Raw genomic sequence first — 55098 nt, 5'->3', positions numbered from 1 at the left:
TCGACGATCAGGCAGATCTTGTCCTTCACATCCCCGATAACGGTCATTTCCGCGACTTCGCCTGCTTTCTCGCGCCGCTTGTCAACGATCGACAAGGGGGCATTGATGCGCTTGGCCAATTCACGTGCGCGCGCCACGCCGCCCACGTCGGGTGAAACCACCATGATCTCATCCAGATTGTCCTTGAACTGGTTTTTGACATCCAGCGCAAAGATCGGCGAGGCGTACAGGTTGTCGACGGGCATATCGAAAAAGCCCTGAATCTGCGCGGCATGAAGATCCATCGTCAGAATCCGCTCGATCCCTGCGCCGGTCAGCATATTGGCCACCAGCTTGGCGCTGATGGGCGTGCGGGCCTTGGTACGGCGGTCCTGACGGGCATAGCCGAAATAGGGGATCACGGCCGTGATCCGTTGCGCCGACGAGCGGCGCAGTGCGTCGGCGATGATCAGCAGCTCCATCAGGTTGTCGTTGGCCGGGTTCGAGGTCGGCTGGATAATGAACATATCCTCGCCGCGAACGTTCTCGAACACTTCGACGAAGATCTCGCCGTCATTGAAACGTTCGACGCGCGCATCGACCAATCCCTGGTCGACACCGCGATACAGGCTCATGCGGCGGGCGATGGTTTCGGCAAGTGGAAGGTTGGCGTTCCCAGCGATAAGCTTGGGTTCGTGAAGTGTCGGCATCGGCTGAGGTCCCCGGGCAGCAATGGCAATGTGACAGATTCGTGATGTTGACACCGCTTAGCATGGCCTTACCGTCCCGCAAAGGTAACGCAGCGGAGAAAGTGAACATGACCCGGATTGACTACTTTTTTGCGACAATTTCGCCCTACAGCTATCTTGCGGGGAACCGGCTGGAAGAGATTGCGGCGAAACACGACGCAACGATCAACTACAAGCCGCTGGACATCATGGCCCTGTTCGCACGCACCGGGGGCACGCCGCCGAAGGACCGTCATGTATCGCGCATCGAATACCGCGCTCAGGAGCTGCTGCGCCAATCGAAGAATCTGGGGATGGAGTTCAACCTGCAACCGGCGCACTGGCCGACCAACATGGCGCCGTCTTCCTATGCGATCATCGCCGCGATCAAGGATGGTTCGGGCGACGTGGGCAAGTTGTGCCAGTTGATCCTGCGCGCCTGCTGGGCCGAAGAAAAGGACGTCGCTCAGGATGATGTGATCAGGGACTGCCTGGCAAATGCCGGGTTTGACCCGGACCTGGCCAACAGCGGTCTGCTGGTCGGGGCCGAAACCTATGCCGCCAATCTGGAAGAGGCGGTGGATCGCGGCGTGTTCGGCGCGCCGTTCTACATCACGCCGGATGGTCAACGCTTCTGGGGGCAGGATCGCCTGGACGATCTGGATCGGCATCTGTCCGAGATGAATGGATGACAGCCCCGACGGCGATGCAATCCGGTTTCGTGAGACGATTGGGCGACGGAGGGCGCAATTTGCTTGCCCTTCATTGCACCATTGCACATTCCGGCGCGTGGTCCGGCCTGGCCAAGGCATTGGATGGCAGCGTGTGTCTTGTTGCACCGGACATGCTGTCTCATGGGCGCAGTCCGGACTGGGACGGTCAAAGCGATTTCTTTGACGCTGTGACAGGGCTGGCGGCGGTCGAATTGACCGAGCCCACGGATCTGGTCGGCCATTCCTTTGGGGCGATCGTTGCGCTCAGACTGGCCATGGAGCACCCGGACCTTATTCGAAGCTTGACCCTGATCGAGCCTGTGTTCTTTGCCGTGGCAAAACAGGACGCGCCCCATTTGTACGATCAGCACCTGCGAGAGTCCCAGCCGATTGAAGCAGCGTTCCAAGCAGGCGACAAGGCGCTGGCCGCGCGGTTGTTCAACCGGATGTGGAGCACTGACATCAGCCCCAAATGGCCTGACCTGCCAGAGCGGACGCGCGCCAGCATGGTGCGTGGGATTCATGTTGTTCCCGCGTCTTATCCCGTTCTGTACGATGACCGCGCCGGGTTGCTTGACCCCGACGGATGCAAGCGCGTATCGATGCCAACCCTGTTGCTGAGCGGATCAAAGACCCACCCGACGATCCCCGCAATCTGTAAAGGATTGCAGCGCCGTCTGCCGAACGCACGCCATGAGGTCGTTCAAGGTGCGGGGCACATGCTGCCCATTTCGCACCCCGGTGAAACCAGCGTGCTGCTTGAGGATCTCTGGAAAGCTGGCCAAGAGACGGGTGTTACAACAGGCTGAGAAACTGATCGATCTCGGCTGTCCCGATCGACCAGTCGCAGACCAGTCGGCATGCAAGGCTTTCGTCGCCATCATCACCTTCCAACTCTGCCCCCCAGAGGTGGTAGATCGCCCCGGCCTCATGCAGCTGTTTGTGCTTTGCGCGTGAAAAAGCGGCAAAGATCATATTGGCCTGTGGTTCGTGCAGGAACTCGGCGCCTTTTGCACGCAAGCCATCGGCCAGCCGGGCACAGTTTGCATTGGCCTGACGCGCCAGCTTCAGCCACAGATCATCCTCAAGATAGGCCGCCATCTGAGCGGACAGGTAGCGATGCTTGGAAAACAGATGCGCCCCGCGTTTGCGCCGCAGCTCGAATTCCCAGGCCTTGCTCTCGTCAAAGAACACCACCGCTTCAACGCCCATCAGGCCGTTTTTGGTGCCGCCGAAGCTGACCGCGTCCACCCCAGCTTTCCATGTCATGTCAGCCGGAGAGCAATTCAGGGCCACCAGGGCATTGCTGAACCGGGCCCCATCCAGATGGACCGGCAAGCCATATTCCCTTGCGATCCCACACAGCGCCTGCAACTCCTCCAGCGAATAGACCGATCCGCGCTCGGTGACCTGGGTGATCGACACCGGCCCGCGCTGCGGCCCGTGAACACCGCGGGTTTCTTCGCCCAGGATGGACCCGCGCAGCGCGTCCGGCGCCATCTTGTCGCCGCCGGGAACAAGGGTCAGCTTGGCGCCGGTGAAAAACTCGGGCGCGTTGCACTCGTCTTCGTGAATATGGGCAACCGGAGAGCAGAAGATCGTTTCCCAAGGGTTGGACAATGTGGCAAGGGCCAGCGAATTTGCCGCTGTCCCCGTCGCCACCAGATAGACGGCCGCCCCCGGAGCTTCAAAGATGCTGCGAATGCGGTCACGCACCTCGTTCATCATCGTGTCGGCGCCATAGGCCATCTGGTAGCCCTGGTTGGCCTCGGCCAGTTTGGCCATGACCTGCGGGTGAACCGGCCCGGAATTGTCAGATGCGAAATACATCAGCTAGGCTCCTCGATAATGTAGTCTTCCCACTCTTCCATGGGGGTTTCGAACTCGGACACCGTGCGCCCTCGGACCGACACGCCTGCGGCGTGCACGGTTTCCGGCGTACCAGACAACAATGGGTGCCAGTCGTAAAGCGGTTTGCCCTCCCACAGCAGCCGATAGGCGCAGGTTTGCGGCAACCAATAGGCGTGTTCGTCGATATTGTCGGGTGTCATGACGATGCATTCCGGGACAAATTGATGCCGGATGTCGTATTGCGTGCAGCGGCAGCTTTCATCGTCCAGCAGGCGGCAGGCGACGCAGGTCAGGGCAACCTCACCGCTGTCCTCATCCTCCAACTTGTTCAGGCAACATTTGCCGCAACCGTCGCACAAAGCTTCCCATTCGCGCTGGTTCATCTTGCGCAGGGGTTTGCGTTCCCAGAACCGGGCGGGCAGGCCAGTGCGTTGAATCGGATCAGCGCTCATAGGGCGGCCAGAATGTCCCGGGCCTGTTCACAATCGGCATTCATCTGCGCGATCAGACTATCCAGCCCGTCAAATGTCATTTCAGGGCGCAGGAATTCGATCAGCCCCACCGACAAGGTCGCCCCGTACAGGTCGCCGGAAAAGTCGAACAGGAAGGTTTCGATATTTGGCACTTCGCCATGGAACATCGGGCGCACCCCAACCGAGGCCGCGCCGTGATAACTGCCCTGATGCGGGCCATCCAGCACGTCGACCAATACCGCGTAGACACCGAATTTCGGCGGGTGGAGCCCTTCGATGGACATGTTCGCAGTTGGGAAACCCAGTTCCCGCCCGCGTTGCTCGCCGCCGATCACCTCGCCTTCGATCCTGTGCCAATGGCCCAGCATCGCGGCTGCATCCTTTGGGCGACCCTCGCTCAATGCGGTGCGGATGGCGGTTGACGAGACCACGTTTTCAGACCGCTGCATCAAAGGGGCAATCGTCACGCCAAATCCCATATCTTGCCCGAAGCGAACAAGATCGTCAGCCGTCCCACTGCGGCCCTTGCCAAAACAGAAATCGGCCCCGACCACGACATGGGACAGACCCAGACCGTCGCAAATCACGTTGCGCGCGAATTCATCGGGGGAAAGCCCAGCCAGCGCCGCGTTGAACGGCAGTTCATACAGTTTCTCCACACCCAGCTTCTCAAGCCGATGCGCCCGCGCATTGCCGCGCATCAGGCGGAACGGAGGAGAGTCCGGCGCAAAGTATTCACGTGGATGCGGCTCGAATGTCATGACCCCCAGTGGCGCATCCGGGGCCGCGTCGCGGGCCAGTTCGATGACCGACTGGTGCCCCAAATGGACGCCATCAAAATTCCCGATCGCAACGCTGGCGCCGCGATCTTCTGGCTCGACAAACTGGAAATCCCGGATGATGTGCATAGGCGATTGCGTAGCGTTGCGTTGCGATTTGTTCAAGCGGCAGTTTGAATTCAAGGCGCGCGTCCTGGCGAAACACACCAAAACCATTCGTCAGACTTGATTGCACACGGGGCATCCCGGAATGCTGTGCGACATTCGGCCAACTGCTTGATCCAAAAAAAATACTGGGTGTAGACTGGGTTTCCGGCCCTCGGACCACGCTGGGGGGCGGACGATGGCCCGGCCAGGTTCAAATGAACCCAGCATAGGAGGCAGACCATGTATCGATTGCGACTGTTCGCGATTCGCAACGCCCGTGCGTTCGAGTGGATTTACAAATGTGTCGAACTGGGCATGGTCGCGATGGATCCGGTCTTTGCTAAGATCGGCTACAACCGCGTTGAACGCCCCATAGCGCTGGTCGAAAAAGGCGTCAAAAGTCTTTTGTTTGATTGCAAGATGTGCGGACAATGCGTTTTGTCTTCGACGGGTATGTCTTGCCCGATGAACTGCCCCAAGCAACTGCGCAACGGCCCATGCGGCGGCGTACGTCCCGGTGAGTTCTGCGAGGTGAAGCCCGATATGAAATGCGTCTGGGCTTTGGCCTGGGACGGGGCCAGCCGCATGCAACACGGGGGCGACAAGATAAAAGAGGTTCTTCCGCCCGTGGAACACACGTTGAAAGGGTCATCATCCTGGCTGCGGGTCAGCCGCGAGATCGCTGCACAGGAACGCGAGGCCCGGGACGCTGCCCGCGAAACGCTTGCGCAGGCGTTCCCGGAGGCGCGCGAAAACGAACCCTCTGCGGCACCTCTGGCTGCTGAACCCCCCAACGCGGTGAACCGGGAGCTGAAGAAATGAATGATGCCTATCGCAGCGAGGTCGAGCCGATCGGCTATGTGCCTGTTCCCGAAGGCTATGTTTCGCACAGTCGATTGGAAAGAGTTCTGCGTTCGGGCCGCTTTGCGGTGACCGCTGAACTGAACCCGCCAGACAGCGCTGACCCCGAGGATGTTTTTCAGGCGGCGCAGCCGCTGGGTGAAGTGGCGGATGCGATCAATGCAACCGATGCGTCTGGTGCCAACTGCCACATGTCTTCGATAGGGATCTGTGCGTTGTTGACCCGCGCGGGGTATTCTCCGGTCTATCAGATTTCCTGCCGAGACCGGAACCGGATCGCCATTCAGGGGGATGTTCTGGGGGCTGCGGCGCTGGGCGTCAGCAACGTGCTGTGCCTGACGGGCGACGGTGTCGGAGTTGGGGATCAACCGGGGGCAAAACCGGTGTTCGACTTCGATTCCCTGACCTTGCTGCGGACGATCCGAACGATGCGCGATCAAGGAAAGTTTCTTTCCGGCCGCAAGATCACGCGCCCCCCTCAACTGTTTTTGGGTGCGGCGGAAAACCCCTGTATACCGCCCTATGACTGGCGCCCGGAACGTCTTGCAAAGAAGGTCGAGGCGGGCGCCGAGTTTATTCAGACCAACTATATCTACGACATTCCGCTCTTTGAAAGGTTCATGGATCGTGTTCGGGATGCCGGTCTGGACAAAAAAGTATTCATCATCGCCGGTGTGGGGCCCATCGCTTCGGCACGCGCGGCACGCTGGATGCGCAGCAATGTGCCCGGAATTCACATCCCGGATCATGTCATCGAGCGGATGGAAAAGGCCGAAAAGCCCGCGGAAGAGGGCAAGAAGATCTGTATTGAACTGATCCAGCAGATTAGGGACATCGTCGGTGTTTCCGGGGTTCATGTGATGGCCTACAGGCGTGAACACGTGGTGTCGGAAATCATTCTGGAATCAGGTGCGCTGAAAGGGCGAAAACGAACTCGTTCTTCCTGACGACCTTGTGTGCAGTTGAGTGCCCAAACAAAAAAGGCGCCGGTCCGGCGCCTTTTGCAAAACTGTGTTTGCCAGTCAGTCGAACTTGCGCGACGGGGCAAGCACCATGGCTTCGCCGATCAGGACCTTCTTGCCCTCGACCGAACAATGGCAGTCTAGCTTGACGCGGCGCTTGGCAAAATCGATGTCGATCACTTTCACCTCGGCATAGACCATGTCACCCGGACGCACAGGCGCCAGGAACTTCAGTGACTGACCCATGTAAACGGTACCGTGACCCGGCAGTTGTTCACCAATCACGGCCGAGATCAGACCCGCCGTCAGCATTCCGTGGGCAATACGGCCTTCGAAGATCGTATCGCGGGCATAGTCGTCGTCCAGATGCACCGGATTCCGGTCGGTCGAGACCTGCGCGAACATTTCGATATCTTCATCCGTCACCACTTTGCGCAGGTGGCGGGACATGCCCATTTCGATGTCTTCGATACAGATCGTTCCGCGCGGAAGATTGTCCAACATGTTGCCCTCACTCGAAATCGGCCGTGAAAGAAAAAACCATCATTTGGCCAAGGTTGGCAACTTTATTACTTCGCAGTTGCAGAAAATCAAGTCTTTTCTTGCTACCTCAAGCGCCCGATCGTGTAGGTTGGATTGATCTTTTCCCTTTCAATATAGGCGGTTAGGGATTCGTGATGCGGATGATGCGACGTTTTTGTTTCTGCCGCGGCCAATCCGCCCGAGATGAACAGAGAATCAATGCCCTCTCCCATGCCGCCCAGAATGTCCGTGTGGGGGCCGTCGCCGATCACCAGAATGTCACTGTCGGGGATATCGTACCCCAGTTCCTGCAACCTGCGACGGGCCAGATCATAGATCGGGGGATGCGGTTTGCCGAAATACAGGCTCTCGCCGCCCATTTCGGTGTACAGCCTGGCCAAAGCACCGGCACACCATTCGCGCACCTCGCCGCGGTCCACGACAATGTCAGGGTTCGCACAAAGCAGTTTCATGCCCATCTGCTTGGCGTACAGGAAATCCGGCCGGTTCACATCCGGGTCGGCCATCGGGTCGAACGGGCCGCAGCAGACAATACCCTCGGCTTCCTTCAGCGGCACACGCTCGATATGGATGGGGTGATCCAGCAGTTTCAGCGGTTCGAAAAAGCCCGCATCGCGCTGCCACTCGCCCATGAAATAAACCTTGTGCCCCACAGCACCCCGGAACATCGCAGATCGCGCGGAATCCCCGCTGGTGGCGATGGTGTCATACGCGTCGGCGGGGACGTTGAATTGCACGAGTTGCTCTGCCACCCCGGCGCGGGGTTTGGGAGAGTTCGTGACCAAGACCACCAGTCCACCCTTGGCGCGATAGGCCTTCAGCGCTTCGACGGCCTCGGGGTAGGCCGTGATGCCGTTGTGAACACAGCCCCAAAGGTCGACGAACAATGCTTTGTAACGGTCCGAGATCTCGGAAAGCGAGGAAACGATCTGGGTCATGGGGGCCTCTGGGTCTGATATCGCGCTGGCGACAGCTATGGCAAAGCTTGGGCCCGAACACCATCCCGCATTCCCGTTTGCGCGAAGGAACGGGTGAAACTGCTACTCGTCTTCGGTAATTTCCGTGACGTCCGGGGCCTGCTGAACGTTTTCCGTTCCCAGGATGATCTGGGCCCCGATACGCGGCTGATACCGGATAATGGCTAGGTATCCGGGTCCAAGCTCCTCTTCCAGCACCCCGACCAGAGGGGTCTCACGCAGCTTGGGTGGCAGCAAACCGGCAATGGAAGAAACCTTGAACTGCGCTTCGGCGGGCAGATCGACGATCAGCCAAACCTCGGCCCGCTTGCGCTGAGCGTTGACGTCGATGCGGATGATTTCCACGGAAACCGGATCGGCCCATGCGCGAATGGCATCGGCCAGTTGCGCCTCGGTGCGCGTCTCCAGATAACGGTTGTAGGTGGACTTCCCAAGTTGCAGGACGACGACGACCAGAAACGCGATCGCGACAAAGACGCTGGCGGTAAAGTTCAGCTTGCGCTTTCCCTTGCTGAAAACCACGGACCGCGCGGCATAGACAAGATAAACCGCGCAGGCTGACAGAATGATCGCGCCAAGGTTCGTTGCGAAAAGCAGCCCTGCCTCATAGGCTTCGGCGGGTTCGTCAAAATACAACAGAATGCCCGAAGCCGACAGCGGGGGAACAAGCGAAACGCCGATGGCCGCGCCGGGTAGAAGGCTCAATTCGGATTTGTTGATCTGGACATAGGCCCCGGCCACACCGGCAGCGAGCGCGACGATCAGGTCTTCGGTGCCGGGATCGGTGCGCGCCAGGACCTGGTCGGGGATCAAAATGCCACGGGGAACATCGGCGACATAGACCAGAAACCATGCCATCATCACGCAGACAATGGCAGCCAGGCACACCGTAAACGCCAGCGTCACCGCGCGTTTCAGCCATCCCATGACCATCGCGGCGGCCACCCCGAGGATCGGGGTCATCAGCGGCGCCACAAGCATGGCCGCGATCACGACAGCGCCGGAGTTGCGCAGCAACCCCATGGTGGCAATCACGACCGACAGCGTCAGCAGCATTGCAAAGCGTCGCCAATACGCCGCCTTGTCGGCACCTTCAAAAAGAAGAATGCTGCGGGTGGTGCTCAGTTTTCGTACGACCATTGCATTTACCTGACCTGGGATGGGCTTTTGACCCCCGGTCAGACTAACAACCGACAACGCGTCCGCAAATGGCTGTCAGCAAAGAAAAAAGGCGCCCGAATTGGACGCCTTCAGATTTGGGTCGTTTGAGGATCAGACCTTCAGGTTCGGAATGATCTGCTTTTTGCGGCTCATGATACCGGGCAGAACGACGGCGTCGCCGTCCACGGTTGCGCCAAAGCTTTTCTCGGCCACGGTTTTGACCAGATCATTGGGGACCAGCAGCGTGGCCTCTTCGTTCAGGATATCAACCACGAACAGCAGCACCTGATCGACGCCGTCTTCCTTGGCAACGTCCACCATCGAGTCCGCCAGGCTGGCCTTGCGGTCCAGAACGACGCCGGGGGCGGTGGTTTCCAGAACCGAGACCCGGAATTTGGTGCCGTCGACCTCGTATTCTTTGCTGTCCATGCGGATCAACTCGGCGTCCGAGAAGGACGAGACATCCGATTTCGCCGCGAACATGTCTGCCGCATATGCCGAAATGTCCAGCTCGAGCTCGGCCGCCAGACGTTCTGCAACCTCGCGGTCATGCGCCGTGGTGGTGGGAGAGCGGAACTCCAGAGTATCCGACAGAATGCAGGTAAGCGCGGCGCCCTTGATGGCGTCGGGCATCTTGGCCGCATCTTCGCCCATCAGATCAACCATGATGGTGGCGGTGCAGGCCAGGGGGCGCACGGTGATGTCGATCGGGCCTTTGGTTTCCAGGCCACCGACCAGCTTGTGATGGTCGATGATGGCGCGGATGTCCGCGTCGTTGATGTTGGCCGGCAGTTCGGCGGGGTTGTTGGTGTCGACGATAACCACCGGAGTTTCCGCAGGCAGGTCCTCAAGGATCCGCGGCTTGGGCAGGTCCCAGTTTTCCAGCATGAATGTTGCTTCGGTGTTGGGTTCACCCAGCAGCACGGGTTCGGTCTGCTCACCCTTGACCTCGTTCAGGTACCACGACCACAGGATCGGCGAACCTGTGGAATCTGTGTCGGGGGATTTGTGGCCAAATACTAGCGTCGTCATGTCAGTGTCCTGCGGAATGGAAATTTGCGCGCCTTATAGGGCGGCTAAAAGCCGTTGTCACGCCGCTGAGCACTGTCTGCGACGCTTGGTCTGAAAACCGCTGGGTCCGTTCAGAATTCGGCGCGTGTCAGAACGTATCCGGCTTCTTCCAGTTGGTTCAGCAGGCCGTAATCATCGCTCAGGTGTCCCGCGCCGACCGCAATTACAACTGTCTGATCCCTGATGTCCAGAATCTGCGCCATCCAGTTGGCATTTCGCTGCACCAGCAACTGCTGCTCGAAATTTTGCCATTCCGCATCAAAGGCTTCGGGGCTCAAGCCCGACTGCTCAAGCCCCTGTAGGCGGGCAAGCTGTATGATCTCGGCGTGCTTTTCTTCCAGATACGCGTTGGCCATGGTGGCCAACTGGTCTGCATTGCCCTGCATCGCCCCGGACAGGCGCACAAGCGACTCGACCTGTTTCTCGAGCGGATAACTGTCGAACATGGCCATCAGGTCTTCGATTCGTTCCAGCGAGTGCTGCGGAATACCTTTTTCAACGGCCAGATCGTTCAAGCGGGCGTCCATTCCGTAAGTTGAATTCGGGTCCTCGATCATGCAGGGCGGAATGCTCAGCATCATGGTCAGGAACCACGGACGCATCTTCGCAGCCATCCAGCCGGGGATGCCGCGCTGGGCCAGGGCTGCGGACAGCGCATCCCATTCGTCTTCCGCCATCAGATCGATCAACGTAGGGCCCGAGGTAATCATTACCGCACTCAGGTCGTTGGCCATGGTCTTTTCGAAAGCGTCCATGTCGCGCTGAGTGACTTCGAAAAAAAAGGCGTCCGCTTTGCTGAGTTCGGGCGAAAGGCGGTCAATCACGTCTTCCATGCGCGGATCGTAACTGTGCAAAGTGCCGATGATGTGCAAAACCGTGTCGCCCTTGCGTGCAATCCAGTGATTGCCTTCAGGATAAGCGATCTGGGCCACTGCACTTTGCAATTTGGTCCGGGTTTCCTCGGGCAGTTGTGGCCGCAGATCCACCCCCTCGCATGCGGCCTGAGCCGAGATCGGAAACAGAAGGAACGCAAGAAAAGTGAGCAAACGCATGGGGCCAGCCTGAATGGTGTCAAGAAGTTGAACCCAGACTTAGCCACGCCACCTGCCGATGTTCAAGCCGCCCGTCTGGTATTCCCCGACAATCTGCGTAGCATGGCCACATGAACCGCGAGCAGGATCTCTATCCCCCGGTCAAGGCGCTGCTGGAGCGTCAGGGGTACACCGTCAAGGGCGAAGTCGGCGCAGCCGACATCGTTGCGGTGCGCGATGGGGATGCGCCGGTGATCGTCGAACTGAAACTGCGGTTCACGCTGTCCCTGTTTCATCAGGCGATCACCCGGCTGAAACTCACCGATCTGGTCTATGTTGCCGTCTGCAAACCCACGGGCCGAACGGCCCGGCGGGCGCTCAAGGATAATCTGGCACTCTGTCGTAGGCTTGGCCTGGGCCTGATCACCGTGCGGGCTGATGGCACGGTCGAGGTTCAGTGCGACCCCGGCCCCTACGCGCCCCGTAAAAACAAAGCCAGGGCCGCACGGTTGCTGCGCGAATTCGACCGGCTGCAAGGCGACCCGAACGCTGGGGGCGCGACGCGCCATGGTATCGTGACGGCGTATCGGCAGGATGCGCTGAAATGTGCGGCCTATCTGGCCGAGAATGGCCCGTCCAAGGGGGCTGATGTCGCCAGATCGGTCGCGGTCCCGGTCGCCACCCGGCTTATGCGGGAAAACCACTACGGGTGGTTCGAGAAGGTTGAAAAAGGCATCTATGGGCTTACGTCAGAGGGCGCAGAAGGGTTGAAGCATTGGGCCTATAGCTGGGAACAAGCTGACTGATCCATTTTGCAAAAAAAATCTCTCACAAATTGTTGACTCGGACTTTTAGACTCCCTAGCTATGCGTCGTTATCACTCACACACCCCGAGTGCTAACGCCTCGTCGGAAGGCGGGGGGAGGATAGATAAACTTTGAGCCCAAGGAGCTACAAAGATGGCATTGAAACCGCTTCATGACCGTGTGCTGGTTCGCCGCGTAGAGAGCGAAGAGAAAACCGCAGGCGGCCTGATCATCCCTGACAGCGCAAAAGAAAAGCCGAGCGAAGGCGAAGTCGTCGCAACCGGCGAAGGTGCGCGCAAGGACAGCGGCGAACTGATCGCAATGGCTGTCAAAGCTGGGGACAAGATCCTGTTCGGCAAATGGTCAGGCACCGAAGTCAACGTCAACGGCGAAGAGCTGCTGATGATGAAAGAAAGCGACATCATGGGGATCATCGAGTAAGCGCGCGCTTTCTCTGATCTTCATTTCAAACTTATTTCTCAAGGAGAAACGACATGGCTGCAAAGGACGTCAAATTCGACACCGATGCCCGCAATCGTATGCTGAAGGGTGTGAACATCCTGGCCGACGCGGTTAAAGTGACCCTGGGCCCCAAAGGCCGCAACGTGGTTCTGGACAAATCTTTCGGCGCGCCGCGCATCACCAAGGACGGTGTTTCGGTTGCCAAGGAAATCGAACTGGAAGACAAGTTCGAAAACATGGGCGCGCAGATGGTGAAAGAAGTCGCCAGCCGCACCAATGACGAAGCCGGCGACGGCACCACCACCGCAACCGTTCTGGCACAGGCGATCGTAAAAGAAGGCCTGAAGCAGGTTGCAGCTGGCCTGAACCCGATGGACCTGAAGCGCGGTATCGACCTGGCAACCGCCAAGGTTGTTGAAGGCATCAAAGAAGCCTCGCGCGAAGTCAAAGACTCGGCAGAAGTTGCCCAGGTTGGCACCATCTCGGCCAACGGCGAAGCCGAAATCGGTCAGCAGATCGCAGACGCGATGCAGAAGGTTGGCAACGAAGGCGTCATCACCGTCGAAGAAAACAAAGGTCTGGAAACCGAGACCGACGTTGTCGAAGGTATGCAGTTCGACCGCGGCTACCTGTCGCCTTACTTCGTCACCAACGCAGACAAGATGATTGCAGAACTCGACGACTGCATGATCCTGCTGCACGAGAAGAAACTCTCGTCGCTGCAGCCGATGGTTCCGCTGCTGGAACAAGTGATCCAGTCGCAAAAGCCGCTGCTGATCATCGCGGAAGACGTTGAAGGCGAAGCGCTGGCAACTCTGGTTGTCAACAAACTGCGCGGCGGCCTGAAAATTGCTGCTGTCAAAGCACCTGGCTTCGGCGATCGCCGTAAGGCCATGTTGCAGGACATCGCAATCCTGACTGGCGGTCAGGTTATCAGCGAAGATCTGGGCATGAAGCTCGAGTCCGTCACCATGGACATGCTGGGCACCGCCAAGAAAATCGAAATCACCAAAGACGAAACCACCATCGTCGATGGTGCTGGCGAGAAAGCCGAGATCGAAGCACGTGTTGCTCAGATCCGCACCCAGATCGAAGAAACCACCAGCGACTACGACCGCGAGAAGCTGCAAGAGCGCGTTGCCAAACTGGCAGGCGGTGTTGCCGTTATCCGCGTCGGCGGCATGACCGAAGTCGAAGTGAAAGAGCGTAAGGACCGTGTGGACGATGCTCTGAACGCAACACGCGCTGCCGTTCAGGAAGGCGTTGTTGTGGGCGGTGGTGTTGCTCTGGTCCAGGCCGGTAAAGCACTGGAAGCTCTGAAAGGTGCAAACGCCGATCAGGACGCAGGTATCAACATCGTTCGCAAGGCAATCGAAGCGCCGCTGCGCCAGATCGCCGAGAACGCGGGTGTCGACGGCGCGGTTGTAGCCGGTAAGGTCCGTGAATCGTCGGACGCAGCGTTCGGCTTCAACGCGCAGACCGAAGAATATGGCGACATGTTCTCGTTCGGTGTGATTGACCCGGCCAAAGTGGTTCGGACTGCTCTGGAAGACGCTGCATCGGTTGCTGGCCTGCTGGTCACCACCGAAGCAATGGTTGCCGACAAGCCGGCCAAGGAAGGCGCGGCACCTGCCGGCGGCATGCCCGACATGGGCGGCATGGGCGGCATGATGTAAGCACGCCGAATTCGCCTCTGGCGAATTCTGGCGACCCGACAGGCGCTTGGCGGTATCGCCAAGCTGCCGAGGGGGGAGCCTTGGAGCTTGAGAACGGGGTCGCCTTCGGGCGGCCCCGTTTTGTGTTGACAGTTCTGTTTTCAAGGCGTGTTTAGACGCTGCTTTGTCCGCGCCGGATGTCTGTTCCCACAACCTTCGCGAAAGTGAGTGTGCAAATCCCGCCCGAACGGCTATGCGGATGGCATGAGATTGTTTTTGCTCACCGCCCTGACCATGTGTGCCTTTGCGGCGAACTCCATTCTGAACCGGCTGGCCATCGACAGCGGAGCCAGCGATCCGACCGGATTTGCCATCGTTCGGGTTTTGGCGGGGGCCGTGGTCCTGGCCGCTCTTGTGCTGGCACGCGGAGGGCGCCTTCCGCTGCGCAATCGAAGGCGGATCATTGGCGCGGGGTCGTTGACGCTCTACATGATCGGATTTTCAATCGCCTACCTGACGCTGGATGCAGGCTTGGGTGCATTGATTCTGTTCGGCGTGGTGCAAATTACGATGTTTTCTGTGGGCGCATTGACGGGCGCGACTCCGACCGCCCGGCAGGTGGCGGGGGCAGGGGTTGCGCTTGCTGGTCTTGCCTATGTGCTGTGGCCGACTGGCGCCGTTCAGGTCGACTTGGCTGGCGCGGCTCTGATGGCCGCCGCCGGTATTGGTTGGGCCCTCTACTCGATAGCGGGTCGATCAGAAACAAACCCGCTGGAGGGAACGGCCGCAAATTTCATTGTCGCATTGCCGTTGACCGCCCTGGCGATGCTTGCCGGCGGCAGCGCCTGGCAGATGAGCGGGGCGGGATATCTGCTGGCCGTCCTGTCCGGCGCGGTAACATCCGGGCTTGGTTATGCTTTGTGGTACCGTGTTTTGCCTCAACTGGCCCCGTCCGTGGCGGCTGTCGTTCAACTCAGCGTGCCGGTGATCGCAATTCTCGGCGGTGTCGCCTTTCTGGGCGAGATTGCCGGAGCACGGCTGATCATCGGGGCCACGCTTGTTTTGGGCGGTATTGCGCTGGCCGTGCTGCGACGTCACCGGGGCTAGGGCTTTTATCAAAGGCTGATAGGCTTTATCTGGCGGTTATGAAACTTTTGATTGCCTTGCTCTTCTGCCTCGTTCCCGCCGCAGCCAGTGCGAAATGCGTGATCCTTCTGCATGGTCTCGCGCGCACCGAGGCCTCGTTCACCGTGATGGAGCAGCTGTTCAAGGCGCATGACTATACCGTTGTGCGCCACGGGTATCCATCGACCGAAATCGGTATTCCGGAACTGGCAAGGCAAACCATACCGGACGCGCTTGCGGCATGTGGCGATGACAAAGCCAATGTCGTTGCGCATTCCATGGGCGGTATCCTGTTGCGCTATTGGCTCAAGGACCATCGGCCCGAAAACCTGGGTCGTGTCGTCATGCTCGGCCCGCCCAATCAGGGCAGCCAGTTGGTCGATGAGCTGAGCGCATGGGAAGTGTTCGGGTATCTGAACGGCCCGGCGGGCCTGCAATTGGGCACAGGTCCCGAAGGCATTCCGCGCCGCCTGCCGCGGGTGGATTTTGAACTGGGGGTGATCGCGGGTGAGAATTCGCTCAACCCGCTGTTTTCATCGCTGATCGACGGGCCGGATGACGGCAAGGTTTCGGTTGAAACCACCAAGGTCGAAGGGATGAAGGATCATCTTGTTTTGCCGGTGACCCACACCTTCATGATGAACAACCCACGCGTTATGGCACAGGCGCTGCATTTCATCGAATTCGGCCGCTTCGATCGACAGATCACCTGGCTGGACGGGGTGATGGAGATAATCGATGAGATCTGCATCGGGCAGGATTGCTCGGAACCTGACTCGGAGCCCACACGATGACCTCTCTGGATCTGACTTTGACCGGCGCAGAGGTCCTGTTGCCGGGGGATGGTCTGTCGCGCTGCGATCTCTCGATGGCGGAGGGCGTCATTCAGCAAGATCGGACCGGGCGCAAGGTTGACCTGACCGGTTATCTTGTCCTGCCCGGTATCGTCGACCTGCACGGGGACGGGTTCGAACGCCACATCGCCCCGCGCCGGGGCGCAATGAAGCAAATGAGCGAAGGCATTCTGGCAGCCGAAGCCGAACTGGCCGCCAATGGCATCACCACCGCCGTTCTGGCCCAGTTCTACAGCTGGGAAGGTGGCGTGCGTGGCCCCGAGTTTGCCGCGCAGGTGTTTCAGGCCATCGCTGCGGTCAAGAACAGCACCGTCACGGATCTGATCCCGCAATTGCGGTTCGAGACTAACATGCTAGGGGATTACGAGGGTCTGGCCCATCGCATCGCCGAATGGCAGGTGCCCTATGTGGTGTTCAATGATCACCTGCCGCATGATCGTTTGGCGCAGGGCAAAAAGCCGCCGCGCCTGACCGGGCAGGCGTTGAAGGCCGGACGCAATCCGGATGCGCATTTTGAGATGCTGCTCCATATGCATGCCCGTAGGAACGAGGTTCCCGCTGCCGTCGAAGCACTCAGCGCCGAACTTGTCTCAATGGGGGTGCGTTTGGGCAGCCATGATGACGCGACCGCCGAGACTAGGGCATGGTGGCACGACCGGGGCGTGCGCATTGCCGAATTCCCCGAAAAGCTTGAAGCCGCCGAAGCCGCGCGTTCCGCCGGGGATCACGTTATCCTCGGCTCTCCCAACGTTGTGCGGGGCGGATCACACAAGGGGAACGCAAGCGCCGTCGAACTGATCGCCATGGGGCTCTGTGATGCGTTGGCCTCGGATTATCACTATCCCAGCCCGCGCCGCGCAGCGTTGATGCTGGCCAAAACCGGTCTGCTGGATCTGGCCGGTGCCTGGGCGCTGGTCTCGTCCGGCCCCGCGCGGGTGCTGGACATGCAGGACAGGGGCACGCTCGCGCCGGGAAAACGCGCGGATCTGGTCATCCTGGATGCGGACACCCATCGCGTTGCAGCCACCTTGGCCGGTGGGCGCGTCAGTTACATGTCAGGCGACATCGCCGCCCGGTTTCTGGGTTAGGCCCCGAAAAACCTTTATCTTTTCCCAAATTCTCTCGCCGAAGGCGTCGCGCGCAGGCGCGACAGCCTCAACGTTTGATGCGGTTGAAATGCCCCATCTTGCGCCCGGCCTTTACCTCGGCCTTGCCATAGAGATGCAGCGCCACATCCCGCTCGCGGGCCAGCTCAGGTACACGGTCCATGTCGTCGCCGATCAGGTTCTCCATCACGACGTCGGAGTGGCGTTGCCCGTCCCCCAAAGGCCAGCCCGCCACCGCACGGATATGCTGTTCGAACTGATCCACGGCACAGCCGTTCTGCGTCCAGTGCCCCGAATTGTGAACCCGCGGAGCGATTTCATTCACGATCAGGCCGCCGGGCGTCACGAACAGCTCAACACCCATCACGCCAACATATTCGAGAGCGTTCAGGATGTTCGCCGCCAGCAGGATTGCATCTGTGCGCTGGGCCGGGGACAGGCGGGCGGGGATGGTGGTGGTGCGCAGGATGCCATCGTGGTGCTCATTCTCACCCGGATCGAAACAGGCGACCTGACCGTCCAGACCACGGGCCGCGATGATCGACACCTCGTGCGAGAAATCCACGAACCCTTCCAGAATGGCTGGTGCCCCGGCCATATCGGCCAGAGCGGCCTCGGCATCCTCGGGCTTGCGCAGCCGGGCCTGCCCCTTGCCGTCATAGCCGAAGCGGCGGGTTTTCAGGATGGCGGGTGTCCCGATCTGTTCGATCGCCGCATTCAGGCTGTTCAGGTCGGCGATATCCGCAAACGGGGCCGTCTTCAGGCCCAGCTCTTGCAGAAATGTCTTCTCGGTCAACCTGTCCTGGCTGACCCGCAAGGCCTCGCGCCCGGGGCGGATCGGGCGGTGCGCTTCCAGAATGTCCAGCGCTTCGGTCGGGATGTTCTCGAACTCATAGGTGATGACATCGACCGCATCGGCAAAGGCTTTCAGCGCATCTGCATCGTCATAAGCAGCAGTGGTGACGCGATCCGCAACCTGCCCCGCCGGTGGGTTCGCACCCGGCTCATAGATATGGCTGACAAAACCCAGCCTGGCGGCTGCCACGGACAGCATCCGGCCCAGCTGACCGCCCCCCAGAATCCCGATCACTGCACCTTGGGCGAGCATTTCCGCCATCTTCAACTCTCCAAACGTTTGCCAATTGCCCCAAGCGCGGACCGCAGCGCCTCGTGCGCGCCCCCGTCTTTCAGGGCGTCCGTCATTTGCAGGCTCAGCGTGCCCTCGGTCGCCAGGGCGTCACGCTCCTGCGCCAATCGTCCGGCGGCGCCTTTTTCCATCGAGGCCAGAAAACCCGCCATCAACTGCGTTGTATAGAACTCGGCCCCGTCCGCATCACCGGTTGCGTCACCCAGCCATTCGGCACCGGTGGCCATCAGGTCCAGAATGCCGGGAACCATGGCACAAATGGCGAAATGCGCGTTCAGCGCGGCTTCATCCGCAACCTTGACCACGGGGTTTTCCGGTTCAAACAGATCCGCCAGCAGGCGATCATTGCCAAAAGCCGCCATCGGGCAGCCGCCGGTTTCCAGAAAGCCCAGCGGGATGGTCTGCACGAAATCCGACGCCGGGGCGCAAAGCGCGGCCAGATGCTCGGCCGAAACCGCCGCCATGACCGACACGATCTGCTGATCGGCGCGGAATGTCAGCGGGTCCAGAACGTCGGCCGCGATATGCGGGCGCAGGCACAGGAACACGATGTCCGAGGTGTCAATCACGGCCTGAGGCGCAGCTACGGTTACGCCCAGTTCCGCCTTCAATGCGGCTGAAACCTTGGCGTTGCGCTCGGTCACGCTGATCTGGTGCCCCTTGGCGGCCATCAGCCGCGCAATCGGCGCGGCGATATGGCCGGTTCCGATAAAGCCGATCCGGTTCATCCCTGCGGTTCCTGGGGGATCGAGGCTGACAACGCGTCACGCCAGCTGTCCAGCCTTTCGGCCAAAGCATCATCCTGCAATGCAAGAATGCCCGCCGCCATCAGGCCGGCATTGGCCCCGCCGGCGGACCCGATCGCCATGGTCGCCACCGGAAACCCTTTGGGCATCTGCACGATGGAATACAGCGAATCCACGCCCGACAAGGCTCGGGTCTGCACCGGGACGCCAATCACAGGCACCCGCGTTTTCGACGCCATCATGCCCGGAAGATGCGCAGCCCCACCTGCACCTGCAATGATCACCTGCAACCCACGCGAAACGGCGGTCTTGCCATAATCCCACAGCCGGTCCGGCGTGCGGTGGGCGGATACGATGCGCGCTTCGTAGGCGACGCCCAGTTCGTCCAGAATATCCGCGGCTTCCTTCATCGTGGGCCAGTCCGACTGGCTGCCCATGATGATCCCCACTTTCACATCGCTCATCCGCATACGTCCCCGCGCTCAGAAAGAGCGCGCACTATAGCCAAATCCGGTTGGCTGGCAATGCGGTACAGGGCGTTCAGGCGATGATATCGGGCGTCAGGCGGTCTTCGATCAGGCGGATGATGTCTTTCAGGCGCAGTTTCTCTTTTTTCAGGCGCCGCAAGGTCAGTTGATCGGCCGTTCCCTTGTCATGCAATGCCTGAATCGCCTCATCCAGATCGCGGTGCTGTCGGCGGAAGACCTCAAGCTCAACACGCAATACTTCATCTGTTTTCATCGAAAGATCGGTAGGCGCGTTCATTGGCGACTCGAGTTGGTTGTGGTGCTTGGCCAACAAGATAGTGTGTCAGACGTTATCGCGCCAGACCTTGTGGACATCCTGGTTTCTTCCCATATTCTATTGCAGGCGGTTGCCAGAACGGGGCCGCACACCACGTCGCTTTTACAAAGAAGGACGAAAATACGTGTCGAAACTTACTCTTGGCTCATACCCGCATCTTTTGGGGTTCGAGCAGTTGGAACGCCTTCTGGAACGGTCTGCAAAGGCCGGAAATGAGGGATACCCGCCCTATAACATCGAACAGACCTCGGATTTTTCCTATCGCATCACTCTTGCGGTGGCCGGGTTTGCCGAAGAGGATCTGTCAATCACGATCGAGGATCGCCAGTTGGTGATCCGGGGCCGTCAGCGCGACGACAGCGAGGGGCGCATCTTCCTGCATCGCGGCATTGCGGCGCGTCAGTTCCAGCGCATGTTCGTGCTGGCCGATGGCGTCGAAGTGGGCGAGGCGATCATGGAAAACGGTCTGCTGCATGTGGATCTGACCCGCGCCGTGCCGGAAACTGTGGTTCAGACGATCAACATACGGAAGGGGTAAGAGCAATGAATACACCGATTGAAATCAACGCCCAAGGCAACCGTATTGTCTATGTCAAAACGGTTGAAGTATCTGAATTGCCTCGGGAAGTTCGTGAACAGGCCGGCGATCTGGATCAGCTTTACGCCGTCCACGATTCCGACGGGCAGCAACTGGCGCTGGTCGCCGACCGCAAGCTGGCCTTCGTGCTGGCGCGCGAACATGACCTGTCTCCGGTGGCCGTTCACTAGGCGGCCTGAAACTCTGCTGAAAAGACGTGACATTTTCTGCCTATGCAGTGATCGTGCCACAAATGCTAAAGCAGGAGTGGCATTATGGGCTGGTTTGACTTTGACTGGGTGGACGCCTTCAGTGATCGCGCCTTTGGTGGCAACGGATGTGCCGTCGTCCATGAAGGTGCGCGCCTGACGCAAGAGGTCTGCATGGCCTATGTGCGCGAAACCTCTCTGGTCGAATGCACCTTTACCGGGCCGTCCGACGTGGCCGACATCCGCGTCCGCTACTTTCTGGCCAGCCGCGAAATTCCCTTTGCGGGGCATCCGACTATCGCCACCGTCGCGGCGATGCGATCCCGCGGAATGATCTCGCGCGATCGTCTGACGCTGGAAACCGGTGCCGGCCTGGTGTCGATCCGTTTGCAGGGGGATCAGATCGAAATGACTCAGGTCGCACCGCAATTCGGTACGCGCGTCCCAGCGGAACTGGTGGCGGAAGCGGTCAGCCTGCCACCGGAGGCCATCATTTCTCCGCCTCAAATGGTTTCAACCGGCTTACCGTTCTGCATCACCGTTCTGCGGGATCATGCGGCCTTGCGGGCCGCTCAACTGGTTGAAGGCCCGTTGCGCAAAGTGGCTGAAACTGCGGGGTATTCCGGCTCGGACATGGCCGAGCCGTTTCTTGTCACGCTGCAAGGGGCAACCGATGAGGGGGATACGTTTTCACGCCTTCTCTTAGCACCGCCCAGCCCGCCCGAAGATCCGTTTACCGGGTCTGCCACCGGTGCGATGGCCGCCTATTTGTGGAAACATGGCTTGATGCAAAAGGAAAGCTTCATCGCCCAGCAGGGTCACGATATGGGCCGCCCCGGGAAAGCCATCGTCACGCGTGTCGGCCCGTCTGATGCGATGACGGGCATCAAGGTTTCTGGTCAGGGGCATATCCTTATGCGCGGGCAGGTCGACCTTCCGGAAATGCCGATAAACTAGGCGGGAGCCGACCAAGGGCTGACCCGCGAAACCCTGGCCGGATGCCACGGGCTACATCCAGGCCAACCGCAGAATCGGGGCCGTACTTGGTTCGATCCCGTGTCGTTTACACAACCTGTCCAGATATGACCCTGAAACCGGCAGCCCGGCCATCCGGTTGGCCATCAGTTTCTTCTGATGGCCGTAGATGTGTACCGAATGCACGGCTTCGGTTTCGATTTCGTTCGTCGCGATGCGCGGATCATGGAGCTTCCACAATTCCTCCTGGGCCAGCGGATAAAAGGTTTCGGCAGCCATGGCATGGTGGTCTTCTGCCGTCTGGCGCAGGAAATGGCCAAAGGCTTTGGGCCCCGAACTGGCCCAGGGCAGGGCTTCGATGCCCCAGCGTTCCCCTCTGGCGGTTCGTTCCCGATTGTGGCGCTGCAATCTGCGTCCACGCCAGGGTTGGGACGGGTTAGACGACATGACAAATTTCAGCATCTGTTCCAGGGTCGCCGATCTTGTGGGCAGGCGCAGCACACCAGTTAGGAAGTCACCCCGCCTGGAGCGACCGAACACGAAATCCGTCGAAAATTCAAACGCCCGTACGCAATAGGCATCCAGATCGACCCAGATCATCTCGCCTTGCCGCATCAGGTGCAGCCGGAAAATATCCGAGAAGACGGCAACGCCCTGTCTGTCTTCGGCCTTGACCACAAAAGGCGGGGGCCAGAAAACGTCTCTGGCAGGGCAGGTTTCGACGCCTGCCGGAATGCCTTTTACCTCGTGCGCGACATACAGGACGAAGCGGTGGCCATGATCCAGAAAGGACTGAAGGCAGAGTTGCTCCAACCAACTCAGATCGGATCCAAACCAGAAACTGGCAATGGTCGGAGACCTGTTCGTCATCTCAGTTTCACACCCGCCTTGAGGTCCTGAAAACCATCAGGACCAGCGGCAATTGTCAATCGAAGACCAAAAAAAGGAACGGCCCCCGGAATGACCGGAGGCCGCCAAACAAAGTCTGATGAGACCGTTATCCGTTTGCTGCGATCAGGCCCATGCTTTCCAGTTTCAGCAGCACCTGATGGGCGCAGTTGTCGACCTCGACATTTTCGGTTTCGACGCGCAGCTCGGGGTTTTCCGGAACATCGTAAGGGTCCGAGATGCCCGTGAACTCCTTGATCTTGCCCTCGCGCGCAAGCTTGTACAGACCCTTGCGATCGCGGCGTTCGCATTCCTCGATGCTGGTGGCCACATGCACCTCGCAGAAGGCTCCGAACTGTTCGATCTCTTCCCGCACGGCACGGCGTGTGGTGGCATAGGGCGCAATCGGGGCGCAGATGGCGATGCCGCCGTTCTTGGTGATCTCGGACGCCACATATCCGATGCGACGGATGTTCAGGTCGCGGTGTTCCTTCGAGAAGCCCAGTTCCGAGCTGAGATTCTTGCGAACGATGTCGCCATCCAGTAGCGTCACCGGGCGGTCGCCCATCTCCATCAGCTTGACCATCAGCGCGTTTGCGATGGTCGACTTGCCCGAGCCCGAAAAGCCAGTGAAGAAGACGGTGAAACCCTGCTTGGAGCGCGGCGGGAAGCGGCGGCGCAGTTCCTCGACCACCTCGGGGAACGAGAACCACTCGGGGATTTCCAGCCCTTCACGCAGGCGGCGGCGCAGTTCGGTGCCCGAGATGTTCAGGATCGTGACGTTGTCCTTGTCGAGAATCTCGTCATTCGGTTCGTACTGGGCGCGTTCCTGCACATAGACCATGTGCTTGAAGTCCACCATTTCAACGCCGATTTCGTCCTGGAACTGTCGGAACAGATCCTGCGCGTCATAGGGGCCGTAGAAATCCTCACCTTTGCTGTTCTTGCCGGGGCCCGCGTGGTCGCGGCCGACGATGAAGTGGGTGCAGCCGTGGTTGGCGCGGATCAGGCCGTGCCAGACGGCCTCGCGCGGGCCAGCCATGCGCATGGCCAGGTTCAGCAGGCTCATAGAGGTGGTCGAGGCGGGGTACTTGTCCAGCACTGCCTCGTAACAGCGCACGCGGGTAAAATGATCGACGTCGCCCGGTTTGGTCATGCCCACGACCGGGTGGATCAGCAGGTTGGCCTGTGCCTCTTTGGCGGCGCGGAAGGTCAGCTCCTGATGCGCGCGGTGCAGCGGGTTGCGGGTCTGGAAGGCCACGATGCGGCGCCAGCCCAGCTTGCGGAAATAGGCGCGCAATTCATTCGGGGTGTCGCGGCGCCCACGAAAATCGTAATGCACCGGTTGTTGGATTCCGACCACCGGTCCGCCCAGATAGACCTTGCCGGCCACGTTGTGCAGATAGTTCACTGCCGGGTGGGCATCGTCATCGGCGCCAAAGACCTTCTCGGCCTCGCGCGACTTGTCCGGAGTCCAGCGGTCGGTCACGGTCATGGTGCCCAAGATCACGCCTTCCTGATCACGCAGAGCGATATCCTGCCCAAGTTCGATCTGATCCGCGAAGTCTTCGCTGACATCCAATGTGATGGGCATTGGCCAAAGCGTTCCATCGGCCAGGCGCATATTCTCGACCACATTGTCGTAATCCGCTTCGCTCAGAAATCCCTTGAGCGGGTTGAACCCGCCATTCATCAGCAGTTCCAGGTCGCAGATCTGACGCGGGCTCAGATCCCAGCTGGTCAGGTCGGCCGCTTCCACCTTCAGCTTCTGCGCCGAATCGTATGACACATACAGTTCGGGGATCGGGGCCAGATTGCTTAACATCGTCATTGGAATTCTCTTGTCGCAGTGTTGATTTGCCAGTGGATATCAGGCGGTTTCGAGGCGTTTGCACCGACTGACAGGCGAAGTCCACAGGCGTGAATGTAACAAAGGAGGATATGCGCCGAATATTTTTGAATTGGAAGGAATTTCTAATTCACGGGTCAAATCGATGATCTGATCCTTGCGATCAGAGGTTATTGGTTCATGCAGAGAATTTCTGTTCCTGTTTTGTGGCGTTCTGCTCAAGTGTGGACGCACGGGTGACGGGCAGGGCGGGAATCGGTTCAGACACGCCGCGCAGCTGGAACAATCTGATGCCGTTCTGGGGCACGACGACACCTGCGGCCTTCAGCAACTCTTCCGAGACCAGCAGTTCGACCTTCAGCGCCTTGGTTTCGCTTTCCAGACGGCTGGCGACATTGACGGCGTCGCCGATTATGGTTTTCGACGCATGGCCCGCAGCTCCGATCTCACCCACCACCAGATCCCCAAGATGCAGACCCATCCCGATGCGAATGCCGGGGCTGCCTTCGGCCTCGAGCTGTGCGTTGAATTCATCAAGGGCGTGACTGATGTCGATGGCGGCTTTCAACCCGGCACGGGCGGACGCCGCCGCATTCGGCTTTTCAAAAACGGCAAGCAGCCCGTCTCCCATATATTTGTCCACGACACCGCCTTCCTTGGTGATGGCAGGCACGACGGCGTCGAAAAACCGGTTCAACAGGAACACGATGTCATAAGGCAATTGACCGGTCGTGCGCGCGGTAAAGCTGCGCATGTCCAGAAACAGCACAGCCAACTGACGTTCCTGACCCTGGCTGGCATGTCCGCGTATGCGCCCGCCATCTGGCCTGAAAACCCGAAAAACGGTGGTGGGTTCCGTAGGGCGTATCTGGCAGGCCAATCGCGTCTGCGGCGAGGCGCCCACAGCGGCAAGGCTGCGTGCTTCGACGTCGCCGGGCGGCGGCAGGGCGTCGCTGCCATCCTCGACGATGACCCGGCATGTGGTGCAGCGCCCCTTTCCACCGCACAGGGCGGCGTGCGGCACGCCGTTCACCTGCGAAATCTCAAGCAAGGTCATGCCTTTTTCCGCGACCACCTCGGGCCCTTTGGCGTAATTCACGCGCACTGAATGCCTGCGCCGCCACAGTTTGCGCCCGATGTAAACCAGACCCGTCACCCCCAGAGCCAGCCAGAAGATCAAAAGGCCATAGTCTTTTACACTGAACAGGGTCTGGAAGGCTTCGGGTGATGGCCAGTTGTAATGCTCGATATATTGCTCGCGCAGGAATTCATCAGCAAAGTCTGCCCAGATGCGACGCCCTTCGGTCAGCAATCCGGCCAGCGCGAAAAACGGAACGAAAACTGCAACGCCGATCAGATAGGGTTCGACCCGCGGCCACCACCGGGTCAGCCGCAACCACATATGCAAGCCGATGCAGCCGTGTATCCAAACGATCAGCAGCAAGGCGCTTTGCATCCATACGGCGATACTGGGCCACATCAGAATGATGATATATCCCATCTCGTCATTGACGTCATAGATCTCGTGCGCGACCCGCGTCTGCACGATGTGCGAGATCAGTTGCAGCGGAATCAACAAGCCCAGAACGACCTGCAATGCCGTGCTGAAGGGCATGCGCAGGGTTCTGCGTTGCGCGATCGATGTCAGGGCCAGACCTGCATGCGTGAACAGGGCAGCGTAAAAAAGCACGCTCATGACATCGTGGCGTGTGACGGCCTTTCGACCATCCTGCATCCCGTGCAGGTAATCCGTGTGAAACAGGCCCAGGCCAATATTTATGAAGTGAAAGAACGCGAACACAAACAACACAAGACCACTGACGATCCTGAGTCGGGTTGACCACCCGCCGCGCCAAAGAGCGTTGTTCAAATGTTCACCTGTTTTTCGCTTTTCCCTCGGCAATCCTGATACGCCGCCGGCTGGGGGTCAAGGGATTGGCGGTCGGCATCGGCCGTTGATCAGGGATCGCGCCGCAACCTGTGCCCTGCGGCGCCCCCTGCAACCCCGGGGGGCTGCCGCGAAAAGGCTGGCGATCTTCGGATCTGAATTCACCGGGGCAGCCCCGCAACATTCAGAATTCGCGTTATTCGTTTTCCGCCAGGAACCGTTCGGCATCCAGTGCCGCCATGCAGCCCATACCGGCGCTTGTGACCGCCTGACGATAGACGTGATCGGTCAGATCGCCCGCTGCGAACACGCCCGGAACCGAGGTTTCCGTGCTGCCCGGTTTGGTGACGACATAGCCACCCATATGCGTTTCAAGCGTGTCCTTGACCAGCTCGTTCGCGGGCGCGTGGCCGATGGCAACAAACACGCCTTTACAGGGGATTTCAGTGATCTCTCCGGTTTTGACATGCTTGACGCGAACGCCCTCGACGCCCAGCGGCGCGTCGGTGCCGATCACTTCGTCCAACTCGTGGAACCACAGCGGCTCGATTTTGTCGTTCTTCATCAGCCGGTCTTGCAGGATCTTTTCCGCGCGCAGCTCATCGCGGCGATGGATCAGAGTCACCTTGCTGGCGAAATTGGTCAGGAACAGGGCCTCTTCCACGGCCGTGTTGCCGCCGCCGATCACCACGATTTCCTGTCCGCGATAGAAGAACCCGTCGCAAGTGGCGCAGGCTGAAACGCCAAAGCCCTTGAACTTTTCTTCCGACGGCAGGCCCAGCCACTTGGCGCGCGCGCCGGTCGCCAGAATGACGGCGTCCGCCGTGTAGGTAGTGCCGCTGTCGCCCTTGGCGGTGAAGGGGCGCTGGCTGAGGTCCAGATCGTTGATGATGTCGCCAATCACTTCGCAACCCATGGCCTTGGCATGATCCTGCATCCGGATCATCAGGTCCGGGCCCTGTACCTCGGTGTCGCCGGGCCAGTTCTCGACCTCGGTCGTTGTCGTCAGCTGGCCGCCGGGCTCGATACCCTGCACCAGGATGGGTTCCAGCATGGCGCGGCTTGCGTAAACGCCCGCAGTGTATCCTGCCGGCCCCGATCCGATGATCAGAACCTTGGTGTGTCGTGTGTCGGCCATGGTAACTCCGCTCGAATTGCCTGAATTGGGCTTTTGGCCCGTCGCCCCGATATAGCGACCGACAGACCCGGCTTAAAGCCCCTTACTGTTCAAGGCCGTTCAAGCCACCTTGCGCAGGGTCAGGGCGAAATGAGAGATTTGAAAACAAAGAAAATTGCGCATGTACGAAACATTATTGCGCGCGCGTGGGGGGCTGATATAAGAACCGCAATAATCAGGAGCATTTGATGGTCACGACTCGGCTGGATGATATCGACCGCAAGATTCTGGCGGAACTACAGGCAGACGGTCGTATGACCAATGTGGAACTTGCCAAACGGGTCGGAATTTCGGCGCCGCCCTGTCTGCGCCGGGTGCGCACACTGGAAGAATCCGGCTATATCACCGGTTACCACGCCGAGGTGAATTCCCGTGAGTTGGGATTCGAGGTGCAGGTGTTCGCCATGGTCGGTCTTGACAGTCAGGCCGAGACCGAGCTGCGCGCGTTCGAAGAACGCTGCCGCGAATGGCCGCTTGTCCGTGAATGCCACATGCTGAACGGCGAGGTGGACTTCATTCTGAAATGCGTCGCACCCGATCTCAGCAGTTTTCAGCAGTTTCTGACCGGTGAACTGCTGACCACGCCAAACGTGGCCAGCGTCAAGACTTCGCTTGTTATCCGCGGCGCAAAAGACGAACCAGGCGTGCCGTTCGACGTTCTGGAAGAACGAATGAACCGGACGGCGTAACCCCCAGACGTTTTGCAGGTGCGGTGTTCGGTGGCAGCATGGCAGCCACCGCCAAGGATAGAATCCAACTTAGTAACAGCTGCATGATGCCCCCCATAATGCAGTAATCGCTATCGTACTCAGGCTGTCATCGCGTCGATTTCTCCGTCCCCGGCACGCGGCATCAGCAGCGGACCAAAATCGTTGAGCGACTCGATATGCGCAAACAGGTTCAGATAAACCGACCGCAACGAGTGGCTGATCATCCGGACCGCGTTCACACCTGGGTGATACGTTTCGAACTGTAAACCATCTACCCGAATAACGGAATGCCGTTTCAGACAAATGTGAAACAGTTCAACTGGCGTCGGCGGCATTGTTTCAATCACGCCCGTTCCATCCTGAAATTCGGATACAGGTGTCAGAATCGGGTCATTTCCGTACAAATGCCGTAAATGTGTCGGTGTGCCCACGATCCGTGCCGCAGGCCCGGCGATTACACCCGACATCGGCTTTTGCATCCCGAATGTATCTGCCGTGACGCGCGTAAGCGGCCGTGTGCGGCCCCGCGAATCCGGACGTCCCGGGATCAGAGTGACAGATCCCTTCCAAAGCACGGTTTCCGACGCGCCATCCTGCGTCAGGACAGTATCCCCTGGCATCAGGTCTTCGATGGCCATGGGCCCATGTTCCGTTTCAACCAGCGATCCGCGCGTGAAGGCACAAAAAGCGTCTTCGAACATTGGCAGAGCGGGCGCGATGTGTCTGGTCTGAACCACGTTTCCGTTTTTCAACAGGCTGCTGACTTCATACCGGCGCAGCTGAGCCTTTGGTTTCGCAACCGGCCGCGGTGCTTCCCGCAGCATGGCTGTCGTTTCGATCGCATTTCTGGCCGCACGGGCCAGTGAACTAGGAATAGTCATAAATATTCCTTCCCCTCAAATTGTCCGGTCAGGCGCGGCGTATCCCCGTACAGGCCAACCTGGCGAACTGGTTCTTTGTCTTGAAACAAATGGTTGACCCTTGGGCGGCGGTCGGTCGGACCCCGCATTGCGACAAAATCTCGCTTTCCAATGGTCAACACATTGACCCCCCAGACAAACTCGTACTTCACGGGCGAAAATTGCCCGCACACACACAACTCCTGAATTCGTCTCGACCCCCTCAGATCGCGACGCACCACACATCGGGCAGGAGCAAGCCCAAAGCGCGTTCACCCAATCGAGACCGGCAGCTTGGCCTCAGGGTGTTTCTGTCTCAGCGTCGTGCCGCGATGCGGCTGGCGACCCTGACAGAATGGCTTGATACCCGCTTCCACGGCATTTCCAGCTTCTGGCTCCGCGTGGCGGCAACCATGGCTTTGAGAAAGCGAGATTTGGTTTTCATTTTCTGGTCCTGCTCTGAACGGGTTTGTTTCCCGCATCCGTTATGAACCTTTTGTGACGCATGTTTGCGGCATGGATAAGGCTTATCCGGGATGTTTTGCAGACAAGAAATTTATACTCGGTCCATCCTTCCACTCAACACGCCAGCGTCCGAAACAAGGACGTCAGAAGACCATCTGATAGCTGGCAAAACTCGTTACGATTCTGAGTCCGATAAACACAACAAATGTGGCGGAAAAGTGGCGCGACGCCTAAATCTGGGCCAAAATCACAATCTTATGACCGAGATCAGCCGCCCGTAATCGGCCTCGTTTGCATGTGTTGTGCGGCGGTAGGAATAGAACCGGTCCGGGTCGGAATATGTGCAGTGCCGGGTCCATTCCGCCTGCCCGACACCGGCCTGCCGCAATCGGTGCAAGCCAAAGGCGGGCAGGTCGAATTGCAGCCGGTCATCCTGTCCGTTTGCAAAGAACCGGGTGTTGTCTGGAGAATCGGCGATAAATGCGTCCAGAAACTCGGGGCCCACTTCGTAGGCGCGTTGCGAAATGCTGGGGCCGATGACGGCGTTGATATTCCGGCGTGTTGCGCCAAGCGCTTCCATGGCGTCCAGCGTCGCCTCCAGCACACCGTCAAGCGCGCCGCGCCAGCCCGCATGGGCTGCTCCGATCACATTGGCCGCGGGATCGGCAAACAGAACTGGCTGACAATCTGCCGTCAGAATCGTCAGCGCCAGACCGGGTGTCGCCGTCACGACCGCGTCCGCGCGCGGTTTTTCACCTTCCAGGGGCTGTTCAACCGTCAGAACTGTTGGGGAATGAACTTGATGCACGCCGATCATCGCCTCGGGCGCGACGCCCATCGCATCGGCAACCCGCCGGCGGTTCAGCGCGACAATTTCGGTTTGATCTGACGATCCATAACCGCAATTCAACCCGTCGAAGATACCAGAGGACGCCCCGCCGCGACGGGTGAAGAACCCGTGCCGAAATGGGGAAAGCAAGTCCGAAGTCAGAATTTCCAGTGTCATGGCTCTAATCCCGGCGGTGGTGCAGCATAGGCCGGATAGAGGCCCATCACCTTGAACAGATTTCCCATTTCGGCCGGATGCGTCAACCGGCGATGCGCGGCAGCCAGGGCATCCAGCTCGGAACCGCTCAGCGACCGGGACAAAGCCTGCGCCCGGGCGGTTATGCCAAGCCGTTCCAGAAACACGCCCTGCGGTGTCAGGCGTGTGTGCCTGGCTCCGCACGCGCGGGTCACGATGGCCAGAGGCTCAAAATCCACATGTGCCGTCAGGTCGGCCTGACCGGGTGACGCCAGCGGATCGGCGGGCTCGTGGTTTTGCAGGGCTTGCAGCGTATCACCCAACGAATGCCAGTCGCCATAATCGACAATCAGCGCGGCACCTCCGTGGCTGGCGATCCGACCGGCAATCACGGTCAGAATGGGGATCGCTGCCGCACACAGCTCGACCAGATCACCATCCTTGGTGTCCGAAAGCCTGTCTGCCAGCGCCACCTGCGGCCCGTTGGGGCCTCGGCCAAACAGCAATTCGCCGTCGCGTTCGCCGACCAGGCGTTCGCACCAGCCGTCACCGTCGCGCAGGAACTGCCGGACAGGCAGCGCGTCGAAGAACTCGTTCGCCACCAGCAGCAGTGGCTGGTCCGGCAACTCTGCGACACTGTCGGCCCAGTTCGGTGTGTAGTCCTTCAGCGTGTCCGCCTGCACCTGCTTCAGGGCAGGCGAGGCCTCGACCAGCACAATCCGGGCAGCATCGTGAAATCCCTGCACGGTTCGGGTGGCACGCAATATGTCACTCATCAGAGTGCCGCGCCCGGGCCCCAATTCGCACAGGGTGAATGGCGCGGGACGGCCCTGATCCATCCAGCATTGCGCAAGGCACAGCCCGATCAGTTCGCCAAACATCTGGCTGATTTCCGGTGCCGTGGTGAAATCCCCGGCCGCCCCCAACGGATCACGCGTCGTGTAATAGCCCAGCGTGGGATGCAGAAGGCATTCGGCCATGTAGTCGGCCACGCTCATCGGTCCATCCTGTCGGATGCGGGCGATCAGGCGATCGGTCAGGCTCATTTTGCCCGCCCTGCGCGAAAGACAAACCACAGGCCAAGCGCGATCATGGGCAATGACAGGATCTGGCCCATGGTCAGGCCATATCCGCCCAGATGCCAGGCCAATCCCAGCGGATTGCCGGGCGACACGAACTGCGCATCCGGCTGGCGGAAGAATTCAACAATAAAGCGCGATGCGCCGTAACCGGCCAGAAACGTGCCCATGATCAGGCCGGGTTTCTGAAAGGCCCCCCGGCGATAGACCAGCCACAGCAACAACGCGCCCAGCAACACGCCTTCCAGCGCCGCTTCATACAGCTGCGAGGGGTGCCGGGCGCACATTCCCGCAACCACGCCGGGGCAGTCCTGCGCGGCAAAACCGGGAAAGATGACGGCCCAGGGCAGCTCGCTCGGGCGGCCCCACAGCTCGGCATTGACGAAATTGGCAAGCCGCCCCAACAGCAGGCCGGGTGGCACGGTGTAGGCGACCAGATCACCCAGCGACAGGGCGGGGATCTGATGGCGGCGGGCAAACAGGTACGAGGCCAGGATCACGCCCAGCAGTCCCCCATGAAACGCCATACCGCCCTGCCAGACCTTCACGATCTCAAGCGGATGCGACAGGTAATAGCCGGGTTGGTAAAATAGCACGAAACCCAGCCGCCCGCCCAGGATCACGCCCAGAATGATCCAGGTGACCAGATCCTCCAGTTGGTTCGGTTTCATCGGCGGGCCGTCCGTAGACCACACGGCAGGGCGGCGCAACGCCATGACTGCCAGCCGCCACGCAATCAGGATGCCCGCGATATAGGCCAGCGCATACCACCTCAACGCGAACTCCATCCCGAACAGCGAGATCGAGAACAATTCGGGCGACAGATCGGGGAAATTCAGAACAGCCTGCATGTGCGTCTCATTGCCCGGGGTTTGCAGGGCAAGTCAACCTTGAGCCTGCGGCATTCTTTCCCCATATAGAGATCAACCGCGATACCGGAGTAGTGATATGCAAACCCGCAACAAGATACTGGACGACATGTCCCAGCTGATGACCAACGCCATGGGTGTCGCGCAGGGCGCGCGGGAAGAGGCCGAGAACGCGATGAAGTCGATGATCGACCGCTGGCTGGCCGACCGTGATTTCGTCACCCTCGAAGAATTCGACGCCGTCCGTGCCATGGCCCAGAAAGCGCGCGAAGAAAACGCCGCACTCGAAGCCCGCATTGCCGCGCTCGAGGCGAAACTGGACAAGTAACGCCGCGGGCGTTCCCTGAATTCACAGTTTTGGACAAAGTCTGACGCCGCGCAATCCGACCGGGATTGTGCGGTGTCGTGCATTCTGACGCATTGCGGGATTTAATCAAGACAAAGCTGACCCGGCAGCCAATATTTTGATCCCCGTTGCCTTCTGTCCACAACTTATTGCTGTTATCCCCAACAAATAGGGTTGCCAGAACACACGCCACATCGCACCATATTTAGTACAGGCCTATGGGGGAAGCCCGGTTTGTAGAGCAGGCAACTAGCGCTGGGGCGCTGCCAGCCCCAAAATGCTAGAGATTAGTGAGGTGGCATTATGGCCCTTTCCGAGCAGTATCTCGAAGAAGACATTCATCCGATCGACATTGTTGAACATCTGGCCGAACATCACGACTGGGATTTTGACCGCATTGGGGACGATCAGATCGCCATGGCTGTCGAAGGCCAGTGGCGGACGTATTCGATTACCCTCGCCTGGTCCAACTATGACGAAACGTTGCGGATGGTGTGTTCGTTCGAAATGGAACCACCGGCCGAGCGGGAAATGCAGCTCTATGAGCTGCTCAACAAGATGAATGATCAGTGCTGGGCAGGTGCCTTTACCTATTGGGCGAACCAGAAGCTGATGGTGTACCGGTACGGGTTGGTCCTTGCCGGAGGGCAGACAGCCAGCGCCGAACAGATCGATACGATGATCACCGCCGCCGTCATGAGCGCGGAACGGTACTATCCGGCGATTCAACTGGTCACCTGGGGCAATCGAGAGCCAGAAGAAGCCATGCAAGTGGCCATTGCAGAGGCCTACGGCCGGGCGTAAAGCTTTGCCCCGAACCGATATGTAACGCGGGAGGGGCAAATGGACATGACGCGTGTGGCCGAACAGGGGCTTGTGCTTCTGGGGTGCGGAAAGATGGGGTCCGCAATGCTGGCGGGATGGCTGGAACACGGCCTCCCGCCAGCGTCCGTTTGGGTAATCGATCCGCACCCGTCCGACTGGCTGAAGGCGCAGGGCGTCAATATCAACACACCCTTGCCCGAAGCCCCCGCCGTGGTTTTGGTTGCGGTCAAGCCGCAGATGATGGGCGAGGCCTTGCCCGCCATTCAGGCGCTGGGCGGTGGCAGCACGCTGTTTGTTTCGGTCGCGGCGGGCACCTCGATTGCCTCGTTCGAATCCGTTCTGGGCGGCGATACTCCGATCATTCGCGCAATGCCCAACACCCCCGCCGCCATTCGTCGGGGCATCACCGCGCTGATCGGCAACGGCCACGCCTCGGCCGAGGATCTGGCTCTGGCCGAAAATCTGCTGTCGGCGGTGGGTGAGACGGTGCGTCTTGAAGACGAGACGCAGATGGATGCGGTCACCGGCCTCAGCGGATCCGGTCCTGCCTATGTGTTCCATCTGATTGAAACACTTGCCAAAGCCGGCGAGGCACAGGGTCTGCCGCGTGACCTTGCGATGAAACTGGCCAAATCCACGGTGGCCGGGGCCGGCGCACTGGCGATGGCCGCTGATGAGGATCCGTCTCAACTGCGGATCAATGTAACATCGCCGAACGGCACGACCCAGGCCGCGCTTGAGGTGCTGATGCATGAAGAACGCGGCTTCCCTGACTTGCTGCACCGTGCCGTCAAGGCCGCAACCGACCGATCCAAGGAGCTGTCACGTGAATGAGATTTCTTTCGACGATTTTCTCAAGGTCGATATCCGCGTGGGCGAGGTGATCCGCGCCGAACCTTATCCCGAAGCCCGCAAACCCGCGATCAAGATGTGGATCGACTTTGGCGATGAGATCGGCGAGCGCAAGACGTCGGCCCAGATCACCGCGCATTATGATCCGTCGACCTTGGTGGGCAAACAGGTCATGGCCGTGGTCAATTTCCCCCCTCGCCAGATCGGCAGGTTCATGTCCGAAGTTCTGGTGCTGGGTCTGCCCGATGAAAACGGCGAGATTGTTCTGATCGGTCCCGACGGCCGAGTTCCGACAGGCGGGCGGATGCATTGATGAACCTGCTGATCACACGCCCGATGACGCCGGCAGTCGAGGCCCGCGCCCGCGCCGCGTTTGACGTCGAGATTCGAGAAAATACGGCGCCCATGTCGGGGCAGGAAATGCTGTCGGCGCTGACGGATTTCGACGTGGTCGTGCCCACGCTGGGGGATCAGTTTTCGGCTCGGATTTTTGCGGATGCAGGCGCGCCTCGGTGCAAGCTTCTGGCCAATTTCGGCGTCGGCTACAACCACATTGATGTCGAGGCCGCGCGCGCAGCGTCGGTCGAGGTGACCAACACGCCCGGCGCAGTCACCGACGCCACGGCGGATATCGCCATGACCCTGCTGTTGAGCACGGCCCGACGCGCGGGCGAAGGCGAACGGCTGGTCCGCGCAGGCCAATGGCAAGGCTGGCATCCCACGCAGATGCTGGGCCATCATGTAACGGGCAAACGCGTCGGTATCGTCGGGATGGGCCGTATCGGGCAGGCCATCGCGCGCCGGTGCCATTTCGGTTTCGAAATGCAGGTGGCCTATCAATCCCGCAGCGCCAAGCAACTGGACTTTCCGGCCGAGTTCACACCTGAACTTGAATCACTCGCCGCATCGGTCGATTTCCTTGTGCTCGCCGTTCCCGGCGGTGCCAAAACCCGACATCTGATCGACGCGCAGGTTCTTCAGGCGATGAATCCTTCGGCCATTCTGGTCAATATCGCGCGGGGCGAGGTCGTGGACGAAGCGGCCCTGATCGCGGCGCTGCAATCGGGTCAGATTGCCGGGGCCGGGCTGGATGTCTACGAGTTTGAACCCAAAGTGCCCCGGGCCCTCTGTGAAATGGACAACGTCACCCTGCTGCCGCATCTGGGCACGGCCACCGAAGAGGTACGCAGCAGCATGGGGCACATGGCGCTGGATAACGTGGCGGCCTTTGTGGCGGGCGAGGCGTTGCCCAACCCGGTCTAGTCGCCCACCGCCTCGCGCCAGTGTTTGCGGCACAGCGAAACATAGGTCTCGTTGCCACCGATCTGAACCTGGGCACCTTCGGTGATGGCATTGCCGTTTTCGTCCTGACGTATCACCATCGTGGCCTTGCGTCCGCATTTGCAGATGGTGCGGACCTCGCGCATCTCATCAGCCAGGGCCAGCAGCGCGGCTGATCCGGGAAACAGCTTGCCCTGAAAATCCACCCGCAGCCCGTAGGCCAGCACCGGTACGTCCAGATCGTCGACCGCCCGGGCCAGCTGCCAGACCTGAGCTTCGGACAGGAACTGTGCCTCATCGATGAACACGCAGGTTACCGGCCCGTCGTCCAGACGGTTTCGGATCATCGCGAAGACATCGTCGCCGGGCGTGAAGGTATCGGCCTCCTCCGAGATGCCGATGCGCGATGCGATCCGTCCGGCACCCGCCCTTCCGTCAATGGCCGCGGTCATCAGGTAGGTCTGCATCCCACGCTCGCGGTAGTTGTGCGAGGCTTGCAGCAACACGGTCGATTTCCCCGCGTTCATGGTTGAATAGTTGAAATACAGCTTTGCCATGACGCGGGTCTAAAACGCTTGGGGAAAAGGAACAAGATATCAATCGTTTTGATGGAGCGACGTCGCCGTTGCGTTCGCAGAGGCCGAGCTACGCTCTAGGGGATGGAACCCCCACATCTGCAACAGCGACGCCGTCGGCCAACATGTGGCCAAAACGCAGCAAGGTTTAACAATATCACCCTGCAATCACTCGTTACCGGCTTGAACTGCCGCCACTCACTCACAAAATCCCCCGCATATCTGAGGGATAGCCAATGTATGACATTTCAATTATGACTTAGTTATGGGAAATTTACCCACGCTTTCCCCCGTTTGGACATCGGGCAGGCGTTTGCAGGTAACAAAGGTAAAACAATGGCAGATATCGGGGCCTATCTGAAAAAACACACAGAAGCGCTGGTCAAGGATGTTGGAATCGAAGCCGCGTGTGAAATTACAGGGAAATCCAAGGCCACTTTAGGACGATACTATTCCGACAATGCTGAACACGAGGACCGGTTCATGCCAGTGGACGCGGTGGCCCGCCTTGAAAACGCGGCGACGTATCCGCATGTGACGTCGGCTTTGGCGGATCTGAAGAACATCACCTTGTCTTATAGCGATCGCAACACCTCTACCCCCCGCACCGGTGGTGTCAATTCGGATGTCATTGCGCTCAGCCAGCGGTTTGCGATGTTGATGACCGAGTATCAGGCCGCAATCGAAGACGGAATCATCACCGTCAACGAAGCAAAACGGTTGCTGAAAGAAACCAGTTTGCTGCAACAGGTTCTGATCGAGATGAAGCTGCATCTGGAAGAAGAAAGCGTCAGCTAGCCGGGGTCGGGAACCTTTGCGCCCATGACTGGCCAGTTTTCGCCTGTGCGGCGTACCTCTTTTCATGCTCGAAAAGACAGAAACGCTGACCGTGCCTGTTGCCTCAATTCAGTCACGTCTGTCCTGTAAGGTCCGTCGCGGGCAAGAACGTCAAGGGCAGTGGACCATGCAGAAATCGCAGGGAACATACAGCATTTTCGCAGACCGGGTGGTGCTGCGTTTTTTTGTATGCGCCTATGCGGCACTTCTGGTGTTGATGGCCCTAAGTGGTCATCAGGAAGGCTCTGATGACGTGATGCGCTGGGTGGTCGTGCAGGATCTGTTGCAGGGGCAGGACTGGTTCGACAGCCATCAGTATCGGCTGGGCCCCGAGGGCGGTACGCTGATGCATTGGTCTCGATTGATCGACGCGCCGATTGCCTTGCTATACGGAACATTCGGGTTGGTTTTGCCGCCCGATATGGCCCTTCAGGTGACGGCATTCGTCTGGCCCTCACTTTTGGCGGGTCTGACCTTGTGGGCCTTTGCGGTGACGGGCAGCGTTTTGGGCGCGCGGGAAGGCGCTGTTTCGGCGCTGGTTGTGGGTGTGTTGGCGCTCGAACACTCGCGGAAGTTCGACTATTTTTCGTTTGATCACCACAATGCTCAGATTCTTCTGTTCGCCACGGCCCTGATGTTGTTCGCATTGCGCAGGGACAAACCATATGCCGGATGGTTGTTGGGTGCCTGCCTGGCGCTTTCGGTATCGATAGGCACCGAATCGATATTGCAGATCGCACTTGTCGCCGTGTTTTTTACCATTGACTGGATCGTAAACGGCGAACCGACCCGTCGCCGGACCATGGCGTTTGGTATCGGGTTGGTCCTGACGCTTGTGCTGACCAGCCTTGCAACAACGAGACACGAGGCCTTTCTGTTTCCAAGCTGTGACGCCCTGACTCTCAGCGTGGCATTGCCGGCGAGCGTTGCCGCGGCAGGGCTTTGCATTGCGGCCCGGATCGGGTCTGGCTGGTCACTTTGGGGTCGCATCGGCGCATGCGTTGCGGTTGGTATGGCGACATTGGCCTGCGCTTACGGCTTCGCCCCGCATTGTCTCAGCAACCCGATCGAAGCCCTGCCACAGGACATGCGCGGCTATTGGCTGAGCCAGGTGGCGGAAGCCCAGAAAATCAACGTCATTCTGCAACTGCACCGGGGCGAAGCGCTGGCCCTGATCGCGATGTCGATCCTGTGCATGGCAGCCGCCCTGATCTTTGCAGTCAGATCGCCTTTCAGACTGGAATACGCCCTGTTTCTGGCTCTGATCGTGACCGGCCTGGTGGTGTTCCTGTATCAGTCCAGAATGATGACATTCCTGGGTGTTTCGCTGGTGGCTGTCCAGGCGCAGATCCTGCGTATCCTGTACAGCTCTTATGCAAGCCGTCGCCGCGCGTTGTCAGGGTTTGCGATGGTTGCTTTCATCCTCTGCATCTCGCCGAAAACCGGCGCCAGCATCGATGAGCAGCTGGGGCGTTTTGCCGGGCCGTCCCTTGCCGCTTCCGCGATGCCGGCCCGACAGTCACAGCAGAATTCGGGGGCATCCTGCAAAACGCCCGAAGCCTATGCGGCCCTGCGTGATCTTCCAGCCGGCAGGGTCCTTGTTGATTTCGACTTTGCCGCAAACGTGCTGCGCCATACCGACCATTCCGTTCTGGCGGGCAATTATCACCGGAATCAGGCTGGAATTCTGGCGCAGATCGAACTGTTCCGATCGGACGCCGACCAGATCGGATCACGTCTGACCGAGCTGGACGTGGATTACGTCATGCTCTGCACGTCCGCGCCGCGCGCCGAATTCTGGTCCTGGGCGTCACAGGGCCGTGGTTTGCAGTCGCGATTGATTGCGGGTGAAATCCCGGCCTATCTCGGGCGGATACAAGCTGCGGAAGGCGCAGCCTTTCAGGTCTTTCAAGTGGCTGGGGCAGGCTAGGCCAGACAAGATCAACCGTCAGGCGTGGCGCTTCACGATCACCGACCCGACCGAATACCCGGCGCCGAAAGAACAGATCAGGCCCAGATCACCCTCCTGCAAGTCGTCGGAATACTTCGAAAACGCGATGATCGACCCCGCAGATGACGTGTTGGCATAATCCTGAAGGATGTTGGGTTGCTCGCCCGGCTCGGGTTCGCGGCCCAGAACTTTCTTGCCGATGAAGTCGTTCATCGTCTTGTTGGCCTGATGCAGCCACAGGCGTTTCAGATCAGAGTTTCCGACCCCTTCGGCATCCATGTGGTCGCTGATATGCTTGCTGACCATCGGCAGTACTTCCTTGAATACTTTCCGACCGTTCTGCATGAACTGCATGTCACGCCGGTCGGCCAGCCCGTCAGGGCGCGAGCGGCGCAGAAAGCCGTTGTTGTTGCGGATATTGTTGGAAAACGCAGTGGCGCAGCGCGTCGACAGGATTTCGAAATGCGGCCCTTGTGCGTCTTCGATCCGTTCGATCAGCGTAGCCGTCGCCACATCGCCAAAGATGAAATGGCAATCGCGGTCGCGCCACTCCAGATGACCCGAGCAGATTTCGGGGTTCACCACCAACGCCGCCCGCACCGATCCCGACCGCACCATATCCGCCGCGGCCTGAATGCCGAACGTGGCTGACGAACAGGCGACGTTCATGTCAAAGCCGAACCCGTTGATCCCCAGTTCCTGCTGAATTTCGATCGCAATCGCCGGATAGGCGCGCTCGTGGTTCGAAGCCGCGCAGATTACCAGATCAACATCCGCCGCCGTGCGCCCCGCCTGTGCCAGCGCCTTGTTGCAGGCATCCACCGCCATTTCGGTCATGATGCCGGGTTCATCATCGCTGCGCTGCCGCAGCAGTGGATGCATCACGTCCGGGTCCAGCACGCCGCTCTTGTCCATCACGTAGCGGTTTTCGATCCCCGATGCCTTGACGATGAACTCTTCCGATGAATGCTGCATCGGCTCCATCTGACCGGCGGCGATGGCTTCGGCATTCTTGGCGTTCTGCTTGTCGGCATAAGCGTTGAATGCCTCGACAAGCTCGGCATTGGTGATGACGTTCTGAGGCGTGAAGACACCGGTTCCGGTGATGGCGGGGGTATACATGGCGAGCCCTGAATGTTTCGGATTTGCCCAAAATGCAGTCACGTTGTGATTTGATCAAGGTATGTTGACCTAAGGGAATGTGCGCAAAGCCGCAACTTCATATCTTGAATAGTTCAGAAACTGAAGTATATGACCCCTCCAAACGCGCGGAGATCCCCGATGCCCGACGATATCAGCACCAGGCTTGGCCGCCTCAGCCCCGAGATTCAGGCGATCATGGGGGTATATGCCCTGTACTGGAAACTGGAAGAGACATTCGACAGCATCGAAACCGACCTGAGCCACCCCGAATGCCACATGCTGATCAAGCTGGATCAGCCGAAACGCATGGGGGTTCTGGCTGCGGATATGCTGAGTGTACCGTCCACAATCACCGCCACGGCGGATTCGCTGGAAAAAGCCGGCTATCTCACGCGCGAGCGTGACCCCGAAGACCGCCGCGCCTGGTTGCTGGTGCTGACCGAGCGTGGCGAAGAATCCCGCAACATGCTGGTGGCCGAGGCCGGAGACCTGTTTCACAGGGCCTCGGGCCTGAACGACGAAGAAACAGCCGAATTCGCGCGACTGGCGCGCAAAATCCGTGACAACGTTTTGAAAACGGGAATTCCCGAGGGACTGAAGAAATGAAACTCCTGACCTCTCTGGGCCTTGCACTGGCCGTTTTGGCAACTCCGATTGCCGCTCAAGATACTCCGAAACCGGTCAAGCTGATGCAGGTGCACGAAACGACGCCCGGCTTCACCCGCCAGTTCTTCGGTCGTGTTGCCGCGCGGCAGACGGTCGATCTTGCCTTTCAGGTCGCCGGTCAGATCGTCGAAATGCCGGTCAACGAAGGGTTTGTCATCCCCAAAGGCGGCCTGATTGCGCGACTGGATCAGGAGCCGTTCGAACTGCGGCTCGAACGGGCGCAGCTGCAAAAGGAACAGGCCGACCGCACCGTCGCACGCCTGTCGCGTTTGCGGGGTACTACGGCCAGCCAGGTGGCGGTCGATGACGCAGAGACCGAAGCGCAACTGGCCGCGATCGCACTGCGCGATGCCGAATACGAACTGGAACACGCGACTCTGACCGCGCCATTCGACGCGCTGGTCTCCAGCCGCGCGGTCGAGGCTTTCACCACCGTATCGGCCGGCACGCCGATCGTCCGCATCCACGACATGTCCGAATTGCGCATCGAGGTGGATGTGCCCGAGATCCTGTTTCAACGCTCGGGCCAGAACGACGACATCACCATCACCGCCAAATTCCCCGTAAGCGATGAAGTCTTCCCGCTGGAAATCCGTGAATTCGACGCTGAAACCTCAAGCGTCGGGCAGACCTTCCGCATTCAGTTCGGCCTGACCCCACCCGAGGGGCTGCAAATTCTTCCCGGCTCGTCCGTCACCGTCAACGTAAAGGTCCAGGACGAGCGCACAGGCATCATCGTGCCGGCGACGGCCGTCATCGCGGATGCAACAGGTGAGCTGAGCGTCATGGTGTTCTCTCCGGCTGGTGCGGATGAAGGCACGGTCCGCCGCGTTCCGGTGACAATCGAACCCACGCAGTCGGGCGATGTTCGGGTGTTGAAAGGCTTGTCCGACGGTGACGAAGTTGTTGTGGCTGGCGGTGCTGTGCTGACAGACGGTCAGCCCGTGCGCCGTTTCACCGGCTTCGCGAACTGAGGGGCAGGCAGATGAACATCGCGCGCGCCTCGATTGATCGACCGCTTTACACATGGCTGATCATCCTCATTGCCCTCTTTGGTGGCATCTGGGGATTCACGTCGCTTGGTCGTTTGGAAGACCCGGCTTTCACCATCAAGAACGCGGTCATCGCCACGCAATATCCCGGTGCCACGGCGGAACAGGTGGCGCTTGAAGTGTCCGAACCCCTTGAATCCGCGATCCAGCAGATGGGCGAGGTGGACGTCATCACCTCGGTCAACCAACCCGGACAATCGCTGATCGAAGTAGAAATCAAGTCGACCTACGACGGGACCGAACTGCCCGATATCTGGACCCGCCTGCGGGCCAAGGTGCGCGATGCCGCCCGCGGGCTTCCGTCGGGTGTCAGCCAACCCTATGTGAATGACGGGTTCGGTGATGTGTTCGGCCTGTTCTATGCGGTGACCGCCGAAGGGTTTTCGGACGCCGAAAAGCATGAACTGGCAACGTTTCTGCGTCGCGAACTGCTGACCGTGGACGGCGTCGCCGATGTCGAGGTTCAGGGCCTGCCGGACGAGGCGATTTTTGTAGAGCCCGATCTGGCGATCTCGGTGAATCAGAACGTCCCGCTGCAAGCGATCAACGAAGCCATAGCCAACGCGGATTCGGTGAATTCCTCGGGGTCTTTGCGGTCTGAAGATGCCCGTACCACCATTCTGACGGCCGAGGGTTCGGACAGTGTCTCGGCCATTGCGGGCCTGTCTGTCGGCTCGCAAGGGCAGGTGATCAACCTGTTCGACATGTCCGATGTCTATCGCGCCCGTCAGAACGATCCGGACATCATGATCCGCTATAACGGGACCGAAGCCTTTACCCTCGGCATCGCCGGTCTGGCGACGGAAAACATCGTCGAGGTCGGCAAGCGGGCTGACGCCAAATTTGCCGAGCTGGATGCGAATATCCCCTTCGGTGTCGATATTCTGCCGATCTACCAGCAACATGTGGTGGTCGAGCAGGCCTCGAACGACTTTCTGGTGAATCTGGCCATGTCAGTGGCCATCGTGGTCGCCGTACTGGGAATCTTCATGGGCTGGCGCGCGGCCATCGTCGTCGGTTCGACCCTGTTGCTGACCGTAGTCGGCACGCTTCTGTTCATGTCGCTGTTTTCGATCGAGATGGAGCGAATTTCACTCGGGGCCCTGATTATTGCCATGGGGATGTTGGTGGACAACGCCATCGTGGTTGCCGAAGGGATGCAGATCGCGATGTTGCGCGGCAAGTCCTCGCGCGATGCCGCTGAAGATGTGGCGTCGAAAACCCAGATCCCGCTGCTTGGGGCCACCGTAATCGGTATCATGGCCTTTGCAGGCATCGGTCTTAGCCCCGACGCAACGGGCGAGTTTCTGTTTTCCCTGTTTGCGGTGATCGGCATTTCGCTGCTGCTCAGCTGGATACTTGCCATCACGGTCACGCCTTTGCTTGGGCACTATTTCTTCAAGCAGGGCAAGGAGGGTGAGATCGACGCCTACGGGGGCATCCTGTTCCGCACATATGGCGCGATCCTGCGGTTTGCGCTCCGTTTCCGGTGGCTGGTTGTTGCGGGTCTCATCGGCGTAACCGTTGCGTGCTATGCCGGGTTCGGGTTGATGAAACAACAATTCTTCCCCAACTCGAACACGCCTTTGTTCTTTGTGCATTACAAGCTGCCTCAGGGCACGCCGATTGCCCGCACGGCACAGGACATGGCGGTGTTCGAAGATTGGCTGACCCAACGCGATGACGTGGTTTCGGTCACGACATTTGTCGGTCAGGGGGCAACCCGGTTCATGCTGACCTATTCGGCAGAGAAACCGAACCCGAGCTATGGTCACATGATCATCCGCACGGAAAGTCTGGATGACATCCCGGCCTTGCAAGCGGATCTGGAAGCGTTCGGGTCGGTCCAGTTCCCCGAAGGCGAGTTCGGAACCAAGCGCCTGGTGTTTGGCCCCGGCGGCGGCGATCCGATCCAGGCCCGGTTCTCGGGCAGCGATCCGGTGGTACTGCGACAACTTGCGGACGAGGCCGTGCAGCGCATGGCGGCGGCGTCGCCCAACGCCCTGCTCGTTCATCATGACTGGCGCGAACAGGAACTGGCGGTGCAGCCGATCTATGCCACGGAACGGGCCCAAACCGCGGGCGTCACGCGCGAAGATATTGCGGCCACGCTGCAATTTTCGACCGATGGCATCACGGGCGGTGTGCTGCGGGAACGTGACCGCCTGATCCCCATCATCCTGCGTCGTCCGGCGGACGGAGATTATTCCATCGTCGATCAGGTGGTGTATTCGGACCAGTCCGGGAAATTTGTACCAATCGAACAGATGGTCGATGGATTCGAGTACAAATCCCTCAATACGCTGGTTCATCGCCGCGATCGTGTACTGACCATCACTGTCGGCGCGGACATCCCGCCCGACCTGACGGCGGCTCAGGTACACGCCGAAGTTCGGGACGCCATCGAGGCCATCGAACTGCCACCGGGCTACAAGATGGAGTGGGGCGGTGAGTTCGAAAACTCGCGCGACGCGCAGGAAAGCCTGGGTAAACAGTTGCCGCTGAGCCTGCTGATCATGGTGCTGATCTCGGTCCTGCTGTTCAACGCGATCCGTCAGCCGATCATCATCTGGCTGCTGGTTCCGATGTCGGTCAACGGCGTCGTCATCGGCCTGTTGGGAACTGGGCTGCCCTTCACCTTTACAGCCCTTCTGGGCCTGCTCAGCCTGTCGGGCATGCTGATCAAGAACGGCATCGTGCTGGTGGAAGAGATCGACCTGGTTCGCGCCACGGGCAAACCCCTGCGCGAATCCATCGTCGAAGCCTCGGTCTCGCGTTTGCGCCCGGTGATGCTGGCTGCGATCACGACCATTCTGGGCATGGCGCCGCTGCTGACCGATGCGTTCTTCGTCTCGATGGCGGTGACGATCATGGGCGGGCTGGCTTTTGCGACCGTCCTGACAATGGTCGCCGCGCCGGTGTTCTACCTGCTCTTCTTTGCTCGCGATGAAAAACGCGAGGCGCTGGCAGCCTGAACACTGGCCTCTTGTGGGTCCAGCTGAAAAGCTGGGTCCAATCAGGTTAGATCAAAGGAACAAACGGCACGTCACAGGCGGCCAGTGCAGTGAAGATTGCGAGAACCAGAAATGTGCGCATTGTTTCATTCTCCTTATGCCTGAACGAAATGCGCGCCCGTTGAGTTCAGGTCAACGGGCGCGCCTCTTTTCGTTCACTGATGAGCCAATTGTGGCTCAGGCGGGTTAGCCCTGTAACGACTTCACCTCGACATCCCCTTCGGCCTGCGCCTTGATCGCCAGAGCGGCAGCATGACTTGCGGCGGCCGTGGTGTAATACGGGATCTTGTCATAAAGCGCGATGGACCGGATGGCCTTGCTGTCCTCGACGGCCTGCGCGCCTTCGGTGGTGTTCATCAGCAGTTGAACCTGACCGTCTTTCAGCATGTCGACCACGTCCGGGCGGCCCTCATAGACCTTGTTGACCACGTCGCATGGCACACCCTGTTCCGCCAGCCAGCTTTGCGTGCCGCGGGTGGCGACCAGCGTGAAGCCTTGTTCGACCAAAACCTGTGCGGCCTCGAGCATCGCCGCGCCCTTGTCGGCATCCTTGATCGAAATGAAGGCGCGGCCCGAGGTCGGCAGCACCATGCCCGCGCCCATCTGCGCCTTGAGGAAGGCGCGCGGAAAATCGCGGTCCCAGCCCATGACCTCGCCGGTCGAGCGCATTTCCGGGCCCAGGATGGTATCGACGCCCGGAAAACGGGCGAAGGGCAGGACCGCCTCTTTCACCGAGAACCATGGCATGTCCGGGTCGGCCAGCGTCATCTGATCTGCGATCTTGGTGTCGTCCACGGTCTTGTAGGGCGGACGCTGCGGGAAGCTCGCCAGCTTTTCGCCTGCCATGACACGCGCGGCGATGGACGCAATCGCACTGTCGGTGGCCTTTGCCACGAACGGCACGGTGCGCGAAGCGCGCGGGTTGACCTCGATCAGGTAGATCTCGTCATCCTTGATCGCGAACTGAACATTCATCAGGCCGACAACGTTCAGCGCCTTGGCCAGCTTGAACGCCTGATCTTTGATCTGCGCGATGATCTCTTTCGACAGCGAATAGGGCGGCAGCGAACAGGCCGAGTCGCCCGAGTGCACGCCGGCCTCTTCGATATGCTGCATGATGCCTGCCACATGCACATCGGTGCCGTCGCACAGCGCGTCCACGTCCAGCTCGACCGCGCCAGCCAGATAGCTGTCCAGCAGAACGGGGCTGTCGCCCGAGACCACCACGGCCTCGTTGATGTAGCGTTTCAGCTGGTCCATGTCGCGCACGATCTCCATCGCGCGGCCGCCCAGAACGTAGGACGGGCGGATCACCAGCGGAAAGCCGATCTCTTCTGCAATCTCCAGCGCCTGCGCGTCGGTCGAGGCGATGCCGTTCTTGGGCTGTTTCAGCCCCAGTTCGTTGACAAGTGCCTGGAAACGTTCGCGATCTTCGGCCAGGTCGATCGCGTCGGGCGTGGTGCCCAGGATCGGGATGCCCTCGGCTTCAAGCGCGTTGGCCAGTTTCAGCGGAGTTTGACCGCCAAACTGAACAATGACGCCGTGCAGCGTGCCGTTTTCCTGTTCCTTCGTCAGGATTTCCATGACGTGTTCAAAGGTCAGCGGCTCGAAATACAAGCGATCCGAAGTGTCATAATCGGTCGAAACCGTCTCGGGGTTGCAGTTGATCATGATGGTTTCATAACCCGCTTCGGTCAGCGCGAAGCAGGCGTGGCAGCAGCAATAGTCGAACTCGATGCCCTGACCGATGCGGTTTGGGCCGCCGCCAAGAATGACGACCTTTTTGCGGTCGCTCGGGCGCGCCTCGCATTCGACCTCGCCCATCATGGGCGCTTCGTAGGTCGAATACATGTAAGGTGTCTGCGCCTCGAACTCGGCCGCGCAGGTGTCGATGCGTTTGAACACCGCTGAAACGCCCAGATTGCGGCGCGCTCGGCGGACGTTGTCCTCGTCACGGCCCGTCAGCTTGCCCAGACGCGCATCGGTGAAGCCCAGCATTTTCAGCTTGCGGATGCCGTCCTCGGTGACCGGCAGGCCGTCCTTGCGGAGTTGACGCTCGGCCTCGACGATCTCGCGGATACGGGCCAGAAACCAAGGGTCGAACTTGGTGACGCCGAAAATCTCGTCATCGCTCAGGCCATGGCGCATCGCTTGCGCAATGGTGCGCAGGCGGTCAGGTGTCTGCTGGCTGATCGCCTTGATCGCGGCGGCCTTGTCGTCGGCCTCGTCCCAGAGGCCCACGTTCAGGCCGGGGATTTCGACCTCATCAAAGCCGGTCAGGCCCGATTCCATCGAGGCCAGTGCCTTTTGCATCGATTCGTGGATCGTACGGCCAATCGACATCGCCTCGCCCACCGACTTCATCGCGGTGGTCAGGTAGGGCTCGGAACCGGGGAACTTCTCGAAGGCGAATTTCGGAATTTTTGTCACGACATAGTCGATGGTCGGTTCGAACGAAGCCGGTGTGACCTTGGTGATGTCGTTGTCCAGTTCGTCCAGCGTGTAACCCACGGCCAGTTTCGCAGCGATCTTCGCGATCGGGAAACCGGTGGCCTTGGATGCCAGCGCCGACGAGCGCGACACGCGCGGGTTCATCTCGATCACGACCATGCGGCCATCGACCGGATTGATCGCCCATTGCACGTTTGAGCCGCCGGTTTCGACACCGATTTCACGCAGCACGGCAATCGAGTGATTGCGCATGATCTGGTATTCTTTGTCGGTTAGCGTAAGGGCAGGGGCCACGGTGATCGAGTCACCCGTATGCACGCCCATCGGATCGACGTTTTCGATGGAACACACGATGATGGCGTTGTCGGCAGTGTCGCGCACCACCTCCATTTCGTATTCTTTCCAGCCCAGAAGGCTTTCGTCGATCAGGATCTGACCTACGGGCGAGGCATCCATACCCGAGCGGCAAATATGGATGTAATCCTCGCGGTTATACGCCACGCCGCCACCGGTGCCGCCCAGTGTAAAGGCCGGGCGGATGATGGCAGGAAGCCCCACGGTTTCAAGGGTTTCAAGGGCCAGCGCCACACCGGCATCCAGGTCTTTCTTGCCGCTCTCGTCCTTGGGGGCGGTAACGATCTCGGCCTTGGGGTTTTCGATGCCCAGCCGGTCCATCGCCTCGCGGAACAGGGCGCGGTCTTCGGCCATTTCGATGGCATCGCGCTTGGCGCCGATCATCTCGACGCCGAATTTTTCCAGCACACCCATTTCTTCCAGTGCCAGCGAGGTGTTCAGGCCGGTCTGTCCGCCCATGGTGGGCAACAGGGCGTCAGGGCGTTCTTTCTCGATGATCTTGGCGACCACTTCGGGTGTGATCGGCTCGATATAGGTGGCGTCGGCTAGACCGGGGTCGGTCATGATCGTCGCCGGGTTCGAGTTCACCAGAATGACCCGGTATCCTTCCTCTCGCAGGGCCTTGCAGGCCTGAGCACCGGAATAGTCGAATTCACAGGCCTGACCGATAACAATGGGGCCCGCCCCAATGATCATGATCGACTGGATGTCGGTTCTTCTCGGCATGGCCTTGTTCCTTCGATTGTCCGCGAGTCAGGGCACCGCCCCAGCGCCCAAATTGTCCTGCGTTATAGGGACCGCGCAAAAAGGTGCAAGAGGTATCGGAAACAGGGGCGAAATTGCCGCTTTCCCCTCTTTCACTTGGCAGAGTATTCTCTATACGGCCCCTCACGGCAAATGAGGATGCAAGTGCGTATTCGTTTCGATCAGGGACCGGCCGGGCGAGGAACCCGGTTTCAGCGTCCGTCTCAGGTGATCTGCGCGGATGTGGCGGAGGACGTGCCCCAGGCTCTGGCGGCATTGGACGAGGCGCGCGCAGCTGGTGCCTGGCTGGCAGGGTATGCCAGTTACGAGCTGGGCTATGCGCTTGAACCCCGGCTCAACGGTCTTTTGCCGGAAGAACGACGCCTGCCTTTGTTGTGCTTTGGGGTCTATGATGCACCGGATCGGGTCGCCCTTCCGTCGCCTGCGGGCGAAGTGGGCGCATTCCGGCCGCGATGGGATGAAGCGCGATATGGCAAGGCCTTCAGCGCCGTGCATGACGCCATTGGTGCCGGCGACATCTATCAGGCCAACCTGACCTTTCCGATTGATCTGACCGTCTCGGGCAACAGCGAAACGCTCTATGCCGCGCTGGCGGCGGGGCAGCCGGTGGGCCACGGAGCACTGGTGCAGCAGGATGGGCTGCCCGATCTGCTCAGCCGCTCGCCGGAGTTGTTTTTCCGCACCGATGAGGGTGGGAGGATCGAAACCCGGCCGATGAAGGGCACGCAACCGCGCAGTGAAGACCCGGATGAGGATGCGCGCCGCCGGGCTTTTCTGAGCGCGGACGAAAAGAATCGGGCCGAGAACCTGATGATTGTTGATTTGCTGCGCAACGATATCAGCCGCGTCGCGCTGCCCGGATCCGTTCATGTGCCTGACCTGTTCCGGGTGGAAACCTATGCCACCGTACATCAGATGGTCTCGCTGGTGCGGGCGCAGCTGCACAAATGCGTGGGGTTGGGTGAAATACTGACAGCACTGTTTCCCTGCGGGTCGATCACCGGAGCCCCCAAGATCCGCGCGATGGAAATTCTGGCGGAACTGGAGCCATGGGCGCGCGACATCTATTGCGGGACGATTGGCTGGGCCGCGCCGGATGGTCGGTCCGAGTTCAACGTGGCCATCCGCACCTTGATGCTTGAGGATGATCAGGCCACTCTGAACGTAGGCGGCGGTGTCGTTTGGGACAGCACCGCCCCGTCAGAGTATGAGGAGGCGTTATGGAAAGCCCGCTTCGCCCGCCAGCTGAACCTGATTTCAGCCTGATTGAAACACTGGCCTTCTGCCCGGATCAGGGCTTTGTCAGGCTGGACCGCCATCTTGCACGAATGGCCCGTACTGCGCGGGTGTTCGAGATTCCTTTCAACCCCGATGAAGCGACCGCCCGACTGAATGGCGCTGCTTGTGACACCCCGCTGCGTTGCCGCCTTACGCTGGATGTGTCGGGCTCGTTCGATCTGTCGACCGGCGAACTGGTGGACAATCCCAGAACCTGGCGCGTCGCTCTGTCGGATCAGCGTCTGGCTTCAAATGACCTGTGGTTGCGTCACAAGACCACGCGCCGTGCGCTCTATGATTCCGCGCGCGCAACGCTGCCCGAAGGGGTGGACGAACTGTTGTTCTTGAATGAACTGGATGAGCTTTGTGAAGGCACCATCACGAACCTGTTTCTGGAAATGCCTGATGGCCGGGTTCTGACGCCCGCTTTGTCCTGTGGGCTCTTGCCGGGGATACTGCGCGAAGAACTGCTGGAAAACAAAGCAGTCACCGAAGCCGTGCTGACCTTGACCGACCTGAAAAATGCGCAAACTGTGCGGATCGGAAATTCACTGCGCGGACTGATCGAGGTGGAGCTGATAGACGGGTGACAAAAAACAGCATGATGATCGGACCGCCGGTTGCATTGCGACGGCTGCGGCTGGAATTTGGCCTGTTCTATATTGGCTTGCCGCTGCTGATCGCTGTTCTTTTCCCTCCGAACTGGATGTTTCCGGCGCTGTTTGCGCTGACCGGGCTTGGTATCGTGCTGCTGCACCGGACGCCCGGGTTTCAATGGGCCGAGCTTCGTTATGACTGGGCCAACTGGACCCTGCGCGAGGTGGCTCTGTTTTCTGCTATCGTGGCTGCCTTTTGTGTTGGGTTGATTCAGATCACGCGCCCGGAGGCCGCGTTCTTCCTGCTTGTGCACCGGCCCGAGATGCTGGCGTTCATCTGGGTCGGCTATCCATTGCTGTCGGCCCTGCCGCAAGAGCTGCTGTTCCGCCCTTTGTTCTTTCGCCGCTATCACGCGATCCTGCCCGAGGGGCGCGCGGCCTATCTGCTGAATGCGGCCATATTCTCGTTCGCGCATCTGATGTATTGGAGCTGGATCGTCGCCCTCATGACATTCGCGGGCGGGCTGCTGTTCACATGGGCCTACCGGCAGCGGGGCTCCTTCTTTTATGCGGTGCTGCTGCATGCAATAGCGGGCAATATCATCTTTGCGGTGGGGCTGGGCGTCTATTTCTACTCAGGCAATGTGCAAAGGCCGTTTTGACGGGGCGACCCGCCTTGACTTTCCAAGCCTGACAGGGTGTATCGGCGCGACGAATTCTGCGCCCGAAGGGATATGATCCATGCACGCCTATCGCAGCCACACCTGCGCCGCTCTGACCGCCGCCAATGTCGGTGAAACCGTCCGCCTGTCCGGTTGGGTGCATCGGGTTCGAGATCATGGGGGCGTGCTGTTCATCGATCTTCGCGACCATTTCGGCGTAACCCAGATCCTGTGCGACGGCGACAGCGCCGCCTTTGCCGAGCTGGAAAAGGTGCGGTCCGAATGGTGCATCCGTATCGACGGCACCGTCAAAGCCCGTGACCCGGACCTGGTGAACCCGAAACTGCCCACCGGCGAGATCGAGGTTTACGTACGCGAACTGGAAGTTCTGGGGGCCGCCGACGAATTGCCGCTGATGGTATTTGGCGAACAGGAGTACCCCGAGGAAACCCGCCTGCGCTATCGCTATCTGGACCTGCGCCGCGAGGCGATGCAACGGAACATGACCTTGCGCTCGGACGTGGTTGCGTCCATGCGTAAACGGATGTGGGATCAGGGCTTTCGCGAGTATCAGACGCCGATCATCACCGCCTCGTCGCCCGAAGGCGCGCGCGACTTCCTGGTGCCTTCGCGCCTGCATCCGGGCAAATTCTATGCCTTGCCGCAAGCCCCGCAGCAGTTCAAGCAGCTGATCATGGTGTCGGGCTTCGACAAGTATTTCCAGATTGCACCCTGTTTCCGGGACGAAGATCCACGGGCAGACAGGTCGCCCACCGACTTCTACCAGCTGGATCTCGAGATGTCCTTTGTAGAGCAGCAGGACGTGTTCGACGTCATTCAACCTGTTCTGACCGGCGTGTTCGAAGAATTTGGCGGCGGTCGCAAGGTTGATCAGGACTGGCCGCAAATTTCCTACAAGGACGCGGCGCTGTGGTACGGCACCGACAAGCCGGACCTGCGGAACCCCATCAAGATGCAGGTGGTATCCGAGCATTTCCGCGGTTCCGGTTTCGCGATCTTCGCCAAGCTGCTTGAACAGGAAGGCACCGAGATCCGCGCGATCCCCGCGCCGGGCGGCGGCAGCCGCAAGTTCTGCGACCGCATGAACGCCTTTGCCCAGAAAGAGGGTCTGCCAGGCATGGGCTATATCTTCTGGCGCGATCAGGGTGAAGGGATGGAGGCTGCGGGACCGCTGGCCAAGAACATCGGCCCCGAACGCACCGAGGCAATCCGTCAGCAACTGGGTCTGGGTGTCGGCGATGCAGCCTTCTTCCTGGGCGGCAAGCCAAAAGCCTTTGAAAAGGTTGCCGGCAAGGCGCGTGACGTGATCGGTGAGGAATTGAACCTGACCGAAAAAGACCGTTTTGCCTTTGCCTGGATCGTGGACTTCCCGATCTATGAGCAAGACGAAGAAACCGGCGCGATCGACTTTGAGCACAACCCGTTCTCGATGCCGCAGGGCGGTATGGAGGCGTTGCAGGGCAACCCGCTGGATGTGCGCGGCTACCAGTATGATCTGGCGTGCAACGGGTACGAGCTGGTTTCAGGCGCGATCCGGAACCACAAGCCGGAAATCATGCTGAAGGCCTTTGAACTGGCGGGCTATGGCGAGGATGAAGTGAAATCCCGCTTTGGTGCCCTGTTCAATGCCTTCCACTACGGCGCCCCGCCACACGGTGGATGCGCGGCTGGTATCGACCGGATCGTGATGCTGTTGGCAGATGAGGCCAATATCCGCGAAGTCATGATGTTCCCGATGAACCAGCGTGCCGAAGATCTGATGATGGACGCACCTTCGGACCCGACCTCGGATCAGTTGATGGAGCTGGGTCTTCGCATTATCCCTCAGGACCAGTAAAAAAATCCGCCCGCGTATCGCGGGCGGTTTTTTTTGCACGCAGGCAGCCTGTGTCAGTCCAGCGGATCTTTCAGATTGGTTCGGTTGACGCGGATGGAACGCGCGGCCTGCCGTGTTTGGCGGTACAGCCAGATGCACAAAAGGGTTGCAGTGATGAAATAGGCTGTCACCATTTCAAAGCGCCTCTCGCTGTTCCAGTCGGTTCTGCACCATCCCGGCAACCTGCGCCGCCTGCGCCATGATCGGCGTCCCGTTCGCGCGTGACAATGCCAGCTTTCGCGCTGCTTCCGCCAAGGGCCTGTCATTTGCCTCGCGCGCGACGCCGTGCAGGAACTGTGCGGCGTAGTCCAATGTGCGGTGATCGTTGGGACCAGCGAGCACATCGGCGATATGGGCCATGTCGTCCTGATAGGCCAGAGGGTCAGGGCGGATGATTTCATCGCGCACGGCATGAAGCCCGCTGGGCCGCCGGTCCTCTGGCAGGCGTTCCAGAATGGATTTTTGAAAATGTGACATTGATTTTAGCGGCTTGGACAAAAACCCATCCGCGCCGGCCGCCAGAGCCATGTCTTCGCTGCCGTCATCGCCCGAAAGGCCCATGATGACACTGATACGGGGCGTGGCCTCGGCCAATTCGGCGATCAGGTCGGCGCCGGAACCGTCCGGCAGGCCCATATCGACCAGAATGACCGAAGGCCGATAGATCTGTAGATGCCTTCGGGCCGATTTCAGGCAATCCGCACGGCGAATGCGCGCGCCGCTGTGTAGGCACATCAGGCGGATGGCATCGCAAGCGTACCGGCTGTCTTCGACAACCAATATGGTCTGACCCAGCAAGGGTCGAGTCGCGGTGGGCGCGGCGGTGGTGGTGGCAAGTAGGCCCGAATCGTCCATGGCAGCTCTCCTATGCAGCAGATGCTTCACGCTAGGAACTTCTGGCTAACACGACGTTAACGCGCGATTTGGCGCACTTGTCCTTTGGCGGATCAGCCCCCATAACCCATGCAACGCAGGACAGCAGGAGTGAGACATGATTGGACGTCTGAACCACGTCGCCATCGCCGTACCGGATCTTGATGCGGCGTCCGAGCAATACCGCAACGCGCTGGGCGCCAAAGTCGGCGCGCCGCAGGACGAGCCGGATCATGGTGTCACGGTCGTGTTCATTGAACTGCCCAACACCAAGATCGAACTTCTGTATCCGCTGGGTGACGACAGCCCGATCAACGGGTTTTTGGAAAAGAACCCGGCCGGCGGCATCCACCATGTATGTTACGAGGTCGAGGATATCATCGCGACCCGTGATCATCTGAAAGCGACCGGAGCCCGTGTTCTGGGATCAGGTGAGCCCAAGATCGGTGCGCATGGTAAACCGGTTCTGTTTCTGCACCCCAAGGATTTCAACGGCTGCCTGGTCGAGCTGGAGCAGGTATAACCCCCAGCCCCGGAGGGCCTGAAATGACCATTACTGCCGCGCTGGTGTTGTTTGCCGTCATCTGGTTCATGACGTTGTTGGTGGTGCTGCCCATTCGCATCAAAACCCAGGGCGATCTGGGTGACATCGTTCCCGGCACGCATGCGGGCGCGCCGGAAGTGCATCACATGAAAAGAAAGATGTGGATCACCACCGGTATCTCTGTGGTTCTGTGGGCGATCATCTCTGGAATCATCCTGTCGGGCGTGATCTCGGTGCGGGATTTCGACTGGCTGAACCAGTTGGAGCCAAGGTAATCCCCGTCAGGCCTTTTGGCCTGACAAGGCATGATAGATATGGGTGAACGTGGCGGCCCCGATGATCGGGATCACCAGGTTCACCAGCGGCACTGAAAGCGGAATGGCCATCAATGTGCCCGCCACCCAGATCGTCGTTGAATGTTTGGCCCGCAGCTTGCGCGCGCCATCGCGCCCGATCCTTCGCATCGCGGCAAGGGTAAAATATTCACGCCCCAGCAAGAATCCGTTCATCGCCCAGAAGATGAAAGGCGCAAGCGGGGTGAAAATC

The 55098-nt window shown here is 59.7% G+C and carries 57 protein-coding genes (2 of these 57 running past the window's edge); 30 read left to right on the top strand and 27 right to left on the bottom strand.

What is annotated here, in order from left to right:
• Window positions 1–689 carry the 5' portion of a ribose-phosphate pyrophosphokinase gene (locus tag ACR0E2_RS08385; RefSeq protein WP_152459007.1) on the bottom strand. Its footprint begins 331 nt before the window's first position, so only the first 689 of its 1020 coding nucleotides appear in the window; the start codon lies at window positions 687–689; the stop codon falls past the left edge of the window.
• 107 nt (window positions 690–796) lie between these two features.
• Here ACR0E2_RS08385 and ACR0E2_RS08380 point away from each other — a divergent pair, with 107 nt between their 5' ends.
• Both ACR0E2_RS08380 and ACR0E2_RS08375 read left to right on the top strand, forming a co-directional pair.
• Window positions 797–1399: a DsbA family protein gene (locus tag ACR0E2_RS08380; protein WP_480446068.1), complete on the top strand. Its 603-nt coding sequence runs from the start codon at window positions 797–799 to the stop codon at window positions 1397–1399.
• The gene (locus ACR0E2_RS08375; protein WP_152459005.1) at window positions 1396–2229 is read left to right on the top strand and encodes an alpha/beta fold hydrolase; all 834 of its coding nucleotides are present in this window, start codon (window positions 1396–1398) and stop codon (window positions 2227–2229) included. Before ACR0E2_RS08380 ends, ACR0E2_RS08375 begins: the two co-directional genes overlap by 4 nt.
• On the opposite strand, the gene ACR0E2_RS08370 is transcribed toward ACR0E2_RS08375, so the two are convergent.
• Genes ACR0E2_RS08370 through ACR0E2_RS08360 form a run of 3 tightly spaced genes read right to left on the bottom strand, consistent with a single transcriptional unit; the run spans window position 2216 to window position 4652 of the window.
• Window positions 2216–3250 carry a threonine aldolase family protein gene (locus ACR0E2_RS08370; protein ID WP_480446067.1) on the bottom strand — a complete coding sequence of 345 codons (1035 nt, stop codon included), beginning with the start codon at window positions 3248–3250 and terminating at the stop codon, window positions 2216–2218. The genes ACR0E2_RS08375 and ACR0E2_RS08370 overlap by 14 nt on opposite strands.
• Complete coding sequence (locus ACR0E2_RS08365; RefSeq protein ID WP_152459003.1) at window positions 3250–3723, bottom strand: YcgN family cysteine cluster protein; 474 nt, start codon at window positions 3721–3723, stop codon at window positions 3250–3252. Before ACR0E2_RS08365 ends, ACR0E2_RS08370 begins: the two co-directional genes overlap by 1 nt.
• Window positions 3720–4652, bottom strand: a complete 933-nt coding sequence (locus tag ACR0E2_RS08360; protein WP_480446066.1) for a bifunctional riboflavin kinase/FAD synthetase — start codon at window positions 4650–4652, stop codon at window positions 3720–3722. Before ACR0E2_RS08360 ends, ACR0E2_RS08365 begins: the two co-directional genes overlap by 4 nt.
• Before the next feature lie 258 nt (window positions 4653–4910).
• On the opposite strand from ACR0E2_RS08360, the gene ACR0E2_RS08355 reads away from it, so the two are divergent.
• Together ACR0E2_RS08355 and ACR0E2_RS08350 are read left to right on the top strand one after the other, a co-directional pair.
• The gene (locus ACR0E2_RS08355) at window positions 4911–5492 is read left to right on the top strand and encodes a methylenetetrahydrofolate reductase C-terminal domain-containing protein (protein ID WP_480446065.1); all 582 of its coding nucleotides are present in this window, start codon (window positions 4911–4913) and stop codon (window positions 5490–5492) included.
• Window positions 5489–6478 (top strand): methylenetetrahydrofolate reductase, encoded by a 990-nt coding sequence (locus ACR0E2_RS08350; RefSeq protein ID WP_480446064.1) that lies wholly within the window; start codon window positions 5489–5491, stop codon window positions 6476–6478. The genes ACR0E2_RS08355 and ACR0E2_RS08350 overlap by 4 nt, the downstream gene beginning before the upstream one ends.
• 75 nt (window positions 6479–6553) lie before the next feature.
• Here the strand turns inward: ACR0E2_RS08350 and ACR0E2_RS08345 are convergent, their stop codons facing one another.
• The 5 genes from ACR0E2_RS08345 to ACR0E2_RS08325 form a co-directional block, all read right to left on the bottom strand.
• Entirely contained in the window at window positions 6554–6997 is a 444-nt protein-coding gene (locus tag ACR0E2_RS08345) for a MaoC family dehydratase (protein ID WP_117872517.1), read from the bottom strand.
• A gap of 101 nt (window positions 6998–7098) precedes the next feature.
• On the bottom strand, window positions 7099–7974 hold the full coding sequence (locus tag ACR0E2_RS08340) for a TIGR01459 family HAD-type hydrolase (protein ID WP_152458999.1): 876 nt from the start codon (window positions 7972–7974) through the stop codon (window positions 7099–7101).
• A 102-nt stretch (window positions 7975–8076) separates the two neighbouring features.
• Window positions 8077–9153: a DUF389 domain-containing protein gene (locus ACR0E2_RS08335; RefSeq protein WP_480446063.1), complete on the bottom strand. Its 1077-nt coding sequence runs from the start codon at window positions 9151–9153 to the stop codon at window positions 8077–8079.
• Between the two features lie 132 nt (window positions 9154–9285).
• Window positions 9286–10206: a manganese-dependent inorganic pyrophosphatase gene (locus ACR0E2_RS08330; RefSeq protein ID WP_171229002.1), complete on the bottom strand. Its 921-nt coding sequence runs from the start codon at window positions 10204–10206 to the stop codon at window positions 9286–9288.
• Between the two features lie 110 nt (window positions 10207–10316).
• Window positions 10317–11297 carry a TraB/GumN family protein gene (locus ACR0E2_RS08325; protein ID WP_480446062.1) on the bottom strand — a complete coding sequence of 327 codons (981 nt, stop codon included), beginning with the start codon at window positions 11295–11297 and terminating at the stop codon, window positions 10317–10319.
• A 110-nt stretch (window positions 11298–11407) separates the two neighbouring features.
• Between ACR0E2_RS08325 and ACR0E2_RS08320 the strand changes: the two genes are divergently transcribed.
• From ACR0E2_RS08320 to ACR0E2_RS08295, 6 genes are all read left to right on the top strand, one after another.
• A complete protein-coding gene (locus tag ACR0E2_RS08320) occupies window positions 11408–12082 on the top strand; it encodes a DUF2161 domain-containing phosphodiesterase (RefSeq protein WP_171118784.1) in 675 nt (224 codons plus the stop codon).
• A gap of 153 nt (window positions 12083–12235) precedes the next feature.
• Window positions 12236–12523, top strand: coding sequence for a co-chaperone GroES (gene groES, locus ACR0E2_RS08315; RefSeq protein WP_152458994.1), 288 nt, complete (start codon window positions 12236–12238; stop codon window positions 12521–12523).
• Between the two features lie 53 nt (window positions 12524–12576).
• Window positions 12577–14220 carry a chaperonin GroEL gene (groL, locus tag ACR0E2_RS08310; protein ID WP_152458993.1) on the top strand — a complete coding sequence of 548 codons (1644 nt, stop codon included), beginning with the start codon at window positions 12577–12579 and terminating at the stop codon, window positions 14218–14220.
• A 243-nt stretch (window positions 14221–14463) separates the two neighbouring features.
• Entirely contained in the window at window positions 14464–15306 is an 843-nt protein-coding gene (locus ACR0E2_RS08305) for a DMT family transporter (RefSeq protein ID WP_480446061.1), read from the top strand.
• 38 nt (window positions 15307–15344) lie between these two features.
• Window positions 15345–16118, top strand: a complete 774-nt coding sequence (locus tag ACR0E2_RS08300; protein ID WP_480446060.1) for an alpha/beta fold hydrolase — start codon at window positions 15345–15347, stop codon at window positions 16116–16118.
• The gene (locus tag ACR0E2_RS08295) at window positions 16115–17266 is read left to right on the top strand and encodes an alpha-D-ribose 1-methylphosphonate 5-triphosphate diphosphatase (protein ID WP_480446059.1); all 1152 of its coding nucleotides are present in this window, start codon (window positions 16115–16117) and stop codon (window positions 17264–17266) included. Before ACR0E2_RS08300 ends, ACR0E2_RS08295 begins: the two co-directional genes overlap by 4 nt.
• A 67-nt stretch (window positions 17267–17333) precedes the next feature.
• Here ACR0E2_RS08295 and ACR0E2_RS08290 read toward each other — a convergent pair whose 3' ends face one another.
• The 4 genes from ACR0E2_RS08290 to ACR0E2_RS08275 form a co-directional block, all read right to left on the bottom strand.
• Window positions 17334–18401 carry a 5-(carboxyamino)imidazole ribonucleotide synthase gene (locus ACR0E2_RS08290; protein ID WP_480446058.1) on the bottom strand — a complete coding sequence of 356 codons (1068 nt, stop codon included), beginning with the start codon at window positions 18399–18401 and terminating at the stop codon, window positions 17334–17336.
• 2 nt (window positions 18402–18403) lie between these two features.
• Window positions 18404–19159 (bottom strand): NAD(P)-binding domain-containing protein, encoded by a 756-nt coding sequence (locus ACR0E2_RS08285; protein ID WP_480446057.1) that lies wholly within the window; start codon window positions 19157–19159, stop codon window positions 18404–18406.
• Window positions 19156–19641 (bottom strand): 5-(carboxyamino)imidazole ribonucleotide mutase, encoded by a 486-nt coding sequence (purE, locus tag ACR0E2_RS08280; protein WP_152458987.1) that lies wholly within the window; start codon window positions 19639–19641, stop codon window positions 19156–19158. Before purE ends, ACR0E2_RS08285 begins: the two co-directional genes overlap by 4 nt.
• Before the next feature lie 76 nt (window positions 19642–19717).
• Window positions 19718–19942: a YdcH family protein gene (locus ACR0E2_RS08275; RefSeq protein ID WP_152458986.1), complete on the bottom strand. Its 225-nt coding sequence runs from the start codon at window positions 19940–19942 to the stop codon at window positions 19718–19720.
• 163 nt (window positions 19943–20105) lie between these two features.
• Between ACR0E2_RS08275 and ACR0E2_RS08270 the strand changes: the two genes are divergently transcribed.
• From ACR0E2_RS08270 to ACR0E2_RS08260, 3 genes are all read left to right on the top strand, one after another.
• On the top strand, window positions 20106–20519 hold the full coding sequence (locus ACR0E2_RS08270; protein WP_058275530.1) for an Hsp20 family protein: 414 nt from the start codon (window positions 20106–20108) through the stop codon (window positions 20517–20519).
• 5 nt (window positions 20520–20524) lie between these two features.
• Entirely contained in the window at window positions 20525–20749 is a 225-nt protein-coding gene (locus ACR0E2_RS08265; protein ID WP_171168916.1) for a DUF1150 family protein, read from the top strand.
• 84 nt (window positions 20750–20833) lie between these two features.
• Window positions 20834–21724, top strand: coding sequence for a PhzF family phenazine biosynthesis protein (locus ACR0E2_RS08260; protein WP_171228995.1), 891 nt, complete (start codon window positions 20834–20836; stop codon window positions 21722–21724).
• 51 nt (window positions 21725–21775) lie between these two features.
• Here the strand turns inward: ACR0E2_RS08260 and ACR0E2_RS08255 are convergent, their stop codons facing one another.
• The 4 genes from ACR0E2_RS08255 to trxB form a co-directional block, all read right to left on the bottom strand.
• The gene (locus tag ACR0E2_RS08255) at window positions 21776–22612 is read right to left on the bottom strand and encodes a hypothetical protein (RefSeq protein WP_480446056.1); all 837 of its coding nucleotides are present in this window, start codon (window positions 22610–22612) and stop codon (window positions 21776–21778) included.
• A 127-nt stretch (window positions 22613–22739) separates the two neighbouring features.
• Window positions 22740–24461 carry a bifunctional sulfate adenylyltransferase/adenylylsulfate kinase gene (locus tag ACR0E2_RS08250; RefSeq protein WP_152458982.1) on the bottom strand — a complete coding sequence of 574 codons (1722 nt, stop codon included), beginning with the start codon at window positions 24459–24461 and terminating at the stop codon, window positions 22740–22742.
• A 196-nt stretch (window positions 24462–24657) separates the two neighbouring features.
• The gene (locus ACR0E2_RS08245) at window positions 24658–26349 is read right to left on the bottom strand and encodes an adenylate/guanylate cyclase domain-containing protein (protein WP_480446055.1); all 1692 of its coding nucleotides are present in this window, start codon (window positions 26347–26349) and stop codon (window positions 24658–24660) included.
• A 214-nt stretch (window positions 26350–26563) separates the two neighbouring features.
• Window positions 26564–27505: a thioredoxin-disulfide reductase gene (trxB, locus tag ACR0E2_RS08240; protein ID WP_171638927.1), complete on the bottom strand. Its 942-nt coding sequence runs from the start codon at window positions 27503–27505 to the stop codon at window positions 26564–26566.
• A gap of 227 nt (window positions 27506–27732) precedes the next feature.
• Between trxB and ACR0E2_RS08235 the strand changes: the two genes are divergently transcribed.
• Complete coding sequence (locus ACR0E2_RS08235) at window positions 27733–28233, top strand: Lrp/AsnC family transcriptional regulator (protein WP_152458979.1); 501 nt, start codon at window positions 27733–27735, stop codon at window positions 28231–28233.
• A gap of 119 nt (window positions 28234–28352) precedes the next feature.
• Here the strand turns inward: ACR0E2_RS08235 and ACR0E2_RS08230 are convergent, their stop codons facing one another.
• The 5 genes from ACR0E2_RS08230 to lgt form a co-directional block, all read right to left on the bottom strand.
• Window positions 28353–29135 carry a Hint domain-containing protein gene (locus ACR0E2_RS08230; protein WP_171168906.1) on the bottom strand — a complete coding sequence of 261 codons (783 nt, stop codon included), beginning with the start codon at window positions 29133–29135 and terminating at the stop codon, window positions 28353–28355.
• Window positions 29136–29469: 334 nt separating this feature from the next.
• A complete protein-coding gene (locus ACR0E2_RS08225) occupies window positions 29470–29598 on the bottom strand; it encodes a hypothetical protein (protein WP_256367481.1) in 129 nt (42 codons plus the stop codon).
• Between the two features lie 267 nt (window positions 29599–29865).
• On the bottom strand, window positions 29866–30624 hold the full coding sequence (gene pgeF / locus ACR0E2_RS08220) for a peptidoglycan editing factor PgeF (RefSeq protein WP_480446054.1): 759 nt from the start codon (window positions 30622–30624) through the stop codon (window positions 29866–29868).
• A complete protein-coding gene (locus tag ACR0E2_RS08215; protein WP_480446053.1) occupies window positions 30621–31688 on the bottom strand; it encodes a class I SAM-dependent methyltransferase in 1068 nt (355 codons plus the stop codon). The genes pgeF and ACR0E2_RS08215 overlap by 4 nt, the downstream gene beginning before the upstream one ends.
• Window positions 31685–32572: a prolipoprotein diacylglyceryl transferase gene (gene lgt, locus ACR0E2_RS08210; protein ID WP_480446052.1), complete on the bottom strand. Its 888-nt coding sequence runs from the start codon at window positions 32570–32572 to the stop codon at window positions 31685–31687. The genes ACR0E2_RS08215 and lgt overlap by 4 nt, the downstream gene beginning before the upstream one ends.
• Before the next feature lie 97 nt (window positions 32573–32669).
• Between lgt and ACR0E2_RS08205 the strand changes: the two genes are divergently transcribed.
• From ACR0E2_RS08205 to ACR0E2_RS08185, 5 genes are all read left to right on the top strand, one after another.
• Entirely contained in the window at window positions 32670–32918 is a 249-nt protein-coding gene (locus ACR0E2_RS08205; RefSeq protein WP_480446051.1) for an accessory factor UbiK family protein, read from the top strand.
• 321 nt (window positions 32919–33239) lie between these two features.
• Window positions 33240–33740: a type III secretion system chaperone family protein gene (locus ACR0E2_RS08200; protein WP_152458973.1), complete on the top strand. Its 501-nt coding sequence runs from the start codon at window positions 33240–33242 to the stop codon at window positions 33738–33740.
• 39 nt (window positions 33741–33779) lie between these two features.
• Complete coding sequence (gene proC, locus ACR0E2_RS08195) at window positions 33780–34595, top strand: pyrroline-5-carboxylate reductase (RefSeq protein WP_480446050.1); 816 nt, start codon at window positions 33780–33782, stop codon at window positions 34593–34595.
• On the top strand, window positions 34588–34926 hold the full coding sequence (locus ACR0E2_RS08190; RefSeq protein WP_480446049.1) for a tRNA-binding protein: 339 nt from the start codon (window positions 34588–34590) through the stop codon (window positions 34924–34926). Before proC ends, ACR0E2_RS08190 begins: the two co-directional genes overlap by 8 nt.
• Window positions 34926–35876: a 2-hydroxyacid dehydrogenase gene (locus ACR0E2_RS08185; protein WP_480446048.1), complete on the top strand. Its 951-nt coding sequence runs from the start codon at window positions 34926–34928 to the stop codon at window positions 35874–35876. The genes ACR0E2_RS08190 and ACR0E2_RS08185 overlap by 1 nt, the downstream gene beginning before the upstream one ends.
• Here ACR0E2_RS08185 and ACR0E2_RS08180 read toward each other — a convergent pair.
• Window positions 35873–36451, bottom strand: a complete 579-nt coding sequence (locus ACR0E2_RS08180; protein ID WP_152458970.1) for a thymidine kinase — start codon at window positions 36449–36451, stop codon at window positions 35873–35875. The genes ACR0E2_RS08185 and ACR0E2_RS08180 overlap by 4 nt on opposite strands.
• 354 nt (window positions 36452–36805) lie before the next feature.
• Here ACR0E2_RS08180 and ACR0E2_RS08175 point away from each other — a divergent pair, with 354 nt between their 5' ends.
• On the top strand, window positions 36806–37267 hold the full coding sequence (locus ACR0E2_RS08175) for a hypothetical protein (RefSeq protein ID WP_152458969.1): 462 nt from the start codon (window positions 36806–36808) through the stop codon (window positions 37265–37267).
• A gap of 64 nt (window positions 37268–37331) precedes the next feature.
• Complete coding sequence (locus ACR0E2_RS08170) at window positions 37332–39236, top strand: hypothetical protein (protein WP_480446047.1); 1905 nt, start codon at window positions 37332–37334, stop codon at window positions 39234–39236.
• Between the two features lie 18 nt (window positions 39237–39254).
• Here ACR0E2_RS08170 and ACR0E2_RS08165 read toward each other — a convergent pair whose 3' ends face one another.
• Entirely contained in the window at window positions 39255–40379 is a 1125-nt protein-coding gene (locus ACR0E2_RS08165; RefSeq protein WP_171329287.1) for a beta-ketoacyl-ACP synthase III, read from the bottom strand.
• A gap of 159 nt (window positions 40380–40538) precedes the next feature.
• On the opposite strand from ACR0E2_RS08165, the gene ACR0E2_RS08160 reads away from it, so the two are divergent.
• The 3 genes from ACR0E2_RS08160 to ACR0E2_RS08150 are packed head-to-tail and all read left to right on the top strand — an operon-like array spanning window position 40539 to window position 45093.
• Entirely contained in the window at window positions 40539–41006 is a 468-nt protein-coding gene (locus tag ACR0E2_RS08160; RefSeq protein WP_480446046.1) for a MarR family winged helix-turn-helix transcriptional regulator, read from the top strand.
• The gene (locus ACR0E2_RS08155) at window positions 41003–42040 is read left to right on the top strand and encodes an efflux RND transporter periplasmic adaptor subunit (RefSeq protein WP_171168889.1); all 1038 of its coding nucleotides are present in this window, start codon (window positions 41003–41005) and stop codon (window positions 42038–42040) included. Before ACR0E2_RS08160 ends, ACR0E2_RS08155 begins: the two co-directional genes overlap by 4 nt.
• 11 nt (window positions 42041–42051) lie before the next feature.
• A complete protein-coding gene (locus ACR0E2_RS08150; RefSeq protein ID WP_152458964.1) occupies window positions 42052–45093 on the top strand; it encodes an efflux RND transporter permease subunit in 3042 nt (1013 codons plus the stop codon).
• 225 nt (window positions 45094–45318) lie between these two features.
• Here ACR0E2_RS08150 and carB read toward each other — a convergent pair whose 3' ends face one another.
• Window positions 45319–48663 (bottom strand): carbamoyl-phosphate synthase large subunit, encoded by a 3345-nt coding sequence (gene carB, locus ACR0E2_RS08145; protein ID WP_480446045.1) that lies wholly within the window; start codon window positions 48661–48663, stop codon window positions 45319–45321.
• A gap of 177 nt (window positions 48664–48840) precedes the next feature.
• On the opposite strand from carB, the gene ACR0E2_RS08140 reads away from it, so the two are divergent.
• From ACR0E2_RS08140 to aspS, 4 genes are all read left to right on the top strand, one after another.
• Window positions 48841–49968 carry an aminodeoxychorismate synthase component I gene (locus tag ACR0E2_RS08140; protein WP_480446189.1) on the top strand — a complete coding sequence of 376 codons (1128 nt, stop codon included), beginning with the start codon at window positions 48841–48843 and terminating at the stop codon, window positions 49966–49968.
• On the top strand, window positions 49923–50570 hold the full coding sequence (locus tag ACR0E2_RS08135) for an aminotransferase class IV family protein (RefSeq protein ID WP_480446044.1): 648 nt from the start codon (window positions 49923–49925) through the stop codon (window positions 50568–50570). Before ACR0E2_RS08140 ends, ACR0E2_RS08135 begins: the two co-directional genes overlap by 46 nt.
• Entirely contained in the window at window positions 50567–51238 is a 672-nt protein-coding gene (locus ACR0E2_RS08130) for a CPBP family intramembrane glutamic endopeptidase (RefSeq protein ID WP_480446043.1), read from the top strand. Before ACR0E2_RS08135 ends, ACR0E2_RS08130 begins: the two co-directional genes overlap by 4 nt.
• A 79-nt stretch (window positions 51239–51317) precedes the next feature.
• A complete protein-coding gene (aspS, locus tag ACR0E2_RS08125; RefSeq protein WP_480446042.1) occupies window positions 51318–53096 on the top strand; it encodes an aspartate--tRNA ligase in 1779 nt (592 codons plus the stop codon).
• A 174-nt stretch (window positions 53097–53270) separates the two neighbouring features.
• On the opposite strand, the gene ACR0E2_RS08120 is transcribed toward aspS, so the two are convergent.
• On the bottom strand, window positions 53271–53990 hold the full coding sequence (locus ACR0E2_RS08120) for a response regulator (RefSeq protein ID WP_480446041.1): 720 nt from the start codon (window positions 53988–53990) through the stop codon (window positions 53271–53273).
• A 136-nt stretch (window positions 53991–54126) separates the two neighbouring features.
• Here ACR0E2_RS08120 and mce point away from each other — a divergent pair, with 136 nt between their 5' ends.
• Window positions 54127–54531 (top strand): methylmalonyl-CoA epimerase, encoded by a 405-nt coding sequence (gene mce / locus ACR0E2_RS08115; RefSeq protein ID WP_480446040.1) that lies wholly within the window; start codon window positions 54127–54129, stop codon window positions 54529–54531.
• Between the two features lie 23 nt (window positions 54532–54554).
• Window positions 54555–54827: a DUF1467 family protein gene (locus ACR0E2_RS08110; RefSeq protein ID WP_480446039.1), complete on the top strand. Its 273-nt coding sequence runs from the start codon at window positions 54555–54557 to the stop codon at window positions 54825–54827.
• 6 nt (window positions 54828–54833) lie between these two features.
• Here the strand turns inward: ACR0E2_RS08110 and ACR0E2_RS08105 are convergent, their stop codons facing one another.
• Window positions 54834–55098, bottom strand: partial view of an EI24 domain-containing protein gene (locus tag ACR0E2_RS08105; protein WP_480446038.1) — the end only. 434 nt of this gene lie beyond the right edge of the window; the window shows 265 of its 699 coding nt (coding positions 435–699); its start codon lies off the right edge, out of view; its stop codon occupies window positions 54834–54836.

This window comes from Ruegeria sp. A4 (assembly GCF_056543025.1).
The sequence above is the reverse complement of the archived record's forward strand: the minus strand, read 5'-3'. Positions and strand labels throughout refer to the sequence as shown.

Bases quoted from the DNA above. Each gene is read 5' to 3' on its own strand.
- ACR0E2_RS08345 (WP_117872517.1), bottom strand. From the start codon at position 6,997: ATGTTGGACAATCTTCCGCGCGGAACGATCTGTATCGAAGACATCGAA.
- purE (WP_152458987.1), bottom strand. From the start codon at position 19,641: ATGAGCGATGTGAAAGTGGGGATCATCATGGGCAGCCAGTCGGACTGG.
- ACR0E2_RS08170 (WP_480446047.1), top strand. From the start codon at position 37,332: ATGCTCGAAAAGACAGAAACGCTGACCGTGCCTGTTGCCTCAATTCAG.
- ACR0E2_RS08370 (WP_480446067.1), bottom strand. From the start codon at position 3,250: ATGTATTTCGCATCTGACAATTCCGGGCCGGTTCACCCGCAGGTCATG.
- trxB (WP_171638927.1), bottom strand. From the start codon at position 27,505: ATGGCCGACACACGACACACCAAGGTTCTGATCATCGGATCGGGGCCG.
- ACR0E2_RS08365 (WP_152459003.1), bottom strand. From the start codon at position 3,723: ATGAGCGCTGATCCGATTCAACGCACTGGCCTGCCCGCCCGGTTCTGG.
- ACR0E2_RS08320 (WP_171118784.1), top strand. From the start codon at position 11,408: ATGAACCGCGAGCAGGATCTCTATCCCCCGGTCAAGGCGCTGCTGGAG.
- ACR0E2_RS08255 (WP_480446056.1), bottom strand. From the start codon at position 22,612: ATGACGAACAGGTCTCCGACCATTGCCAGTTTCTGGTTTGGATCCGAT.
- proC (WP_480446050.1), top strand. From the start codon at position 33,780: ATGGACATGACGCGTGTGGCCGAACAGGGGCTTGTGCTTCTGGGGTGC.
- ACR0E2_RS08295 (WP_480446059.1), top strand. From the start codon at position 16,115: ATGACCTCTCTGGATCTGACTTTGACCGGCGCAGAGGTCCTGTTGCCG.
- ACR0E2_RS08335 (WP_480446063.1), bottom strand. From the start codon at position 9,153: ATGGTCGTACGAAAACTGAGCACCACCCGCAGCATTCTTCTTTTTGAA.
- ACR0E2_RS08380 (WP_480446068.1), top strand. From the start codon at position 797: ATGACCCGGATTGACTACTTTTTTGCGACAATTTCGCCCTACAGCTAT.
- aspS (WP_480446042.1), top strand. From the start codon at position 51,318: ATGCACGCCTATCGCAGCCACACCTGCGCCGCTCTGACCGCCGCCAAT.
- ACR0E2_RS08325 (WP_480446062.1), bottom strand. From the start codon at position 11,297: ATGCGTTTGCTCACTTTTCTTGCGTTCCTTCTGTTTCCGATCTCGGCT.
- lgt (WP_480446052.1), bottom strand. From the start codon at position 32,572: ATGCAGGCTGTTCTGAATTTCCCCGATCTGTCGCCCGAATTGTTCTCG.
- pgeF (WP_480446054.1), bottom strand. From the start codon at position 30,624: ATGACACTGGAAATTCTGACTTCGGACTTGCTTTCCCCATTTCGGCAC.
- ACR0E2_RS08305 (WP_480446061.1), top strand. From the start codon at position 14,464: ATGAGATTGTTTTTGCTCACCGCCCTGACCATGTGTGCCTTTGCGGCG.
- groL (WP_152458993.1), top strand. From the start codon at position 12,577: ATGGCTGCAAAGGACGTCAAATTCGACACCGATGCCCGCAATCGTATG.
- ACR0E2_RS08375 (WP_152459005.1), top strand. From the start codon at position 1,396: ATGACAGCCCCGACGGCGATGCAATCCGGTTTCGTGAGACGATTGGGC.
- ACR0E2_RS08140 (WP_480446189.1), top strand. From the start codon at position 48,841: ATGCAAGTGCGTATTCGTTTCGATCAGGGACCGGCCGGGCGAGGAACC.
- ACR0E2_RS08120 (WP_480446041.1), bottom strand. From the start codon at position 53,990: ATGGACGATTCGGGCCTACTTGCCACCACCACCGCCGCGCCCACCGCG.
- ACR0E2_RS08225 (WP_256367481.1), bottom strand. From the start codon at position 29,598: ATGAAAACCAAATCTCGCTTTCTCAAAGCCATGGTTGCCGCCACGCGG.
- ACR0E2_RS08290 (WP_480446058.1), bottom strand. From the start codon at position 18,401: ATGGCGGAAATGCTCGCCCAAGGTGCAGTGATCGGGATTCTGGGGGGC.
- ACR0E2_RS08135 (WP_480446044.1), top strand. From the start codon at position 49,923: ATGGAAAGCCCGCTTCGCCCGCCAGCTGAACCTGATTTCAGCCTGATT.
- ACR0E2_RS08215 (WP_480446053.1), bottom strand. From the start codon at position 31,688: ATGAGCCTGACCGATCGCCTGATCGCCCGCATCCGACAGGATGGACCG.
- ACR0E2_RS08250 (WP_152458982.1), bottom strand. From the start codon at position 24,461: ATGACGATGTTAAGCAATCTGGCCCCGATCCCCGAACTGTATGTGTCA.
- ACR0E2_RS08110 (WP_480446039.1), top strand. From the start codon at position 54,555: ATGACCATTACTGCCGCGCTGGTGTTGTTTGCCGTCATCTGGTTCATG.
- ACR0E2_RS08275 (WP_152458986.1), bottom strand. From the start codon at position 19,942: ATGAACGCGCCTACCGATCTTTCGATGAAAACAGATGAAGTATTGCGT.
- ACR0E2_RS08265 (WP_171168916.1), top strand. From the start codon at position 20,525: ATGAATACACCGATTGAAATCAACGCCCAAGGCAACCGTATTGTCTAT.
- ACR0E2_RS08165 (WP_171329287.1), bottom strand. From the start codon at position 40,379: ATGTATACCCCCGCCATCACCGGAACCGGTGTCTTCACGCCTCAGAAC.
- ACR0E2_RS08155 (WP_171168889.1), top strand. From the start codon at position 41,003: ATGAAACTCCTGACCTCTCTGGGCCTTGCACTGGCCGTTTTGGCAACT.
- ACR0E2_RS08300 (WP_480446060.1), top strand. From the start codon at position 15,345: ATGAAACTTTTGATTGCCTTGCTCTTCTGCCTCGTTCCCGCCGCAGCC.
- ACR0E2_RS08230 (WP_171168906.1), bottom strand. From the start codon at position 29,135: ATGACTATTCCTAGTTCACTGGCCCGTGCGGCCAGAAATGCGATCGAA.
- ACR0E2_RS08285 (WP_480446057.1), bottom strand. From the start codon at position 19,159: ATGAACCGGATCGGCTTTATCGGAACCGGCCATATCGCCGCGCCGATT.
- ACR0E2_RS08160 (WP_480446046.1), top strand. From the start codon at position 40,539: ATGCCCGACGATATCAGCACCAGGCTTGGCCGCCTCAGCCCCGAGATT.
- ACR0E2_RS08260 (WP_171228995.1), top strand. From the start codon at position 20,834: ATGGGCTGGTTTGACTTTGACTGGGTGGACGCCTTCAGTGATCGCGCC.
- ACR0E2_RS08330 (WP_171229002.1), bottom strand. From the start codon at position 10,206: ATGACGACGCTAGTATTTGGCCACAAATCCCCCGACACAGATTCCACA.
- ACR0E2_RS08235 (WP_152458979.1), top strand. From the start codon at position 27,733: ATGGTCACGACTCGGCTGGATGATATCGACCGCAAGATTCTGGCGGAA.
- mce (WP_480446040.1), top strand. From the start codon at position 54,127: ATGATTGGACGTCTGAACCACGTCGCCATCGCCGTACCGGATCTTGAT.
- carB (WP_480446045.1), bottom strand. From the start codon at position 48,663: ATGCCGAGAAGAACCGACATCCAGTCGATCATGATCATTGGGGCGGGC.
- ACR0E2_RS08175 (WP_152458969.1), top strand. From the start codon at position 36,806: ATGGCAGATATCGGGGCCTATCTGAAAAAACACACAGAAGCGCTGGTC.
- ACR0E2_RS08150 (WP_152458964.1), top strand. From the start codon at position 42,052: ATGAACATCGCGCGCGCCTCGATTGATCGACCGCTTTACACATGGCTG.
- ACR0E2_RS08340 (WP_152458999.1), bottom strand. From the start codon at position 7,974: ATGACCCAGATCGTTTCCTCGCTTTCCGAGATCTCGGACCGTTACAAA.
- ACR0E2_RS08185 (WP_480446048.1), top strand. From the start codon at position 34,926: ATGAACCTGCTGATCACACGCCCGATGACGCCGGCAGTCGAGGCCCGC.
- ACR0E2_RS08355 (WP_480446065.1), top strand. From the start codon at position 4,911: ATGTATCGATTGCGACTGTTCGCGATTCGCAACGCCCGTGCGTTCGAG.
- ACR0E2_RS08350 (WP_480446064.1), top strand. From the start codon at position 5,489: ATGAATGATGCCTATCGCAGCGAGGTCGAGCCGATCGGCTATGTGCCT.
- ACR0E2_RS08180 (WP_152458970.1), bottom strand. From the start codon at position 36,451: ATGGCAAAGCTGTATTTCAACTATTCAACCATGAACGCGGGGAAATCG.
- ACR0E2_RS08360 (WP_480446066.1), bottom strand. From the start codon at position 4,652: ATGCACATCATCCGGGATTTCCAGTTTGTCGAGCCAGAAGATCGCGGC.
- groES (WP_152458994.1), top strand. From the start codon at position 12,236: ATGGCATTGAAACCGCTTCATGACCGTGTGCTGGTTCGCCGCGTAGAG.
- ACR0E2_RS08205 (WP_480446051.1), top strand. From the start codon at position 32,670: ATGCAAACCCGCAACAAGATACTGGACGACATGTCCCAGCTGATGACC.
- ACR0E2_RS08200 (WP_152458973.1), top strand. From the start codon at position 33,240: ATGGCCCTTTCCGAGCAGTATCTCGAAGAAGACATTCATCCGATCGAC.